The following is a 57,671-nucleotide window of genomic DNA, read 5'->3' as shown; positions in this document are numbered from 1 at the left end:
TAGCTCTCCAATGCTCCGGGCATTCCGCTGCGAAATCGCTCATAATCGCGCTGAATCCGGGCAGCATCCTTTTCTCGAAGGAGAGGGTGGGAAGGTAAAATAAGGCTCTTTAGCATCTTCGTCCCCCTGTAGGTTAGTTCTTGAAGAGTGTATTCCACGAGGTCTGCATCCTGTCCTCCCCTCGCGGAATTTTTTTATTCTCGTAAATAATTCCGGACGAATTGCGCCAGATAAGCGGCACCATAATGAAGCGCTTTCTCATCGATTGCAAGCTCGGGATGATGCAGAGGAAATTTTCCCTTTCCTTCTCCGCCTGTGCCGATCAGCAAAAACGCGCCGGGAACATGCTCCATATAATACGCCATGTCTTCGCTCGTCATTTGCGAATGTGCCAGCGGATGGATGGCCTCCTCGCCGTATAGGCCGCGCAGAGCTTCTTCGGCATACCGTACCCACTTTGCATCATTTACGGTTGGAGGATAGCCGAATTCATACCGAACATCGGCCCGGGCATTCATCCCTGCCGCGACCGCTTGAGCCAGCTCGGTCACCCTCGTTCGCATCCTTTCACGGGTCGCAGCATTCACCGCCCGTACCGTGCCGCGAATCTCCACTTGATCCGCGATAATGTTCGGGATGCTGCCCCCGTGAATCGAGCCCATGCTCAGCACGACGGCATCGGCCGGATCGCTCTCGCGGCTGATCAGCACCTGCAGGGCGGATAGCACCTGAGCAGCAGCGATGATCGCATCCACGCCCTGATGCGGCGCAGCTCCGTGCCCGGCCCGGCCATGCACCATAATGTCGACGTGATCCATGCTCGCCATGATCGTGCCTGCCTTCACGCCGAACTGCCCCGTCGGCAAATCCGGCCACAAATGCAGGCCGATGATGCCATCCACGCGCGGCGATTCAAGCACACCGGCGTCAATCATGTGCCGGGCCCCGCCCAGCATTTCCTCCGCCGGCTGGAAGATGAACTTGACCGTCCCGGCCAGCTCGCGCCGGAGTCCGGTCAGCATCCGGGCGGCGCCCAGCGCCATGGCCATGTGACCATCATGGCCGCAGGCGTGCATCGCGCCTTCATGCCGCGATGCATACGGCAGCCCTGTCTGCTCGCGGAGCGGCAGGGCGTCCATATCCGCCCGTACCGCAATGCACGGGCCGGGCTGACCCGTCTCGAGCAGCGCAACGACCCCGGTGCCCGCGACGCCGCGCTGCACCTGAAGCCCAAGCTGCTCAAGATATTCCGCGACATACTCGGACGTTATGAATTCCTGGAACCCGAGTTCAGGATATTGGTGTAAATGTCGGCGGTGGGCTACAATTTCCTGCTCAAGAGATACGGCGACTTGCAGCAGACTCATATTATTCATAATAGACTCCTTCTAGGTTCAGAGAATAGATTTGCCTTGGTCTGCCCCGGCCGGCCGGCTGTTCCTCGCCGACGATGCTGGCGATCTCGTATTTCTCCAAGGCAGCCATAATCCGCCGGGCGCTGCGAAGCGTAATGCCAAAACCTTCGGCCAGCTGAGCAGCGGTAATCGTCGAAGTGCCAAGCCTCCGGCACAGGGAAATGAGCTTATTGATCGTACCGACGCTCAGGCCTACTTTCTTCGCCAGGGAGATAAGCTCGGGATTCTCGCTTCGGGCCGAATATTCCAGCGTCATCTCCGAACCCATCGGGCCATAGACCATCCCGTCCTGCATAATCAGAAAGCAGTTGCCACCGCCGCCGGCCTTCGCCTTGAGCAGGGCCTCCCTTGCTTTCCCTTCCGCCTCGTTAGCCGTGCGTCCCATGCCGATGCCGATGCTGGCATTCCACTGCAGCCGCTCCATCACTTCCAGCAGCAGCGGCGCATCCTGAAACTTCCGCGTGACCTGTTCGATAATTCCGCGTGTCGTAATGAACGATACTTCATCCGAATTGCTCCATTTAATCAGGGATTGCGTCTCTTCCCCGAAATCGATCAGGATTTGCTGGAGAATGATTTTTTTGCGTTGAATGTCATATTCCGAAACGGCTTCTTTGGCAAACTGTTCAAAGTTATCGATATTCATGATGCCAACTGCGATTTGCGTGCTGCTGTAGCGAAGACTTTTGCCTTCAAGCAGGGCGCAATTCAAGCAATCCCTTATCGCTGATTGCGTCGGGACGACCCGGAATACGGGCACGCCGAGAGCGATCAATCGGTGATAAACCGAAGTAACGCAGGTAACCGTAACCGACACTTTTCCCGCTTGCCATAAATCATAATGAAAGGCAACGAGCTCTTCGTTACTCATGCCGGATTCATAGGGTTTGATGAATATATCCTCAACCGGCAGGCCGATTTCATGAAGCGGCTCCTCCACCTCATTTCGCTGCAAAACGTCCACGCTAATGGGCAGTCCCTCGTCAAAGGATAAAATCCGCTGCCGATAAAAATCAAACAGCACTTTATAGAGCGCCGTTCCCGAATAATAAACATGAACCATCGGGATGTCAGGCGATGCCGCCAGAGCGATCTGGTAAGGAATCGGGCCGGTAAAGAGCAAAATATCCGCCTGATCTCTCACTCTGGCTATTACCTCTAGCGTCTCCCGTTCATGGCGATAGGGCGCGGGAAGCATGGACAGCTCCGAAAACAAAGATCCAATGTGGAGCACCGCATCGACCAGGTCATGCGGCCCGATGACTGCAACCTTCATGTTCATCGTCATGTTCGTCACCTCCATGGTCAGGATCAAACGCCTTAATCCGGGCTATTCACCCGCTTTTCCATGTAATCGGTTAACTCTGACAGTGACTGATCGACTAGTTCCACAACCTGATCGCCAAAATACTCGAACGATATAAAACCCTTATACCCCAAAGCCAGCAGTGTATCGAAAATAGCCTTGTGATCTGCATCTCCTTGCAGCACGGGAACGGCTTTGCTTTTGCCCCAATTTTCATGATCCCAATGATAATCCTTAAAATGCACATGGCTGATCCAAGGATAAAAGCGTTTCAGAATGGAAATGGGATCGAGATGATCTACGTACAGGTTAAAGCCGTCATATATGAATTCAATCTCTGTATTAACGTTAATGTCTTGATCGCTTGCATCGCTGTTAAGACGTTCCTTCTCCGGCTTCGCCTCGTTCCTGTCAGACTGAAAATGCGTTAAGCTCTGTATTAAGTTCATTCCCCCACCGTCAAAGCTTCGTATACGGGAGGCTTGTAATAAACGATCCAAGCTATCTGCCGTATCAGCCAGCGTATTATTATGAATTTCTACAGCAAGAACAACACCCTGGCGGCTGCAGCTTTGAAGCGCCTCGTGTAGTCCCGCTGTCGCCATTGCCCACTGTTCGCTTGTGGCCTCACGAGATGGAACATGCCCTGCAAATGTACGAATCCGGGGACATCGGAGCGCTTTGGCCCATTTCGCCGACCGCTGTACGCATGCAAGATCAACTTGGTATGCTTCTCTGCTTTTCGTAAAATAGCTGTACTCGCTTAGGGATGGTACTAGCAACTGGTTAGAATCCAGCAGAGCCCGCAGCTCACTAAGCGTGCCGTCCCGGTTTAAATAATCCTCGATATGTCCGCTCCAAATTTCCACGCCTTGCAGTCCCAAACGCCTGGCTTCAGCAATGATCTCTTCCAGGGTTAACGACTTTAGGCCTGTCGTGCAAATACTGAACTGTATCGAGGAATCCTTCGTATTATTCAGTATCAACGGATTGCTCCACCCCTGCCTCGTCCGAGCGGTACACCGCTTCTAAAGCGGCGATCACCGATCTCGCGTATTCTCCCGAGCTGTCAGGCTCGGCATCCTGCCCGATAGCCTGCAATAAATCCTCGAATTGCAAAACGAAGGGATCGGAGCTATTTTGCAGCTCAAGCTTTACATACTGGCCATCCCGGTTAACCCAAACTCCTTTTGCGGAAACGAGCTTGATCATTCCCTTATCGAAAATCAGCTCGGTTTCATCCTTGGGTACGCCTGCGTAGCCGGACTGCACAACGACGGCAGGCACTTCGTTCGACGTTTCTAGAAAGAGACAGCCGCTTCCCTCCACGTCCCCCCTCTCTCCCTCGTAAGATAAAGCTGCTTTCACCTTCGTAACTCGGCTGTTCGTCAACCATTGGATTTTGTCGATAGAGTGGGCACCCAGATTCATCAAAATACCGCCGCCAGCCTTGGCCTTATCCAGGAACCAGTCCGGACGGCTGTCATTAAAATAATACAAATGGCGCGTATCATGGATCGCGACCAGCTTGCCGAGCTCTCCGCTCTCGATAAGAGATTTGGCCTGCATATTGGCCGGCCAGTAATGCTGCGTATGTCCAACCATCAGCTTGACTCCCGCTTCTCTTACCGCTTCCAGGATGGCGTCGCACTGCCTAACGTTAAGCGCCATCGGCTTCTCCAGCAGCAGATGACAGCCTTGGGCTGCACACCATACTGCACATTCTTCATGTAAAAAATGCGGCAGCGCAATAATGGCTATCTCAGGCTGCTCCGTCAAGATCATTTCCCGGTAATGATCATAGTAAGCAATGCCGTATTCTTCACTGACCGTCCTGCCCTTCTCCTGATCGATATCAGCTACGGCAACGGCTCGTAGCTCTGGTATTTGCCTAATGGCGTTCAGGTGATTCCGCGAAATAATACCTGCTCCGATGAGGGCGACCCGATATGGCACGCTATCCCCTCCTTTCTTTCAGCGGCGAACGCTTCGCTTCTTCCGCTAGATTTAGTATCGTTCTTAATGCCGGAAGAATTTCCCGTGGGCGTAAATTCGTCAGGTTACTTGATTCTGGATCAATGTGCTTCTGGCTCAAACTCTTCCGGTCATTTTATGCCGGATGAGTTTCCCATGGGCGCAAATTCGTCAGGTTACTTGATTTTGGATCAATGTGCTTCTGGCTCAAACTCTTCCGGTCATTTTATGCCGGAAGAATTTCCCATGGGCGCAAATTCGTCAGGTTACTTGATTTTGGATCAATGTGCTTCTGGCTCAAACTCTTCCGGTCATTTTATGCCGGATGAGTTTGTGCCTTGCACAAAGTATTTCTCCGCAAACAAAAACACAAGCAGTATCGGGATCAAGCTCATAAGCGCGGCGGCAACCATATACTGCTCATTGCCTGACCACTGGCCCGCCATGGAAAGAATGCCGATCGGCAATGTAAAATTTTCCTTAGAGGTCAGGAAGATCGCCGGCGACAATATTTCATTCCATTTCGTCATGAATGTAAAGACGGCCAAGGTAGCGAAGGTTGGCTTGCACATCGGCAGGAATATTTTCCAATAAATCTGAAACGGATTGCACCCGTCCAGTTTGGCGGACTCTTCATAATCCTTCGGAATCATCAGGAACGCCTGCCGCATCAGAAATATGCCAAACGGCTGAGCCAGCCACTCAATAATCCACAAAGGCGTCAATGTATCGAGCATATGCAGCGATTTAAAGATCACGAATTGCGGAATAATCAGTACGACAGGCGGAATCATCATCGTGCCGAGAACAATCATGAACAGTGTATTTTTTAAGGGAAAACGCAGCCTGGCAAACGCATAAGCGACCATGGAGCAGGAGATCAGCGCTCCGCCCACGGACAGTACCGTTACGATGACGCTATTCATCGTGTATTGCCCGAACGGACCCAGCTTCCATACCTCGGAGTAGTTGCTCCATTGGATGGGGTTTGGAAACCATTTAGGCGGGACGGCTGTATATTGGGCGTACGTTTTAAGCGAGTTAAACAACGTGGTCAGAAACGGCATGACCATCACAAGCGAGCTTAAAATAATGACCGTGTAGCCTACGCCTTTTCGAACTCGATTCAGCTTCATACCGGAGCCTCCTTTCGACATGCTGCGCTGTTATTCATTCATAATGCACCCACTTTTTCTGAAGCGTAACCTGCAGGGCGGTAAGAATGAACAGGATGACGAACAGCACCCAGGCAATCGCGGAAGCATAACCCATGCGCAGGAAAGAGAAGCCTTCCTGATACAAATAAATCATCAGCACCAAGCTTGATTTGTTCGGCCCGCCCGCCGACGAAGCATCCAGCGCTCCCCCTGTCATCACGTAGATTTGCTCGAAGGCCTGGAAGGTGGAAATCGTGCTCAGGATGAGAACGAGGAACGTCGTTCCCGAAATCAATGGCACCGTAATATGCATGAACTTGCGAAACGCCCCTGCGCCATCGATCTCGGCAGCCTCATACACATCCGAAGGCACGTTCTGGAGGCCGGCAAGGAAAATGACCATAATATAACCGATCCCTTTCCACACGGCGATCATCACCAGCAATGGAATGACGAGGCGTTCATCCTGAAGCCATTTTTGCGGGTCAAGTCCAATTTTGATTAGAAAAGAGTTTGCCAAGCCGAAGCGAGGATTAAAGATCGCATCCGAAACATACAAAATCACGGTCCAGGATGAAATGACCGGCACAAAATGCGCCAATCGAAAAAACTTCAGCCCCCGCAGCTTTTGATTCAATGCCGTCGCCAAAATTAGTGCCAATATCGTTTGCAGCGGCACGAACAGAATCGTAAAGTATATCGTGTTCCACATTGCCTTCCAGAAAACCGGTTCTTGAAACAGCTTCTTATAATTCGCCAAGCCCGCCCACTGTGGAGCATTCAGAATGTCATAATGAGAAAAACTGAAATACAAGGAGGCGAGCAGGGATCCAAGCACAAACACAATAAAATGAACGATATAAGGGGTGACCATCAGCAGCCCCCACTTGCTATCGCTATCGAGACGTCTCCTTCGACTTCGCGGGGTTAAAGGTTTGTCTCCCATCCTTACGGTTTCCGTTTTTTCCATCATGATCATCACGCTTTCTGTAGCTATTCTGGAGGGCTGGCACACCTCAGTGCCAGCCCGTCATCCTTAAAGCTATTCAACCCGCATCGGCCTTACGATTATTTCTTATAGAACTCATCCAGAACCTTCTGTACCTCCTGATCGGCCTGGGTCATCGCCTGATCGACCGGAATTTCACCTTCAAACGCCCGGTTGATATTATCGTTGAACTTGCCGACCCATTCGCTCCATACCGCATTGACATCCAACGTTCCTGCAAACTCAAAGCTGTCGAGGAAGGCCTGCTTATTCGCCGGAGATCCGCTCAGGAACTGCTCCGAATTAGCTACGGATTTCTTGACAGGCACCGCTTCGCCAAGTGAAGCCCATTCCTTCTGAACCTCATCCTCCGTCGCCCAGAACTTTACCCATTCCCAGGCAGCGTCGGCTACAGCTCCCTCAGCCTTCTTATTAATTACCCACGAGTTGGCGATGACCGGAGAAAAGCGTTTGCCGTCCGGACCCTTCGGCAGCAAAGTCACATCGTAGTTCAGGCCGGCGGCGTTCGCATCGATCGTCCGGGCATAAATTCCGATCCTCATGGCAGCCGCCTTGCTTGGGAACGGAGCCATATTGCTCTGGAAGCTTTTCAAATCGGATGGGGTCGGAAGCAGCTCACGCTGCATGCCGTCTACGATCCAATCTAAAGCCGCTTTGTTCTCGGGCGAATCTACGATCGATTGATCCAGAGTTTCATTCAACACCCCGCCCCCGTACGATTTCAGCACCGTCATCCATCCTTCCGTAATACTGAAGAACGTGAGGCCGTACTGGCTGATTTTATTTTTATCGAATGCCGAATCCACCGCATAATTTCCGTTGGAGTCTTTTGTCAATTTTTCGGCTGCCGCTTTCAGATCATCCCAAGTCCACTCTTCGGTCGGATAATCGACCTGAGCTTCATCGAACATATCCTTGTTGTAGTACAGCACGGCAATTTGAATCCCCTGCGGGACGCCCCAGTATTTTCCGCTGGCATCCTTATTGAATTCCAGTCCATAATACTCTTCCGAGTTCAGATCGCGCTCAATCCATTCTGTCAGATCCTTCAGGACTCCGCGCTCTGCGTATTTCGGAACGAGCACGCCATCCGAAAGCCATAAATCCGGTGCGCTTTCAGCCGCGATTTGGGTATCCAGCTTCTGAAAAAACTGATTATACGGAGAGGACTCCGTTTTAATTATGATATTTGGGTGCTTCTCTTGGAATTTGGTGATGAGCTCCTGCATTTTTTCATCCGATTGAGCCGAAGAATAAAATCCGAGCTTCAACTCGACATCTCCCCCGCTCTTCTTGTTGAAAGAGCAGCCGGAAATCATCAGCGCAGAAAGCAATGTCACCGCTAGCAGCAGCGCACCCCATTTTTTATGCTGGATTTTCAAGCTATAACCCCCTAATGATTAGTTTGTTCACTCAATTAAAGCGCTTTCTAAAAATTGTGGCTACTTTGTGAACTTACTTTAAAATTACTGCACCGCTGTAATAATGGTCAATGTCCTTAATAAGTCCTTTATTATACTTTTATGATATAAGATTTGACTTCATGCCCCGATAAACCGTCCGTCCGCACGAGAAGAACTTCCCCGCTGAGATGATGTGCTCCGAACCTGTAACTCCGCGGTCCTTGATGGGAAAATACGAATTCTTCCCTCCCCTGCTCCCTTTGAACCAAGAATGCCGTAGCTAAATGAGAGGGCACCTGCTGGCCATAGCTATCCAGTACCTCCAGCTCCTGAATGACCGGGAGCTTTGCCTCTACATCTGCGTTTGGATATAGCAAGGTTACGAATTTAGTAAAGCCTTTTCCTTTCTGAATAAAAGATGCTTTAACCGCAGGCGTCTTCTCGTTATAATTGCGCGATACCCAGCTTGAACCTTGCTCCGCGCGAACCGGGATCAACGGAATGATTGATAGCGAAGGGCCCTCCTGTCCATCGGCCGCATGAAGAATTCCATTCTCCCGAGCCGTCAGCTGAATTCCCTCGGCAAAATGAAAAGGAATAGTATATTCATGCTCCCCATTGGAGCGGCAAGTATCGACCATGATCCAATAATCGGGCTTCACGAATAAAACCTGACGCAATACATGAACCGGCTGATCCAATCGCCAGTAGCCGTCATGTCCTGCCTGAACATAGTCGAAATCCGATCCGCTGTTCCAATAACGATCCAGCGGCCTCGCTACATCCGCCCATCTCCAGGAGCTGACGTAAGTGGAGATCGTCTGCCCATCCACGGACAACGTATTATGCTGCAAGGATTCCATGAAATATTGTCTATCTTCCGTCTCCATATACGTAAATCGACCCGGATCGGTAAGAAATTCTCGACCATGCGCAAAAAGACTGACATGCAGCAGATCATCGTGCCCGTGGGCACGGATGACGTCCATATGACCGCCGTCAAAGACAAGATATTGCGCTTGTGGGCTCCAATCGCTGCGCATGAAGGCATACCCGCTGTCCTTCAGCAGGATCGAAGTAAATTCCGGCTCCTGAACTACTAATTGTTTGAAGCGATCATATCCCCGCTCGCCAAAGAACCAAATTCCTTCATAATCCAGCCTGTCATAAGCCATCCGTTTTAAATCGCCGCGTCCGAACAATACGGCGCCTCGGGACAGCACATCCCGGATATCCGTGCTATCGCTGTCCCCGAGCATCGGCTGATGCCCATCCGGCTGTACGAAGGACAGTGAAGCCGTAAACATGCGATTCAAGGTATCATGCAGCACTTCCGGCATTTCAACGCCGTTCAGCTTGCCGAGCCAAAGCGATTCAAAGAGGCAATGCAGCACCTCGTGATGATACATCGTACATTGCTCGTTCTGCAGACCGTCCTGAAATACCTGGAGCTTGCACATATTCGCAAGGCGCTGTAATGCAGTTTGCTGCCAAGCCGCCGCTTCCTCCAGCTCGGGGAACATCAAGGCTAGCTGAAACAATCCGTTGGTCTCCAGGAAGCCCCAATTGCTCTGGCGATCGTGCGGAACATAAGCCAAATTCAAATACATGCCATGCCGCCTGACCGCTTCCTTAAACAGCTCTTCTTCGGCTGCTCCCCATAAGGAACAGCCTCGAACGCAATAGTACCCCTTGAGCCAATGCGTAATCCGAATGCCGCTGTCCAGCTTACGCCACGTATCCTTAACGTTGTAGTTACGGTCAGCTGAAGCCACCACTTCTTCTTCCGTCAAAGGATTTTGCCGCATCCAGTCCTTCAGCAACCGGATATATCCTTCGGTATATTTCTCCTTGCCCGTCAGCCAGTAAGCCTGCCCAAGCTCGCCCATATATCGGGAACGGTTCAGCATAACCAGCCATTCCAAATCTTCCTTATGTCGGTAATACCAGTTGATGCCCTGAGGAAAAGCAACCTCCTCCTCACAGCGCTCCATATCCCAGCGATGGGTAAAAATGAACGTATTTTTGCACGCCAGATCAGCCCGGTGCACGACTTGCTTCACTTCTTCCGGCCAGTGCTTGCGGCAGGCGTCTACGATAAATCGCCGATCCTCTTCCCCCCAGTAAAAACGCCGGATCGGCTGTAAGCTTTCACTCATTCTGCAATTCCTCCTTATCCCCTAATCGTTCTCCGTTTGATCCAGATCCAAACAACCGCCGGCGATACCTCTCGCCGGTAGGCGTAGCTGCAAGCCCGCCCAACGCCGTCTCTTTGAGCGTGCCCGGCATCGCCTGGCCAATCCGGTACATCGCACCGATCACTTCATCCGCCGGAATGACGCTTTCGATTCCCGCAAGTGCCAAATCGGCCGCAACCATCGCATTGGCGGCTCCCATGGCATTTCGCATGACGCAGGGCACCTCGACGAGCCCAGCGACGGGATCGCACACCAGGCCCAGCGTGTTCTTCAGCGCAATCGCGATCGCATGGGCTGACTGCCTTGGCGAGCCTCCGCCCATTTCAACAATCGCACCTGCTGCCATCGCCGACGCGGAACCCACTTCGGCCTGACAGCCTCCGGCGGCACCGGAAATGAAAGAGCGGTTAGCGATCACGTAGCCAATCGCGCCGGAGGTGAATAAAAAACGCACCATCGCCTCCCGACTCGCCCCGAGCTCTTCCGCCAAGCCAAATAGACAGCCGGGAATGACTCCGCTCGCTCCCGCCGTCGGCGTGGCGACGATCGTCCCCATCGCGGCATTCACCTCGTTTGTCGCGATCGCCCGGCTTACGGCCTGCAGCAGCCGCGCTCCCGATACCGTGGCGCCTCGCTGCAAATAGCTCTCCAGCTTGCGTGCGTCTCCCCCAGTCAAACCGCTGCGGGATTTAACCTCTTCCGTCAGGCCGCGCTGCACGGCCTGCTCCATCGTGTCCAAATGCTGGTGCATCTTCTTAATAATATGCTCCCGGGACATTTCCGTAGCTAGGCCTTCCTCATCGATCATAATGTCGGAAATCGCTTTGCCCTGCTCTTCTGCCAGCTGAACCAGTTCCTCTATCGTGCTGAATTTCATCCAGATGTACCTCCCTCTTGTCTGCCGGCTCTCATAGGGGCGGCAGGATCCGAACATGAGCGACATTGGCAATGCCTGCGATTTGTGTCCCGATAGAATCAAGAATCACCTGATCCGTCTCTATGATCAGGAGAGCCTCCTGCCCTTTTGCTTTACGGGACATCTCCATTCGCGCAATATTAATCCGGTGATCCGCCAGCACTCTGGCAACGGAGGCGATCATGCCAAAGTGATCCTTGTGAAATACAAGGGTGGTCCAGGAATCGCCTGACAGATTCATAGCGAAACCACCAGCCTCCAGCATGGCAATTTTACCGCCTCCGACGGAAATTCCCTTCACCTTCAACGTTCCTGCATCGTCGATCAGGCTGATCCAGGCCGTATTGGGATGCTCTCCTTGCAAGTCTATTGTCGTAATTTTTACGTCTAGACCTATATCTTCTGCAATCTTTAGAGCATCCTTGATTCGCGGATCATGGGTATCGAAGTTCATGATCCCGCCAACTAGAGCGACATCTGTACCATGACCCTGATACGTCTGGGCAAACGAGCCGCAGAATTCGATGCGCGCCTCACGCGGAATGCGTCCGAACAGCTGTCTGGCCATTCGGCCGATTCTTGCGGCTCCCGCTGTATGGGAGCTGGACGGACCGATCATGACCGGTCCAATAATATCGAAAACCGAGCGGTATTTCATGGCGTTCCCAGCCATTTCGCCAAACCGCTGCGAACGAATTCATCATCATTTAAATGAGGATATGCGCGATATACGCGGTCGATCTCCTCCATTTGCCCCGGAGACAGCTCCTCCGCCGGATTCAAGCACCAGCGCCCTTCCAGCAAGCCTTGACGGCGCAGCACCTCATGTATACCAGGAATACAGCCATGAAAATCATGCCCGGGATCAAAGAAAGCGGCGTTCGCATCGCTGATTTCTATACCGCGCGTCAACAGCTCCTCCGGTATGCTCTCGCCGCTTTCCCGCAAATCGATGACTTGGGACATTAATTCAACAGCTTTGCGCGTCCAGACTGCCCAATGCCCCAGCAGGCCGCCGACAATGCGCTTCTCCACCTTCGTGCCGTTAACTGTAAATCGATAGGTCGTCAGCAAATCAGCGACAATGTTATCGTCATTGCCCGTATACAAAGCAATGTCCTCGCGGCGGCTGGACTCACAGACAGCTCTAGCGACATCCAAAGTCTGATAACGGTTGAACGGCGCCATTTTGATCGCTTTTACTCCTGGAATTTCAGCCAGCTCCCGCCAAAATTCATAGCTCAATCGCTTCCCGCCTACAGCCGGCTGCAAATAAAATCCGAAAACAGGAATGACCTCCGTGATGGCTTCCATTCGCTGCAATAGCGCGGACTCGCTCCAGGAATCCAGCCCTCCCATGCTTACCAGTCCCAAATCATAGCCAAGCTTCACAGCCAGCTCCGCTTCCCGCAGTGCCTGATCCGTCGGCCCGCATATTCCTGCGATTTTGATGAAGGTTCGTTCCAGCCCGGCGGCATCCACTTCTTCTGCGGCCAAGCGCAATACCGGCTCATACAGACCGATTTCGGGATCGCGAATTTCAAATTGGGTGGTATGCACGCCTACAGCAATTCCGCCAGCCCCCGAATCCATATAGTATCTTGATAATGCCCGCTGCCTGCGTTCATCCAGCCGCCTTGACGAGTCAAGAGCCAGTGGATGGGCCGGAATTACGGTACCCCGCTGCACTAACGCTTCAATGTCCGGTTGTAATTGAGGTGCTGTCATTAGAACGCACCCGCCCGTTCCTGAAAATGCGTCGGTTTGTTTAGCGTGTCTCCCCCTGCTTCTACCCAGCTGACCGTCCATTCCATCATTTGCCGCAGCGTAACGCGCGGATATCCGAACAAACGATGAGAGTGTGAAGCATTGTTCAACAATGCCGTTGGCTGCTCAATGCCGTCAAACTTAGGGGCAACCCCGAACATTTCGCCAAAGCGCTCGGACAACCAGCGAATGGACACCGTCTCCGGCCCCGTAATATTGAGCGTGACTGGCGGAGAATCGCAGAGCAGCAGCGAGCGAATCGCCATTTCATTGGCATCTCCTTGCCAAATGACATTGACCTGCCCCATGCTTAAATCAATCGGATTACCTTCTTTGACAGATTTGGCTATTTCCAATAAAATCCCATAGCGGAGATCGATCGCATAATTTAAGCGGAAATTGACGAGCGGTGTGCCATTTTTTCGTGAAAAGTATTCAAACACCCGCTCGCGGCCAAGACAGGATTGCGCATACTCGCCTATGGGAGCAGGAGGTGTCTCCTCCGAGGCACCGCCTGACGCTATTTCCGTAAGCGGATAAATATTGCCCGAGGAAAAAGCGACGATGCGCGATTGTTGGTATTTCTCGGCCACGCGTCCCGGCAAATAGGCATTCATGGCCCAAGTGAAATACTCACGACCGGTAGTGCCGAATTTATTTCCGGCCATATATATAACATTGCGCGTTTCCGGAAGGTTAGAGAGTGCTGCTTCATCCAGCAAATCAGCGGCAATCGTATGGATCCCCGCTGCCTCCAGTTCACTGCGCAAATCCCCCGAGGAGAACCTCGACACCCCGGTTACTTTCTTTCCGATTCCCGCCGCCTCAATCCCTCTTTTCACCAGCTTGGCAAGACTTGGCCCCATTTTCCCGCCAACGCCGAGGATGAGAATATCTCCATCCAGCTTTGCCAAATCCTCTATTAAACGTTCAGAAGGCTCGCTTAACTTGCTCTCCAGTTCGCTTGTCGTTCTCAACATTCTCACCTCTTCTAGTAATATGATCAGATGGAAATCAATACCTCTGTTAATTTTCATTCTAGAAGCGGCCGTATTATAAGACAACGTCTTTATATCGTCCTTAAAAGCGCTTACAACTATTGCGCAAAAGAAAGACCGGGGTATGTCCCCGGTCTTTATACGTTATGCGGTTGCATTGGATTGGCTGCGTAGTCGTTGTCTTGCGCGATATAAGGTAATTTTAAATTTGGATAGTGAAATTTCCATCAGGCTCGCCGCTTCCTGGTAAGAGAAGCCATGAATGTCATATAGCAGCACGGCCTGCTGCTGGCTTTGAGACAGCAGCGACAAATGATTGTACAGCTCCAGTCGATTCTCTTCGCGAAGCATGCATGTCTCAGGCGTTTCCTCGGCAGCAAAACGATAGAAAAATTCGTTTTCGTAAGGAGAGGAACGGCTCTCCTTGCGAAGCTTATCTATGTAAGCATTGTGAGATACGCGAAACAGCCAAGGCTTTACTTTTTTCTCCGGCAATTGTTCAAGATGCCCCCAAGCCCGGCAGAACGTCTCTTGCGTTAAATCCTCGGCAGTATGATGATTGCGGCACAAATAGAATAAATAGCGATATACATCATTTTTATAATCTCGGTAGGCTTTATCTATCGATAGAACAGTCATTGTTAGTCTCCCCTTTTCATCTCTCTTTAACTTTGAAATCCGTAATTCAGCAATTTGATAGAATCCGACCATACTCCCAGCTCTGTCGAATGAAGAACGACTGTGATCAATTCCCTATCGTTGCGAACGGCTGATCCAACCAGGCAGTAACCTGCCTTTTCGGTGTAGCCCGTCTTTATGCCATTGGCTCCTTGAAAATACCATTCATTATCGCTTTGAATCAGCCTGTTGCGATTATGGAACTCTGCCGGCTCCTCTGCATTCTGGCTATAGTAAATGGCCTCGCTGACAATATCCTTAAATATTTCATTGCTCATCGCGGCTTTCGCGATGGCCGCCATATCTCGCGTCGTCGTATAATGATCCGGATCATGAAGCCCATGCGGATTTACAAAATGGCTTTTTTTTGCGCCAAGCTCCTTGGCACGCTGATTCATCAGCCCGGCAAAATAAGCGATCGCTTCCTCCGGGTCCAGCTTCTGGCCCGTTTCCTTCTCAGCGATATATACCGCTGCGGTTCGGGCAGCATCATTTCCTGAGGGAAGCATCATCGCGGCGACCAAGTCCTTAACGGATAACCTGTCCCCTTCAGCCAAGCCTGCCGTACTCTCATCCGCCGTACGAAGTCTCGCTTCCTGCCCGATCGTCACCATTTCACCCGGCTCCCCTTTTTCCAGTACGATCAATGCGGTTAAAATTTTGGTTGTACTGGCCGGATACATTTTTTGTTTATCATTATCGCCATAAATAACTTTTCCGGTTGCCTGATCCATGACGAGTACGGCTTTACCTTCCACGCCGCTTAGCTCAGGTGTTTTCACGCCACGCCACTTTGTTTCAATCTTATTTATAAACGAAGCAGCACGCGGGCTCAGGTTATCAAGCTGCTGCAGATTATTGCTGAGAAACAGCAATATTACGAGTATTGCCAATAGTGCGAGCCACTTTTTTCGCAATAATCTCTTCGCCCCTTTCTCTGCTTGCATTTGTTAGTTCATTCGATAGTTCCATTATCGTACTCAGAGTTTTCTTTCTGCCTAAGAAATTATTAAGAATACCTTAAGATTTTACTGCAATTTTCTTAAACTTCGGGGTCAGCGTCGCTTATTTTCTGCAAAATCGGGGGTTCTAACAACCGTTTAGGTACAAAAAAACGCGTCACCCCTAGCCGGGCAGCGCGTCAACAGCTTGATTTTAAAATATGATTTTCTTCTTATTTTTCTTTTTTAACGAATACTCCACCGCTTTCAAATATTTATGCCGTTCCTCTCTGTAAAGTGAATAACGATTTCTGCCCAGCTTTTTGGCGTGATACATCGCCAAGTCCGCTTCAGCCATCATTCTTTGCCGGTCGACACGACGGCCTTCGCTAATGCTGATTCCGATGCTTCCTGTCACCGTAATTTTTCGGCCTTGAATTTCAAATGGCCTGCTGATTTTATCCAAAATAAGAGCAGCCAGGATTTCTACCTTGTTCGGATCGCAATTTTTCATAATGAATACAAACTCGTCTCCACCAATCCGGAAGGCTAACTGGTTTTTGTTCGTAATTTGGCGCAGGCCGATGCTGACATCATGAAGAAGCTGATCTCCCGCCTGATGACCGTAAGTATCGTTAATCTCTTTGAAGTGATCGAGGTCGAGAGATAATACGGCAAGATTGTCTTTGCCTTTATGGCGATCCCAGAAATGTTCAAAGCCGTTTCTATTCATTAGTTCTGTTACGGCATCGGTATAGGCTAGCTTCATTAGCGTGGCTCTCTCACGCAGCAGCGATCTAAGAAGAATGGTGAGTCCAACCAGCACGGCACTTAAAACCCCAATGATGATGAGATAAATAATCCCTGCATTTTCTGACATCTTCATATCACATCCTATTTCACTAGAAAGAACTTTTTATAACACTTTGCAAGAGGAACAGCTTGGTTATAATTTTTGCTTAGGTATCGTGAAAGCAACAGTCGTTCCTTCGCCGCGAACGCTATGAATTCGCAATCCCTGTCCGTAAAGCTGCTTCAAGCGGCGATCCGTATTGATTAATCCGATTCCCCGGCGTGGATGGGATCCGGCATGAAGCAAATTCCGCAGCTTCTCCTCCTCGATGCCGACGCCGTCATCCTCAACTACGATTTCCGTATGTTCTGGGTGATCAAGGATGCGAATCGTCACTGTGCCTCCGCATACTCTCGTTAATAACCCATGCCTGACCGAGTTCTCTACAATCGGCTGAACGGATAATGGCGGAATGCGCACCGTGCTGTAATCCTGCAAATCCCAGGCCACCTGCAGCCTATCGCCGAATCTCTCCTTCTCTATATAGAGATAAGAGCGCAGGAGCTCCAGCTCATGCTCGATAGGAACCACTCGCTGCAAATTGCATACATCGAAGCTTTTTTGCAAATAGCTGCCAAATCGCTCAAGCAGCACGACCATCCTTGATGTATCGGTCACACTGAGCGAGGCCACTGAATTCAGCGTATTAAACAAAAAGTGAGGCTGTATTTGCGCCTGCAGCCATGCGGCCTCCATTCGAAGGCGCTCCATGATCGATTGCTTCAGCGCGATCAGGGCACGAACTCTTGTCTTCAGCTCCAGCCCATCCATCGGCTTGCTCAAATAATCATTGGCCCCGGCCTTAAACCCTATTTCAATATCTTGAGGGCGGCTTCTAGCAGTCAAGAGCAGAATCGGCAGCTCGGAGATTGAATATTTACGGCGAATTTCGCGTGTCAGCTCATAGCCGGATATATTCGGCATCATCACATCGGAAATGACTAAGTCCCATTCCCCCGAATCAAGCAATATTAACGCTTCCTCTGCGCTTGTCACAGCCGAAATATAATATTGTTCCTCGGACAGTACATGCTGCAATATTCTTAAGTTCACCGGGTCATCATCCACAGCAATAATTTTGGGCTTGCTATCCAATGGCAGCATCCCTGAATCTTGATCTAAAGCAACCTTTTCATCAGCCGACGGTTCGTAGAGCTTCTTGGAGATAGCGTATGATCTCGCAGCATCTTGCTGCTCCACCTCAGTTCCTGCAGCGATCTCTTCTCCGGCAGCATCAGCGAGCGGTAAAGCAAAGCTGAATACGGAGCCGTGGCCAAGCTCTGAACGTAATTCCAGGGTGCCTCCATGCAGCTCGACCAATTGTTTGCAAATGCTTAATCCGAGGCCTAATCCGCCCTCAAAAGCAGCAGCAACGGAATCGGCCTGCTCGTAAGGGAGGAATACCCGGTGCTGTGTTTCCTCATCCATACCGATGCCGGTATCGCGAACAAAAATATAAGCCTGCTGATCTTTTACTTCAGCGGAGAAGACGATGAATCCCTCATTCGTATACTTAATCGCGTTATGCAGCAAATTGAACAGGATTTGGATCAAGCGGTTCTCGTCGGCCAGTATTCGCGGAAACCTATCCGGCACATCCAAAACCAATTCCAGTCTTTTGGAATCACTTAAAAAACGGAGCATATCGAATACACCCGAGGCCGTAGCCTGCAGGCTTACGCTTTGCAAGTTAAGTCTAGCCTGTCCCTCTCTCAGCAGAGTAACGTCCAGCAAATCGTTCAGCTGATGCGACATCCGTTGACCAACCTGAATCATGAGCTCCAAATCGCTGCGATGCTTGTCTTCCAGCCGATTCTTCCCGTCATCGAGCACCGCCTGGGCCATATTGATCATGACGTGCAGCGGGTTCCTTAATTCATGCGACGTATTTGCAAGAAAATTGTCTTTGAGCTTATCGGCCTTTTGCAGGCGTTCAGCAAGGTTTTTGGCATGAATCGTAGTTTGGGAGAATCGTATGAACCAGAAAGCCGCGAAGCCCAGAAACGCGATAATAAGATCAAAAGGATAGTAGGGCATATCCATCCAAAATCTATTCTTGATGATCCCGCCGATAAAAATATTATTGGAAATCGCGACAGCACCCAACAGAATAAAAAAGGCAGACTTTTCTCCTTCTTTTATCGAACGGAGAGCAAAGCCCGGGATGAGGACAATGACGACTAATGCGATAACTAGCAGAAGATGATTAACTATGCCCAGAGAGTGTTCCGGCAAGCCGATCGTTAACACAATACATGCCGCACTAAATGCGATAAGCGCACGAACTGTCTTTTTTAGCTCATTTCGACCAAGGAGGGATTTTATGCACAACATTAAAGATATCGGCAAGCAAATATAGATCATTGTCTTAAGCTTGACCGTCCATTCCAGATTGATAGGCAGCCATACAAGAAGTAATTTATCATCATCAGACAAAACGGAGAGAATGGCAAAGAAAATAGTAACCGCAAAATAAAACAGCTCTTTCCTCCGATGACCTAAAGCAAATAAGAGGCCGGCATATACCCCGTGTAATAATAGTACAACACATACAATAATCTGCATCATTTCAGACAATAGTCTTTCGCTCATCATCGCCGAAGCGGTTCCAAACTGGACAGACTGTACGATCCCGCCCATATTGTAAATATGAAAGTTGGAGACATGGAGAATGATCTCAATCTCGGGTTTCTCGGTTTGGAAGTTGACGAAATAGGGGACATTTCTAGCTTTGTTCCGCTCTTTCGCGTCAGAAGGCTGTCCCATTTCCCCATACCATTGGCCGTTAATATACAACCTGGAAGCGGTTTGAACATTAGGGAGGCGAATGGAATATACCGTATCCGTATCTCGAATCGAAACCTGCAGGCGATAAGTTCCATATTCGTATTCCTGATTTATGGAAGGGCTCCATTTCCCTGGGACCTGCATCAAAACGCTAAAGTTGTCGGTGTCGGCTTCCGTATCCTTTACTCGCCCCAATTCTTGTTCTTGTCCTTGCCGAGCCGCAGGAGATACGAAATGTCCCGGATAAAACTGCCACTCTCCGTCCAAAGTAATAATTTCGTGATCGCTGAATTCCCACTGCCTGAGATCCAATATCCCTTGCTCTGCCTTAGGATGCTCCGGCACCGCGCGAAATGAGTACCATATCAACCGCAAGCTGACCAGCAGAAGCAAAAATAAGCTAAGATAAAGCAAAACTCTCCTAGTTGTCATTTGCATCGATGAAATGGACATGGCAAACAATTCCTTTACCCTTGTGATTTGAAACCATACTCATTTCCCGATGGTTTGTTAACTTTCATTCATTTCCTGCTTTGCATGAACGATTAATCGATGGGTAGGGTTAACCAATGGCTCGCAAGTAATTAAAGTCAGTACTTTATCACTGTCATTGCCCTCCAGAACAGATACGTCGGTGGGCTTGACTACTGAAATTTGATATACGGAATACACGAATTGTTCTCCCTTGGAGCGCACGACAATTTCATCCCCTACTTCAACCTCGTCCAGCCGATTGAACAGTCTTCCTGCCGTCCGGGAACGGTGTGCCGCAATGGCCGCGTTGCCGATTTGGCCCAGTGGGGCGGTTTCTGTCATATGTGCGGCAGCATGCTTTAAATTCTGCTTTGACGCTCCTTCCAAGATCGGCAGCTTTAAATCAATAGAGTCGATGATGATGGTGCCTAAGCCCTCTTCATCCTCAATAGCCTCGATTTCCGCGCTTGTACCTTCTTGCTCAGACTCTGTATCCATTTCCTCCAGCCAACGAGACACTTGAGCATAGCTCGACAAAAGGCTCTCCTCATTCCCGTTCGCCGTCTCCCCTTGATTAGCTTCTACACTCTCAATCTCTTGCAAAAGCCTTTCCTGTTTATGCTCGCTATACAACACCGTCATTTTGGGATACAAAATGATGCACAGTCCTACAACGATAAATACGTACGCAAATTTACGCATGAACCTTAGCTCCTATTCTAAATATGTGATTCAAAAGTTTGTTTTGCCAAGTATACAATTACATTCTATACAATTTCTCAACTTTCCCTAGCAAAAAAAAATCCTTTCCCGGTAAATACCGGGAAAGGATTCATTCTTTAAGCTTGTTTCATTGTTTTACGTCTTAAGTAGATACCAAAAACGATCATAGCCAGACCTGTAGCATAATAAGGCAGGTTAGAGCCTTCTCCCGTCTTCGGAAGCTTAGTTACGCCTACATCCGATTTATTCGGATTGTCCTGAGCCCCTTTGGCAGCTCCTGTCACGTCCTCGCCGTCATTGGCATTCGCATGCCCATCATGATCCTGGCCATCTCCCCCGGAATGAGGAGTATTGCTGCCATCGGTAGGAGGATTCGTGCCGAGTCCGTCACCATCTTCGTTCTCCGTTGGCTCTTGTGGAGTCACCGGTTTCTCTGGGTCTGGCTCTACCGGCGGTGTCACTGGCGGTGTCACCGGCGGCGTTACTGGCGGTGTTACCGGTGGTGTCACCGGTGGTGTTACCGGTGGCGTTACCGGTGGTGTTACCGGTGGCGTTACCGGCGGTGTTACCGGCGGTGTTACCGGTGGTGTTACCGGTGGTTCAGCCTCTTTTTCGTTGGCAATCACGATTCTCTTTACATGGCCATCTTCCCTGATGCTTGCATCAAGCGTTACATTAGTAATCGCATCAAGCACAACGAAGCCTTCCGGTGCCTGGGTTTCTTCTAGAATATAGTCACCATACAGCAGATCGGTAAACAACGCTTTTCCATCGACGTCCGTCGTTTTCGTTATCGCCGGTCTCTTGCCTTTGGCATCCTGCAATACGAAAACAGCGCCTTCCAGTACTTGAGACGGATCGTCTTTATCGACCTTGGTGACTTCCAGATTGCCTCTGATTCCCGAGCCCGTGCCCGATCCACCAGAGGTTCTGACGATTATCTCTTTATTGGAATCCATTTTATCTGTTTTTATGCCGTCTCCCTCAAAGCGAACCGTATTGCCGACTGACTCGCCATTAGCGGCATCAATCAGCGTTTCGTATTTCAAAATATACGCTTCGGATATCGGAGCATTAAATGATAGTTCAAAATTGCCCGAATCGTCCGGGGCAATGTCTAGCGTGTAATCGGTACCTTCCTGCAATGGCGTCAGACCCGATACATCTTGACTAACTCCCTTTCCGTCTACCTTCGCTTTATACAAGCGGAAGGAATCTTCGACCAGCACCAGGTTCGAGGTCGGTTCATCGAAAATTTTGGCATTCTCGCCATAAGATTGTCCCCGGTTAATATAAATGGTCCAGTTAATCTTATCATCGTCCTGCTCCCCGCCTTTAGAGACGAACTCGCCGCCTTGCGGGATAATAGCACTGCCTTCCCATGTTGCCAGTTTGGTATTCCCCTCATTGAACACTGCTTCATTCTCGACCGCGCCTTTATCGATAATGACATTTTCCGGCAGGAGCGTCTTGAATTCGATCCAATATGGAGTGCTATCATCTACAGTATTGAACATTAATTGAAGCTCATTTCCGTTGGCTTCAGTCGGAGGCGTCAAAGTGTATTTCGATGGATCAACCGGATCGCCCTGATCGGTTCCATTCCAGTCCCCGGTTAGAGTCATTTTATAGACTTTCAGCGAACCATCGACATACTCCTGTCCCTGCTTCAATACGTCAACGACATTCGCATTGCTCAAGGACTTTTTGTTATAGTTTGCACGGATCGTCCAAGTGATTTCTTTCGTTCTCGGATCATATTTCCCCACTTTTGAGCCATTGGTTTGGGTCAAATCGTCGGGCCAAAGCGTAGCTTCTGCTGATACGTTTACATCCGTATCATCTGTCTCTTTGCCCGTTATCGTCGCTCGGTTAAGAAATCTCGATACGTCCCCATTATCCTTCCATTCCGGGTTGAAGTAGGTTACATATGTTACCGTATGCTTCCCGCTGATCGGCTGTTTGAAGTCAATCTTGAACCCTTGCTTCAAATCCGATGAAGATGGCGTAAATTCATAATCTACAGGCGCGGACAAGACCTTATCGTGCTGATCATCCTTCACGACTAAAGAGCCTTCCTTGAATTGCTGACCGCTGTTCACGAATTCATCGGATATAACAACATCCTTCATCGTGTAGTTGTCTTGGTTGATCACGATACTCCAGAAAACTTCCTTGGTATTATAATCTGTCTTATTGCGAGATTTCTGAATCACCAGATTATTATGTGTCGAGGAAGCCGTTTTCGAACCGTATACAGCATCAGTGACCGTATTGACCACCGTTTCATCCTTAAGGACTCTACCGTTGGCCTTGGTATCATATTTAATGATGTAGCCGGAGTTAATCGGATAATTGAACTTCAGATCGAAACCGGTTTTTCCGTCCGCCGCTTGAACAGGAGTAACCGTATAATCATTGCCCGCTCCTTCACTCAGAAGCGTACCTGTTTCCCGATCTCGGACTTCAAGTGATCCTGCTACCAAGTGTTGAGTGTCATTAAAGCGGTCTTGCAGAACTCCCTCTGGAATATCCTTACCTCTAAAGTTGTACTCGATAACCCAGGAGATCGTCCGTGTCTGCTCGTCATACTTTTCAACTTCCTTAGTTAATACCTCCGGACGTTGAATCGGTACGGTATCAGACGCGGTAGAAGTTTTACTACCCGTCAAGCTCACCTTGTTAGTGAAGCTTGTTTCGTCCCCATTTCCGACATCCGTCGTATACGTTATCCGGTATGCCGAATCGATCGCCCCGTCAAAATCAATCCTGAACCCTTCAAAGGATTGTGTATCAAGCGTATAGCCTGACGTAACTAGGTCTCCAAGCTGAGTGCTGCCGTCAACGTTAACATTCAGCTTATGTACCTTGATCGACGAAGCATCCAATGTAAGACCTGAAGGCGTCTCATCCGTTATCGCAGCCTGATCAATGCGTTCCAGCAATGTGTTCACGTCAATCGTCCAGTTGATCTGCTTGTCCTCTACAGCAGCGCCTCTCTTATCAAGCAGCGAGCCCCCATCCGGCTTGAAGTGAACAATTGCTACCTGCTGTCCTCCCCGGATCGGAAACGGAATTTGCACCTCGGTACTGCCTGTTATTGTGGTCTTGCTAAAGTTAGTGTTGAATATGATCGTTCCGCTAACATTAGAATACCCGCTTACATCCTCGCCAAAAGTAACAACCACTTGGCCGTCCTTGGAGGCTGTAAACTTACCGATCTCAAGACCTTGTACTTCCAGAATTCCATTGACGCTGTTATACAGCTCAAATGCCTCTGGAATTTTGAACTCAAACGTACTTCCCTCTACGTAATCATGGCCATTTTCCAGTTCCCATTCATATTCCAGGGTTACCGGCGATCCCATGACCACGCGATCGGAATTAGGGTTATATACGGCGTCAATTACGCTTCCTGCCGCATCCCTGAGAGTTACATTCGTCAAAATACTCTTACTGTTTGTACTCGCTGCCGCTCCCTGATTATCCGCGCTTACCGGCGAAAGGCCGGCACCAATGATGCTGTGAAGCAGAAGCATTACCGTCACTAACATAACAAATACTTTTTTTCTCATACTTTAACTGTCTCCTATTTAGAACTTGTCTTCATGCAAAGGATATACTTTAGCATCCTCCCTTCGTCGTTGATGTAGCGGCAAGCTTCATACTACAAAATCCGACTAGACAAATTCTCAACAAATAGGTTTAGCTTTAAAAAATGCTTTATCTACTGGGCGATCTTCAGTAAAATAATATCATTCTCCTGCAGTTCTTCTTCATTTAATGTATAGAAGGTATAAAATTTCTTCCGCTTTACGGCTGCAACGAGCCAGGTAAAGAAATCCTGAACCATATCGTCAACCCACTCATCGCCCTTTCTGTATAGCTTTCGAGGGTATACGATATGCTGCTTGATTACCCCTTCCCAGGTAAATAAAAAAGTATTCTCTTTGCCATGGTGCAGCAATTGAAATTTAAAATTATCCTTAAGCAAATAAGTATCCTCATCGCAAAAAAACAAAGGTCCCTTCGGCGTGGCTACAATTCCGAGCATTTTTCCTTCGTGATTGATGTAATAGCCTCTCCTGTAATTAGCGTGCTTCTCTCTAATAATCTCGACTTCTTTCATAGCAAGGAGATCCAAGCCTTTGCAAACAAAGGTAGAACGATGTCTAAAATTACGGATTAATTTCATAGTGCAGCTTTTCCTCCAAATTCTTTTTAAGTATGTCAAAGATTCTTATTTCAATCATATATAAATGTCCTATACAATTTCTAAACAAAATCGATAGAGCCTATAGCATAATAAAAAAGCCGCCCCCCGGCGACTTTAATCAGCTTATAAATGAACCGTATTCTCTTTCCACTGCTTAAACCATTCGATAATATGATAGCTTGGCGCTTCATTCAACTCTTCCAGGCAAACCTCCGTAAGCATTTCATATTGGCGGTGCACCAGATGGTGATTGTTCAAGGAATCATAGATTTTCATCAGAGCCAAATAAGCCTCTTCTTCCAATGGATGCTGCTTGCAAATAGCGTTGTAGCTATTTATGGCCTGATCGAACAGACCTTCATTTTCGTACCATTTTGCAATAGCATATGAGGCCTCGAGCCACAGTTCCTTAAGCCGCTGGCGTTCACTCTCGACCCACCAATAATCGAATTCCTGCAAATAATGCCCGGTATACTGTTTTAACACTTCCGAGCATGGATCGATACGTCCCGAAGTCAGGGGAAGCAAAGACATCAGCCTCGACTCCCATTCTTCTACATCCAAAATGACATTTTGAATATTTAAAATATAACCTTCCGTCGCATTGGCAATTTGAAACCGGTCTCCGAAGGGCTCCAACGTTTTGCGGATATGGTAGACTGCGGTGTATAACTGGGAATATACTTTATCCATCTCATATTCTGGCCAGAGCAGCTCGATCAGTGCTGATTTTCGCACCAATTGCCCGCGATGCTGAAGGAGATAAAAAAATAACTCTTGAGCCTTCGAAGTGCGCCATTGCATGATTGAATATTGCCCGGGCGAGGTTTCAATCGTGACCTGCTTCAGGACATTCAAACGGATATGCTCCTCCTTCAGGGAAGTATCTTGTTTGGAGGAAGATTCCATTCGTTTTCGGACGCGCTCAATTGTTTTGATTAATCGTTCGGCAATAATCGGTTTGACGATATAATCCAAAGCGTTCAGCTCGAATGCTTTGACTGCATGCTCATTGTAAGCTGTAACGAATACAATATGGATGTCCGGTTTCCTCTCCAGAATTTGTTCCGCAAGCTCGATTCCGTTAATCTCCGGCAAGCTGATATCAAGGAAAATCACATCGACATCCTGCTTTAAAATTTCCTCTTTGCCTACAATAGGATTGGTGTACTTGCCTAGCATTTCAATATGATCCAGCTTCATCAACTGCCGTTCCAAATAATCCAGGGCTAGTCTTTCATCATCTACCAAGATTACCTTCATCGTTATATGCTCCTTCAACATCATGCTTAAGGCTTCAATTTTCTTGATAACTTGACTGTAAACGCAGTCCGATCCTCATCGCTGTCCGCAAAAATTTCGCCATGATGAAGATCAACGATGTGCTTGGCAATAGCTAGGCCAATTCCAGAGCCCCCCGTATTCGTAGCGCGCGACTTCTCCACTCGATAAAATCGGTCGAACAGGTGAGGAAGATCCGCTTCTGGAATCGGCTCGCCATAATTAATAACTTCAGTAATCACTTGATCCTCTTCCACACGACCACGGATGTCGATATATCTGCCCTCGCTGCCATAACGGATTGCATTCGCAATCAAATTCTCATATACCCTTCTCAGCTTGTCCCCATCGGCAATAACAAAGAGCTGCTGCTCTCCGAAGCAGAGACGGCATTCCATATTGTTCTCCTGAAGCTGCCAGCCGAAATGCGCCGTGATTTGATGCAGCATTTCCACTAGGTTGATTCGGCTTTTGTAAAGCTTCATTTCCTTATTTTGCAGCCGAGTAAATTCAAACAAATCCTGGAGAAGCTGCTTCAGGCGCAATGATTCTTCGTAAGCCATCCCCACATAATAACGCAGCTCTACCTCATCCTTGTACCGATCCTGCTCTATTAAGCCCAGATAGCCGGTAATAGATGTAAGCGGGGTACGCAAATCATGGGAAACGTTCGTAATAAGCTCGTTCTTCGTCTGCTCAGCTCGTCTCTCTTCCTCGATCGACGTTCTTAAACGGTCTACCATGCGGTTAATATCCGTTGCAAGCTGTCCTAACTGCCCTACATTCTCAATTGGTATTTTGCGCGTAGACCCCTCCTCAATCCGATGTACTTCTTCAATGAGCAGGGCTAAATATTTCTTTTCATGGCGGCGGATGCTGCGCCGGTAGAAATAGAGTGAAAATAATAGAAGTATAGGTACGCCCGCAATATAATAAGCATCAGGATAACCGATGTTCCGGTTCACCCAGCTCAGCACATATCCAAGGGTTACCCAAGGGAATAAGGCGTAAAATAGCTTCGCAAGCAGCACTAAAATAAGAAGCGCAGCAATCGACGTAATAACCGTCCATAACAGCCAGGTGAGAAATCTGAGGCTAGCTTTCAATTTTGTAGCCAACCCCCCATACAGTGCGAATCAGCTTTTCGCCGTCCATTTCTTTCTCAAGCTTGTCTCGCAATCGGCTGATATGAACTGTAACCGAATTATTGCTCTCGAAATACTTGTCCTTCCAAATCAGCTCGAATATCTCCTCCGAACCGAACACCCGTCCCGGGTGGCTGGCCAGCAGGAACAAAATATTGAATTCAATCGGCGTCAGCTTGACCGGACGGCCGTCTACCGTTGCCGTATGCGTCTCCTTATCGATTTGCAGCGAAGCCAAATTAATCATATGATCCTGCGAAGGCTGGGAAGGCTGCATACTATACGAGGAACGGCGCAGCAGCGATTTGACGCGCGCGATCAGCTCCAGCGGATTAAACGGCTTCACCATATAGTCGTCAGCCCCGGTCATCAGACCGGTTATTTTATCCATATCCCCATCTTTGGCGCTAAGCATTAATATCGGCGTTGTGCGCGTCTCCCTGATTTTCATGCAGACCGTGATTCCGTCCATGCCAGGCATCATGATATCCAAGATGACCAGATCGATTTGATCCTGCTCCACGATTTCAAGCGCCCGCAGGCCATGGTCTGCCTTGAATACGGTATAGCCTTCATTTAATAAATATATTTCGATTAGCCTTGCGATCTTATCATCGTCGTCTACAATTAAAATTTGTTTGCTCATCCAATAATCCATCCTTTAGGTGGTTATTCAAAAAACTAAGTTAGTTCTATCATAACATGGTCTATTCACGTAGTTATAAATAAAAGGTTACGAAGAACGTCTTTTTCGAAGCACTTTCTGAGAAGCCAGACCTCGTTCAGCAGCCGTTGGTCTTGAAGAACCAGGAAGCTCTCGCCGGCTTTCAGTATTATCATTTCTGACATCTAAAGGACGGATGGATCTATTGGAAGGTTAATGATAGAAGGTTACTGAGCTACAAATTTTCCACTTCAACACTGATGACATGATCGATTTTTCGTATAAAATGATATATTTCCGTCGTATATTCACGTTCGGAGGCTGAAATCACCATATCAATCCGTTGACACCCTTCCTCCAAGTCTTTAATCTTCAAACGGCGAATACGATGACGGTTCCACTTGGCCTCAGGCCCCTTCTCATCCTTCCGCTCAATAATGCGGATCAAGTCAGTAACGTTGCCTCGATCCTCCATCACGATTTTGACGGATACATCGCGTTGGTTCAATTTATAAGGTCCAAGCCATTTAATCATATAGGGTATAAAATTAACCGCTAAAATGAGCAGAACTACCGCAAGCGCCGCCTCCACATAAAAGCCCGCGCCAATGGCAATCCCGATGCCTGAGGCCGCCCATATCATCGCTGCCGATGTAAGCCCGGATATCCCTTCATTGCTTCTGCGCAAAATCACCCCGGCGCCGAGAAAACCGATCCCGCTGACGATTTGCGCTGCCAAACGCATCGGATCCATATTCGGATGATCGGGGCCGGCAAATTTGGCAAATGATTGTATGGACACGATGGTCACCAGGCAGCTAGCAATACAAATGACCATACTCGTCTTTATGCCAAGCGGCTTCTGCTTCAATTGACGGTCAATGCCAATGAACAAGCCGAACAGCAGTGCGATAAACAGCTTCAACATCATTTCCAATTCCAGTAACATTCATGATCTCCTCCTGCATATAGAGAGAGTATAAGTGTATTTGCTATATTTATGCAACAAAATAAGACTGCCCTACAGGTTATTTATTAACCTATTCAGGGCAGCCTTATTATTTACTTCTATGCAATAGAAATCAGCGAACTACTTAGTACTGATCAGAGGCGCTTTAGCGCGGTATTGCTGAGCGGCAAGCACCATATTTTTCAAGGATTGCACCGTCTCGTCGATCCCTCGTGTCTTGAGGCCGCAGTCCGGATTGATCCAGAACAGTTCAGGATCCAGCACCTGGAGCGCGCGATCGACCATCAAGGTCATCTCCTCAACCGACGGAACCCGTGGGCTGTGAATATCGTAAACGCCTAAGCCGATACCGAGATCGTACGTATGCTCCTCGAAGCTGTGTACGAGCTCGCCATGGCTGCGTGAGGTTTCGATCGAAATGACATCCGCATCAAGGGCCCGAATGGAATCGATAATATCATGGAACTCGCAGTAGCACATGTGAGTATGAATTTGCGTCGTGTCGCGAACGGTCGAGGTCGTTATGCGAAACGCTTTGACGGACCAGTCCAGATACTCAGCCCAATCCTCACGCTTTAATGGAAGCCCTTCACGTAGCGCCGGTTCGTCTACCTGAATCATTTCAATGCCTGCCTGCTCTAAAGCCTCAACCTCTTTACGCAGGGCCAGTGCGATTTGATAAGCCACCTGCTCGCGCGGCAAATCACTGCGCACGAAGGACCAGTTCAGAATCGTGATCGGGCCGGTCAGCATTCCCTTTACGGGCTTGTCCGTAAGTGACTGCGCATATTCCGTCTCTTTCACCGTCATCGGCTGATGGAAATCAACATCCCCATAGATGACGGGAGGCTTCACGCAGCGCGTGCCGTAGGATTGAACCCAGCCGCCCTTTGTAAAGGCAAAGCCCGGCAATTTTTCGCCAAAGAATTCTACCATATCGGTTCGCTCAAATTCACCATGAACCAGCACATCGATGCCGATTTCCTCCTGCAAAGAAATCCACTGCTGAATATGCTCTTTAATAAAGGAGTCATATTGCTCTTGGCTCCATTCCCCTTTGCGCCATTTCTGACGAGCCGAACGCACCTCAGCTGTCTGCGGAAAGCTGCCGATCGTCGTCGTCGGCAGGAACGGCAGATGCCATTTCTCCTTCTGCTTCTTGCGGCGTATCGCGAACTCACTGCCTCTCGCTGCCGGCTCTGCGGCAATTTTCTTAACCGCAGCTGACACGTTTGCCCGGTTCCGAGCCGGATCCTTAGCCAAATTGTCCAGGGCGATGCGGTTGCTTTCAAATGCACCCTTGACGCTATCACTGCCCTTGTTAACCGCAGTGCTTAACGCGACGATCTCTTCCAGCTTCTCCGCTGCAAAGGACAAGGCATGACGAAGTACAGGATTCAATGCTTGCTCCTGCTCAGCCGACACAGGGACATGGAGCAGACTGCAGGACGGCTGGACGATAACATCCACTCCAGGGGCTAAAGTCATAATCTCTTTTAAGAACTCTACCTGGCGATACAAATCCGTTCTCCAAATATTACGACCGTCGACGATTCCGGCTCCCAGCGTCTTACCCTGTGGGAATCCGAATTTGCGAAGGGCTGCCAGATTGCCGTCACCGCCATGAATGAAATCCAGACCGATGCCTGCTACAGGCAATGAAACGACATCCTCGTAACGATCCACTGCTTCAAAATACGTTTGCAGCAGTATCGACATTCCCGGAGCTTCGCGATGAATCGCATCATAGATAGCTTGAACGCGCGCCAGGTCTTCGTTGGTAACTGAAGCGACTAAGGATGGCTCGTCCATTTGAACCCAAGCTGCGCCTTCTGCAGCAAGCTCTTGAAGAACCTGAACATATAAAGGCAGAAGCTGATTTACCCAGTGATCCCATTCCGTAGCCTCATTGAAGCCCTTCGATAATTTAAGGAAAGAATATAAACCGATCAGTACCGGTCTTCCTTCGATATCCAGCTTTTCCTTTGCCTCCTTGTAAGCGGCAAGCGGCCGGTTAATCGTAAGCTGCGGCTTTCTGCTCCCCAGCTCAGGAACGATATAATGATAGTTCGTGTTGAACCACTTCGTCATTTCGCTGGCTGTTGCTTCCTTATTGCCTCGAGCTATGGCATAGTACGTATCAAGCGGAACCTCACCGCCATGATACGTAAACCGCTCGGGCACAAGGCCAAACATCACGGCCGTATCCAAAACATGATCATAGTACGTAAAGTCTCCCACGGGAATAACCTCAAGCCCTTGATCCCGCTGCTGCTGCAAATTATGGAGCCGAATCTGCGCCAGCTGCGCATGCAGCTCCCCCTCCTCTAGCTTGCCGGCCCAGTATGCCTCGATCGCTTTCTTCCATTCCCGCTGGCCGCCGATTCTCGGATAGCCTAAATTTCCGCTCTTAACCGTTTGACTCATTGTGTTAAACCTCCCAATTGTATGTTCATTAAGCAACAAAAAAGTCCCCTATAGCTGGAATGGCTAAAGAGGACCTTCGTCATGATGTGCGATGGCTCGAATCTTTAACACCTCCCTATCTCCCGTAGGTACAGCAGTGCTGGCAGAACAGGCAGGTCTCCTGGCTTCAGAATCATAACTGGACAGCTGCCTTCCCAATGAATTTTCATCAGTGGCACTATCGCTTCCAGCTCCTCTGTTACAGTGGCGGGACCGCGCCGGCATTGCACCGGACTTCCCTATTAAGCTTCAATCGAATTCGACTAAAGCACCTGTTCCCATAATATTCGGTTATGAATATAAAATTTATGTTACTTCATGTTAACAAATAATACAATACAAATCGGATTAGTATTAGAATTATAGGCAATGACATGCTGCCAAATCAGTAATTGTCGGCGACAGCCTTATTCAGCATTCCGATGCAGCGATCTAAATCGACCTTCACCTGCTTCTTATACAGCTCTGCCTTCTCGTGTCCCTCATCGGTGAAATGATAAAGCACAATTTCCTGGAAATCAACGTTCGGGTCAGTTCCTTTCAACTGCTTCGTGCGGTAGAGCACTCCCTCTTGCACCAGCTCATGAAGTGCCCTATAAATTTCACTCTGCGGAGGAATGTAGCCGAATGGCTTAAATTCCTCCTTCAGCTCTTCAAGCATCTGATAGCCATAGCCTCTGCGCTGCTCTACCATCGAAATTAAATACAGCTTAATATACGCGCGCTGCGCAATCATAAAAGCCATTCCCTCACCTCACGCCCTTTCCTAAAAAGTATAGATCAGTTATGAATTTTTCACAACAACTGATCTACATGCCTTTTTTACGAAATGATTTGTTGCTAGGGACGTAAATAGAATGGTAGACTGGCAGGCAGATGCAAGGGAAATATTTTTTGTCTTTCTGTTGTGAATTTTTCATATGTTGAAATATTATAATCAGGGCCTAATGATTGATCCAGCCTTGCTCCATAGCGTATCTAGTTAATTGCACGCGATTTTCCAAATGCAATTTTTGTAAAATGTTTTTCAGATGATTTTTCACCGTCTGGTCGGAAATTTGCAATTCCTTGGCGATTTCCCGATTGGTCATCCCTTTTGCAACCCAATCCAGAATTTCACGTTCTCGGCTGGTAAGAGGATGATCACCACTGTTATTCCTCTTGGACAGCGGGAACTCTTGCAAAATCCGGTAAGCCAATTCGCTGGACAACGGGGCTTCATCACTGGCGACCGACCGCAAATATTGCAGCCAAGTACCGGGCTCTAAATTTTTGAGCAAGTACCCTTGCGCTCCCTGCTTCAGCGCTTCGAATAAATGAGCCGCATCATCGGAAACCGTAATAAGCACAATTTTTACGTAAGGATATTTCAGCTTGATTTCTCTCGTCGTCTCCAGGCCGTCCTTTCCCGGCATATGAATATCCATCAGTATAAGATCAGGCATCCATAATTCCGTCTGCAGCAGGGCTTCGTCCCCATTTTCGGCATAACCGATAATTTCGAAGCTATCGTCATCCGATAGAATTTCACCGATGGCCTCGCGAGCGTGCGGGTGGTCGTCAACGACTAAAACTCTAACCTTCATGGCCCAATCTCCTTTATGGAATCATTATTTAAGTACAGAGAATCCATTCCACCGAATTGCTCCATAATTTCATTTACACCCATGATTCATTTCGGCCGCACCCTTCTCGTCGCTGTAGCCTGGTGCGGATCATCCGGCCAGTAATGCTTGGGATAACGACCCTTCAAATCTTTCTTCACCTCAAAATACCCATGATCCCAAAAGCTTCGCAAATCTGCGGTAACCTGTACGGGACGCCCCGCTGGAGACAGCAAATGCATAATAACCGCGACCGCTCCATAGGCGATACGGGGAGTATCCATCATGCCGAACACCTCCTGCAGGCGAACTGCAGCATACGGCTCGCCCTGACCATAGTGAATCTGGATTTTCGACCCGCTGGGTACAATCAAATGCGTCGGCGCTTCGGCATTCAATTCCTGACGCAGCTCCCATCCCAAAGCATTTTCAAGAATCGCTAAAAGGGACAGGGACTGCAAATCCGAGCGCTTGCGAAAATGAACTATATAAGGCGCCAGCCATTCCTCGACGCGCTCCGCCAAAGCGGAATCCGACATATCCGGCCAGCGGTCGCTTTGCTGGCGCAAAAAGCCGACTCGAGCCTGAAGCTGGCGGGCTTTATCGCTCCATGGAAGAATGCGGACGCCCTGCGACGACACCGCATGCAGCAATGCCTTTATAAAATCCTCTGGCGCAGGGGGCACCGGTTGCTCTCTAATCACAATAGCCCCAAGCGTCTCCCGAAGGCGAACGCGAACCGTTCCCGCTTCCTCGTCCCATTCCGCCTGCTTCTCTTCCTTTATATGTTCGCCGTAATGCTGTACTACATCCGTTAGCTCCAAAGGCGCGGCCAATAAAATCCGGCCTTCCGTCCCCTCGTCATCGACTTCTGCAACGGCGAGGTAAGGCGCTTCTCCCAGAAGCTGCTTCCTGGCGAATACCGCACCACGGCCGCTGCGCAGCAAATATCGTCCATCAGCCCGGCGGCCCGCGATGCGATCCGGATAAGCAAAAGATATCAGAATTCCGCAAGCCTCATACCACTTCTCTTCGCCCAAAGCCGCAGAGCCTGCCGACTCCTTGATTCCCAGTCTCCGCTCATACTGAGCGCTCATCGTAAGTATCCGCTGAATATCTCGTTCATCTACTTGGTTAGTCGGCCTACTTAGCTCAGAGGAGCTTCCCTTATCCATCAGCAGTGACAAACGACTGCGAATATCACAATCCTCACCAGCCCCTGCCGAGCCCCTAAATAAATCCCGCTCCTCCAGCAACGCAGCCAAACGGCAGGCCGAACGGCCCAGCCCTAAATCCGCGGCCTTGAGCAGCATATGTGCCAGGCGAGGATGCAGCCCGAGCTCGGCCATCCTCCGGCCATGCGCGGTAATGCGAGCTGCGCTGCATAGCGCCCCAAGCTGCTGCAGCAGCCGGACGGCTTGCCGATAGGGCGCCGCTGGCGGCGAATCAAGCCAAGCAAGCTCCTCGGGCGAGCTCGCTCCCCAGGCCGCCAGCTCAAGCGCGAGCGGCGTCAAATCCGCCTCCAGCATCTCCGGCGCCGTGCGCTCTTGCAGCAGCCGATCCTCCGCTTCGCTCCACAGGCGGTAGCACACGCCGGGCGCCGTACGCCCGGCTCGTCCCCGCCGTTGATCCGCGGAGTCGCGGGCCGCGCGCACCGTAACGAGCCGGCTCATGCCGGTGCGCGGAGAGAACAGCGCCGTGCGCCGCAGGCCGCTGTCGATCACCACCGTCACGCCTTCGATCGTCAGGCTCGACTCGGCGATCGACGTGGCAAGCACCACCTTGCGCTTGCCCGGCGGCGCCGCCGATATGGCCCGCTGCTGCTGCTGCGCAGGCAGAGCGCCGTATAGCGGCGCAAGGAGCACATCGCTGGTCACCACCGGAGCCAGCGCCCGCTCCACCCGGCGGATCTCCTTTGCGCCGGGCAAAAATACAAGCAAGCTCCCATCATGTCGCTCGAGCGCGCTGCGTACCGCGCGCGTCACCGCTTGCTCCAGGGGAGCTTGGCTTGCAGGCCCTTCCGCGTACCTGGTCTCTACCGGGTACGCCCGCCCTTGGCTGCGGATGACTGCCGCGCCGCCTAACAGCTCGACGAGCGGCTCCGCCTGTAACGTTGCCGACATAATCAACAACCGCAGCTCGTCGCGAAGCAGCTCACGGCTTTGCAGCGCTAACGCCAGTCCAATATCGCCATGCAGATTCCGTTCGTGGAATTCGTCAAAAATAATGAGCCCAATCCCCATCAGGGCCGGATCATGCTGAAGCATCCGCGTCAGTATCCCTTCCGTCACGACCGTAATTCTCGTACGGCTGGATACTTTGCTTTCCGTTCTAATCCGGTAGCCTACCGTTTCCCCAACAGGCTCGCCGAGCTGCTGGGCCATAAATACCGCCGCTGAACGCGCAGCAAGCCGCCTCGGCTCCAGCATAACGATGCCCTGCCCCTTCAACCAGGGCTCCTGAAGCAGCTCAAGCGGCGTGCGCGTCGTCTTGCCCGCCCCCGGCTCCGCCAGCAGAATCGCTGTGCTTGACGACTGCAAACACGCTTTCAGCTCTGGAATAACCTCATCAATTGGAAGCCTTGTCATCCTCTTCTCCTTTTTCTTGCGATTATAGAATGGTTCAGCTCCGCTGAAAACTTGTAAATTCTATAATCTTATACAAAGTGCTGTTAGCATTTTACCATACGGTCATCATTTGTCCTACAGCAGCACAAAACCCCGTCTCGCAGCGTGGCGCAATACGGGACAGGGCTTCCTTCCTCCATGGTTGATGCTATAAATAAAGACTACTTCCCAGCCTCTTAGCACGACGCATCTGCTACAGCAGGGATTCCGCTCCATCAATGACAATGCGGGCTCCCGTAATATGCACGGAGTCATCCGAAGCGAGAAACGCAACCAAATCAGCTACGTTCTCCGGCTGCCCCGGGCCATCTGCCAGCGGCTGCGCGCCTTCCGGGTATTCGACGGGAATGATGATTTCCTCCAATTCCTCACTCACCTCGGAGGTGGAATCGATGTTCGTCGCGATGGCGCCTGGACAAATGACATTGACGCGAATTTTAAACTTCGCAAGCTCCAGGGCAAGCATTTTGGCAAACGCGACCTGTCCGGCCTTTGTCGTGCTGTAAGCCGACATCCCGAATCCGGAAAAACGGTCATTCCCGTTGATCGAGCTCGTTATAATAATACTGCCGCCGCCCTGCTTTTTTAAATAAGGCACGGCATGCTTTACCGTGAGGAAAGTCCCGTTCAGGTTAATTCCCAGCGTACGCTGCCAATCCTCGAACGGCATTTCCTCCACCGGGGCCAACGTACCATTAATGCCTGCGTTGGCGAACACGATATCGATGCGCCCGAAATGCTCCGCCGCTTCCTTGACCGCTTGCTCCATACGTTCGGGATCAGACACATCGACGTCAAATGAGCGTGACACGCCCCGATAAATGTTATTAATTTGATGCTCGGTGCTGCGCGTACGATCGTCTATTAGATCAAACAGCGCAACTTTGGCACCTTCTCTCGCCAATTTAATGGCGGCTGCTTTTCCAATCCCGGAGCCCGCTCCCGTAACAATTGCGGTTTTTCCTTGAAACCGAAGTTGATTACCCTGCTTCTCCGTCATGAAGGTCACACTCCTACTGGAATTTTGGGTTTGATTGACAAGGCATGCCGAGTTCACCCTCCGCTCTGCCGTCTGTTTCAAGATTACCCAAAATGGGGTGTGATTTAATCACCGGACAAGCAAATTATATAGAAACGACTTAAATTTTACCAAATAAGAAATTGAATTATTCCTAAAGCAACAACTCCAAGGATCATCAGCCCGGCCACAGCCATAAAGCCGATAAGAAACCAGCGGACATAGCTGCCGCCTTTAGGCGTTTCTTGAGCAAGCCTGACCTGCTCCTCCAGACGGGCGACCCGTTCCTTCAGCTCCGTGAGTTCAAAATCAATTCGGCTCAATCCAGTTCTCTCCTCACTAAATGATCCTACTGACTGCCCCCCACATAGTCGCAGGGCTCCCGAAACCAATGCAGCAGCATGTCTTGAAATTGATCCTTCTGTGTCGGGGTAGCAATGAGCCAATCCTCGTCCACCTTCGTGCTGGAGCGGAATAACCAATTGATCGAATGATTGTTCATAAACTGGGCATGCTGAGACTCCCACTGATCCCCATTCCAGGCGAAAAAGCGAATATCTCCCTGGGCCACTTGAGTCTTTAAGCATTTGGCCAAAGAAATCACACCCTCCTGATCATCCGTTAACTTCAGCAGTTCTACCATGACTTCCTCTATATCCAGATAATCCAATTGCCGGACGATTTCCTCAAACTGTCGTCTAGATAGCATCAGTGCAGGCAGTTCCCCCGGACAATGCGCATTCCACATCATTTTCCCTGCCAAGCTCCCGCAGATATGATGCACCTCGCTGATTTCATCCAACTGATGCAGCGCTGGATTGTCCTTTGATCGCTCTACCTTAACAACACACTCATCCGCTATATGTAGAAATTGTTCATACGTCTCGGTTCCCGTGCGATATTTCACCCAGCAGGCCTTTTCTGCTAAGGATGCTGCTACAAGCGGCGACATGACAGGCATCGGCACGGTCAGCACGTCCTCGTTTCCCCGAGGTGTTAAATAGCCTTTTTGGATTAATGATTCTCGAACATCTTCCCGATCTTCATCCGGCTCTTTCAATAGAAAACCGCGAAATGGATCTTCCTTGCCGATCAGACGATTCGCTCTGAGCAGATCGGTTAAATAGATGAGTTCCTTGGACTCCAGTGTAACCACTCCACTCTGGGAAGCATCCGCAATTAACATCTGCCCACCTCCTCAACTTATCAGGTATGACTCGTTAATCCTATATTTTCTATCTAACTCGATTAAAATCCATATTACTAACCTAGAAGTGTTTGCAGGGTTATTCATTGCTAAATTTCAACCAATATCATTAACCCTTTTTTCCAAAATTTGAAACACTCCTTACAGTTTTGTCATAATCTCAACATTATCATACCACTATTTGCATCACTTTTGCTCGGAATTATTTGGTAATCTATTACAATATACCCATAAAAATAGGTAGATGATCTTAACTTCTTTGCTGTTTTGAAACTTTATCACTCTCTTTTTCGTAATTAAAATAGAAAAAACCAAGAAAACATCATTCATTTTCCTGTACTTATCATCAAAGATTAATTGAATTATAATGTTTTCTTAATCTATTTTTAAGTTTTCTGCTTTACAATATGTACTATGAAACCACTGTAAGAGGTGATTCGCATGAGAATACTCATTAACTTCCAGAACAATCTGGTACCTGTTTATTTCAATGTCGATAGCAAGCAGCCGATCCAACGGACGCTTAAGCTGCTGACTAGCGCGCTGGAGAACAAGTTCAATAACGGTAAACAAGCTTTGAAGAAATGCCTTAACTCATTAATCAGTATCGAAATCGAAGGCTCGGAAGCTATATTGCACAGTAAGAGTGAATATGACTCCTTGGCGCTTTCTCTCTATTAATATTCTTGCCATTGGCTTCTAATGCTTGCTTACTTAATTAAGCTCTCCATGATTCTTAGAATTAGAAGAACAGAGGCCCGAAGCACCGGCTGTTACCATGCCGGCTTCTGGGCCTCTTCTTCATGCCAAGCCTTCTCGATGCGAATCAAGAACAATCGGAGCAGATTTTGCTTCATCGGCTGGTAAGTACAGCTTTGCAGCTTTTTTAATATAAACCGGTCGATCGCCATATCCTCCTCCCCTTCATTCGGGCCTCACAGCCAGACGAGGAATAATTTCCCTTCCCTCTTAATGGTTAATTAACCCAATTGGAACAGATTAAACTCAATTCAGATTATCCCGCTGAAGAACTTTTGTTTGAAGGGCTGGTGATCCTTGACCTTGGCTTCAATTTTAGCGTGACCGCCGTTGCTGCGAGCAGCAATCCGTTAAGCACGAACACGACGGGAATCGCGACCCACCCCGCCAATGTTCCGCCCGCAATCGGGCCCATCATATTCCCGAGCTGCCCCGCCGATTGATTCAGGCTAAATGCCCTGCCGCGGAATTCAGGTTCCGTTGTTTGAACGATAAGCGCATTAAGCGCTGGAAAGACGGCTGCGAAAAATAATCCGTAAATGAATCGAAGCAGGCCGAAGCCAAAAATATCATGAAAGAACACTTGCAGCATATTGCCCAGTCCTCCGCCCACCAAACCGATCATCAGCGTATTGCGGTAGCCGATGCGCTCGCCGATTTTTGCCCATATTGGAGCAGCAAGCACGGTAGAAATCCCGACTGCCGAAAAAATGATTCCTGAGCTGAACGATGCATCCGCTGCGGTGGCGCCAAGCTCCAGCACATACAGTGACAGCAGCGGCTCAAGCACCATTACAGAGGCCGTGACGATCAGCACAATCGTAAGATGCCGCATTAACGGTCGGTTTTCCGAAGCAGCTCGCAAATCATCTACCACCCGGGAACGGGCTCTATTTCGATCAAAGTTATATTCCCGAACGAACAGCCAAGCGATCAAAGTCGGAATAAGCACAATGGCACCAGCCGCCAGAAAAGACTCCCGATAGCCAACAAATTTGCTTAGGGATCCGCCCACCAAGGGGCCGATAATCCCGCCTGCCGCCCCTGCGGTGGACATGATGCCGAGGGAGAACCCGACTTTTTTCTCCGGCGTGTTCGTCGCAATCAGTGCAATGGCTGAAGGAACATAACCGGACAACAATCCGGTAAGAATACGAACAATGACCAGCTCGAAGGGATTTCTGACGAAGGCATTCAGCACATAGACTAGGCAAAGGGCAAAGCCGGATCGAAGCAGCATCGGCTTTCGCCCGTATTTATCCGAAAGCGATCCCCAGAAAGGGGCGATTAACGCACTAGCCAGAAATGTGATGCCAAACGTAAAGCCAGACCAGATCGTCAAATGATCTGTAATTCCTAAATCATGAGCAATAAACAAGGACATGAACGGAATGACCATTGAATAAGCCATGCTGCAAAAAAATACGCCGATCCACAGTACATACAAATTTCTTCTCCAGGGGATGTCCATAAGCCACCTCTATTCTGTCTTGATTTCCCCGGTATTACAAACACGATAATTCTATTGTACCACTTTACCCATATTTCGATTGTCTGTCATCTGCTAGGTGATGATATAATTTCTTTTATAACATTCTTAGAAGGAGCTAAAACGATGGCTTTAATTCAATGCCGATTTTTCTCTGAAGTGCTAGGTCTCTCAACTTCTATGACAGTCATTTTACCGCAGCGGGCCAAGTCACAAATCGGTATGCGGGGGAGCGAGATTTCCGGCCCTATTCCTACTTTGTATTTACTGCATGGGCTGTCTGATGATGATTCCATTTGGCTGCGCCGCACATCATTAGAGCGATACGTATCTGAGCTTGGCCTCGCCGTCGTTATGCCCCAGGTCGGTGTTAGCTTTTATACGGACATGGACGCAGGCAAACGCTACTGGACGTTTATAAGCGAAGAGCTTCCTTACATATGCCGTTCTTTCTTTCCTTTATCTGAGCACCGCGAGGATACCTTTGTGGCTGGTCTGTCCATGGGGGGCTACGGGGCGTTCAAGCTTGCTTTAAGAAAGCCCGGCGTATTTAGTGCAGCTGCAAGTCTATCGGGCGCCTTGGACGTATCGGTCAATCGCATCGACGAGGCGAGGCGTTCGATCGACAACCAGTCATTATATCGGCAAATCTTTGGATCTCAAGGCCCGCAAGGCACTCAGGACGATCTTTTTAAACTGCTTGAAACCGTTGATCCAGGAACAGCGCCGCTCTTATACCAATGCTGTGGTACTGAGGATTTTCTGTACGAGGACAACGTTCGCTTCCGGGATGCTTGTATCGGGGCCGGATTTGATCTTACTTATGAGGAAGGGCCCGGGACTCATGACTGGACGTATTGGGATGCGCGTATTCAAGATGTTCTCGCCTGGCTTCCGCTAAAAACCAAATGATTTCTTACTTATAAGCTAGGTCATCGGGCGATGGCTGCATAATTAACTTTTGGTTATCGTCCTTCATCCGAATATAGAAATTAGAGCTCATTTCCTGTAGGATGGTATTTGTTTCGACTTATTTAACTTGAACTTCACGAACTAGGAGGACTACCCATGCAGGACGTTATTATTATCGGTGCCGGCCCTTGCGGACTCTCCGCGGCTATTGAATGCCAAAGACGGGGACTTCATGTTCTCGTCCTGGAGAAGCACTGTCTTGTTCATTCGATTTATTCGTATCCGACACATATGCAATTTTTCAGTACGCCCGAATTGCTGGAAATCGGCGATATTCCCTTTACCACGCCGAATGAAAAGCCTTTCCGTCACGAGGCGCTGGCGTATTATCGCGGAGTCAGCCGCCGCTACAATTTGCACATCGCCTCCTATGAGGAAGCGACGGAAATCCATCGTCAGGAGGATGGCAGCTTCATCGTGCATTCGGTGACGCAAAGCGGCGAGACATGGAAATATCAGGCCCGCAACGTCATCATCTCCACAGGTTATTTCGATCACCCGAACATGCTCGGGATTCCCGGAGAAGAAATGAATAAGGTTACCCATTATTTCCGGGAAGCACACCCGTATGCTGGTACGAAGGTGACGATCATAGGGGGCAGCAATTCCGCTGTCGATGCCGCTCTGGAATTGATTCGCGTCGATGCGGAGGTCACGATCGTATACCGCCGGGACAGCATATCAGAGCAGATCAAACCCTGGGTCAGACCTATTTTTGAAAGCATGGTCAATCGAGGCAAAATCGATCTTCGGCTTTCCTCCCGGGTCATTGACATCGCTCAGGATCATGTCATTATCGAATCCGGGCTGGGCCGAGAAAAATTATTAAATGATTTCGTGCTTGCCCTGACCGGCTTCCACCCCGATCGAAAGCTGCTGTTTCAAGCCGGGGTTGAAATGTCAGGCGAAGCGGAGAAGCCGATCTTTAATCCGGAAACGATGGAGAGCAACGTCCCCGGCCTTTATGTCGCTGGCGTCATTGCGTCCGGGAGCAATGCCAATGAAGTATTCATTGAAACCGGACGCAAGCATGGCGTGCTAATAGCTGAGCACATTACCGCCTCCAGAACGGGAGAAGCTTAGGATGAGCCAAGTCGATATCACCGCTCTCATCTTGCTCTTCCTGGCAGCGTTAGGTATTTTCAGCAGCAATTTACCGATTACGATAGCAATGATATTTCTGCTGCTCATCCGCGTCCTGCAGCTGCAAATGGCGTTTCCGTGGCTGGAGAAATACGGTTTGACCTTGGGTATCATCATTTTGACCATTGGCGTAATGACCCCGGTCGCAAGCGGGAAAATTCCCCTTTCCGTACTGTGGTCTTCCTTCTTCCATTGGAAATCCCTAATGGCTATTGCCGTAGGCATGCTCGTCGCCTGGCTTGGCGGACGGGGAGCCACGCTAATGGGGAACCAGCCGACCATCGTTGCCGGCCTGCTTATCGGCACAGTACTCGGTGTAGCTTTCTTCCGGGGCGTCCCGGTCGGCCCACTGATTGCAGCAGGCATTTTGTCGCTCTTTATCGGCAAGGTCTGAGCCTCCTTTGAATTTCCACCGGCAACTAGAAGCGCCCATGAAGCCTTAAACCAGCTTCATGGGCGCTTTTTTCAATAGTATAAATAAGTCCGCTTGCGTTATGGATTCAAGTTCTGAATATTGTATAGCTGGGCGTATACCCCCGCCTTGTCCATTAGCTCATCATGCGTTCCCCGTTCGGCGATGCCGCCGTTCTTCATCACAATGATTTGATCGGCATGGGTAATCGTAGACAACCGATGAGCGACGATTAAGGTCGTCCGGCTTCGGGAAAGCTGCTGGAGCGACTGCTGGATGAGATGCTCCGATTCCAGATCGAGCGCCGAAGTGGCTTCATCAAGGATCAAAATTGGCGGATCTTTCAGGAACACGCGGGCGATGGCGATTCGCTGCTTTTGTCCGCCAGACAGCTTGACCCCCCGCTCCCCTACTTCCGTATCGTAGCCATTCGGCAGCTCCATAATGAAATCATGCGCATTCGCTGACTTGGCCGCTTCATACACCGCCTCCTCGCTGCTGCCAGGATTACCGAGCAGAATATTATCACGAACGGTGCCGCTAAACAGGAAATTATCCTGAAGCACCATTCCGATGGAGCCGCGCAGGCTCTCCATCGTCCAGTCCTTCACATCCCGGCCGCCCACAGCGAGGCTTCCCTTCTGAATATCGTAAAATCTCGGAATCAGTCCAACGAGAGAGGACTTTCCCCCGCCGCTCATCCCGACGAAGGCTACCGTCTGGCCCGGATTAATCTGAATCGTAATATTTCTAAGCACCCATGGATCTTGAGCGTGGTATTTAAACCAGACATTGCGGAGGGCGATGCCATGGCTTCCCCCTGACAAAGTCAGAGCCCCGGGTTTATCGACCATATCATAAGGCTCCTCCAGCAATTCCAGCACCCGTTCCCAGGAAGCCGAGGCTTGAGTCAGAACGGTAGAGGAGTTGATTAATCGCTTCAAAGGAGAATAGAGACGATCCAGATAACCAAAAAAGGCGATAAACGTTCCCAACGTCAGATTCTGCTGAATGACCTGATAGCCCCCATAGCCGATCACAAGCAGCGGTGCGATATCCGTCAACGTATTAATGATCGCGAAGGTCCAAGCATTCCAGCGGCTGTGGGCTAGCGCTTTATTTAAATAATTCCCGTTAATGCCTTCCAGCTTAGCTTGATCATGTCTTTCCAATGCAAAGCTGCGAATGACCGAGATTCCTTGGATCCGCTCGTGAAGATACGCCTGTATGCCAGCGAGGGCCGCAGAGCGGTCTTTCGTCAGTATTTTTAGACGTTTGTACAGCACTTTGACCGCAATCGCGTACAGCGGAAATATGGCAATCGCGACAAGAGTGAGTACCGGATCTAAATAGAACATGAATCCCAGCACGAATACGAGCGTAAAAGCATCGAGCCACACATTCATCATACCGACTTCTACGATATTTTTCGTCTGCTCCGCATCGTTGATAAACCGGGAGATGATCTCTCCCACTTTCGTATTCTGATAATAACGAAGCGAAAGACGCTGCAAATGGCTGTACAGCTTATTCCGCAAGTCGAATAGGATTTTTGCCGTAATCAATTGCGCGAAATACTGACGGGCGTATTCTACTGGCCCGCGGACAATGACGAATAGAAATAAGGTCACGCCAAGCACGATCATCAATTGAGATACCTGTTCCTGAAGCCCAAGGGTTTTGCTCAGCAAAATATCATCGACGACATATTTCTGTACCAGCGGCAGCAATGACGGTATGCCGAATTTTAGTATGCCGATAAACAGCGTAAGAATGATCCATTTTGTATATGGTTTGACAAAAACAAAATAAGCTTTCCAATGCTTCAATGGTGCGCACATCCCTCTATGTTTGTTCTGCCGATTTGCCACTTCATCTCAGGTAATTACGGTTTAACATCTCCGCAGCAGACTTTCGGCATATTCGTCCAGACGTGCAGCTAACATGTCCTTGCTTAGATAGGTAACTCCAAGATCCGTCCAACCTCGATATACCGTCAATTCCTCATCCACGTAACTCGCCAGGGTTAGCATATCCCAATAAGGATCGTATTCGATCCCCTGCTCGCCCTGCATGCCATTGAAATAGGCATCAAGGAATTGGTCGGCGGCCTGCAGCCCGTGAAGCTGAACCAAATTGACCCTGCAATGCCCCACGTCTATTCCTGCCGGCCCTGAGCAGGCATTAACCCAGTCGACGATTCCCGACACCTGCCCTCGCTCCCAAAGCACGTTTGTAGGGTGATAATCTCGATGAATGAATCTGGGAACGTACGGCGGAACGGGTTCTTTGATGATCCGGGCGATTTCCCGCCAAGCCTCCGGCCTGGCCGTCCAGTCGGGAAGGCGAAATTGAGCCGGCTCGATATATGAATAATAAGTCCATGGAAACGGGTCCATTTTCTGCCTATGCAAATGAGTCAGTACCTGCGCCATCCCTGTTAGCCAGCTCGTCAGATCGTCCGGCATAAGAACGACTTCACCCGGCAAGCGCCTCATAAGGATGGACGGCTTACCGCAATACCTGCCGTCTGGATCGGACGCGATCCAGCCTGGTGAATCCATTCCATGCCGGTACGCCGCATGGAGCGCTGCCGACTCATGGGCTATAAGATCAGGCTCTTCGTCAAGCCAGCTCTGATTCGTATACTGCCGCAGCACCCACGTGGCGTGCTCCTCGTTTCTTTGCAGCTGTACCTCATATACGGCAGACGAGATGCCACCCGGCAAGGGGCGGATTTGACGAATAAGCCAATCCCCCCCGCATTGTTGCTTTATCCATTCCGTAACGCTGGGAGGCAATCCAGCTGCTCCTTGCAAATCCTTATATTCAGGCATGAACTTCCTCCAATCGCCATTCATTTTTTACCGATCAAGCTGTAATTGCATTCATGTTGTGATATACTCCCTATAATATGTCCCTGCTGCAAGCGCAATGGCTTTCGGCAGCGGCAAGAGCAGTAACCGTTTTGTAGGAGGATAACCATGTCACGTCGATTTGTCATTGAAGCCGTGATGGTGGCCATTTATGGTGAGTTACTTGCGCCTGGCGCGCCTGTAGAATATATTGTACCTTATACCACCGTCATGGAGCTGTATGAATTTCAGAACAGTCCCGAACCTCTCATGCATGATCCGGCCGACGATTTGCATGTTAAGAATAAAATTAATGAGCTGATAGCCTATCTGGAAGAACCGCTTAACCGCAAGAAGCTTGAACGCGCGCTAAACGTCCCTTGGTCCAAAAGTCCATCCATCCTGTTCGGCGAAAATGTATCTTGGACTGTAGTCAAAGCACTTGATAACGAGCAGTACGGGGAGTTCCTCGATCCGATTGAGACGGAAATCGTGCTGACCGCACAGCGTGAGAGCGCACCTGTCCTGACGGATCAGTTGGAACTGATTCGCCGTATTATCGAAGCGGAGGTTCCCGTTCAGGTATTTGATATCCAGGACTTTGAATTCGCTATGGAAGATAACATTTTCTCGAATAACAACTCCTAACACAAAGTGAAGGCCCGTTTTAATGGGCCTTTTTCTTCTGGATGAGCATTCGCTCGTTGATATTTACTTGCTTTCAATTGCTGCCGCTCTGATCCAAAACTAAATCTAACGGCATACGTGCTTCAGTTACTGAAATATCGTAACGCGAACTTGACCTCGGATTACGCATAATAGCATTGCTTGTCGTCTTGACTGCTTGCTTAATGCGGCCCCTCGACCGTCTCATACTTATATTCGATATCATGATGCATCTGGTTGTAAACGACGTTCAAGTTGTAGCCCTTCAAATACCATAGATCCTTGTCTTCCATATAGAATTTAATGCCTTCCACCTCGGAGACGGTTCCTGGTGAAACAGGGCTTTCAATTTCGATCCCCAGCGAAAATCCAGGATGAATCGTCCCCCCGGCACTATATCGCGCAAAAAAGCGGATTGCCTGACCCTCTTGTACGCCAAGTTCATTTTTGAACCAGCCAGCAGCTTCTTTTGTTACGTTGATCATATCGATCCCCCCTATCTTCTTCTTATTTTAGACCAATCCCGAAGGAAATGCCAAAATAAAAATTGACAGCCGCCAGAAAGCGGTGTTAAACTCAACAGCATACGAGATCTCATTTGCATTAATTACCAAACTTATGAAAGGGTGAGCACGGTGTTAATTGTTAATCATTTTCCAGCAACTCATATGGGACACATGTTACAACTGAATACCGGAGCAACCCCTGCAGGCCTGAATGGAGTATATTCGCGAACTGTCCCCGCCGTCTTCTAGCGGGTATAAGCAATAATCATTTGGCTACGGTTGCTTCACTTTGTGAAAGCAACGTACGCGTTATATGTTATTGGTCTTTTAGGCATATCGTTTACGACGATATGCCTTTTTTGCGGTTTCGAATGAACGCACCTGTAGTGGTTGCTGTAGCAATACACTTAGACAATTACCTCGTTAAAAAGAATAGGAGGAAACCTTCATGTTTTCCGTTCTTCAAAAATTGGGCTGGTTCTTCCGCCGAGAAAAAAGGCGATATACGCTCGGTTTGATCCTGCTGATCATCGTTGGGATTATCGAGCTCGCTCCGCCCAGGCTGCTTGGCGCGGCGATCGACGATATCGTAAACGGATCCATCAGTTGGAAGTCGCTAAGTCAATATATTTTGATGATTATCGGCGTACTCATCGTCATTTACTATATGACCTACATATGGATGCATAAATTGTTCGGCGGCTCCAATCTGATCGAAAGGCTGCTGCGAACGCGGTTCATGAATCACTTGCTGATCATGAAGCCCCCGTTCTTTGAACGGAGCCGGACCGGCGATCTGATGGCGCGAGCAACGAACGATTTGAGATCCGTAGCCCAGACTGCCGGGTTCGGCATGCTAACCTTAACGGATTCGACAGCTTACTTGACCGTTATCTTTGTAGCCATGGGTACGCTGATCAGTTGGAAGCTGACGCTGGCAGCGATTATTCCACTGCCTTTCATAGCCCTGGCCATGATGATTTACGGCCGGGTCATCCATCAGCGTTACACTTTAGCTCAGGATGCATTCGGCGATATGAACGACCAGGTGCTGGAATCGGTCGCCGGCGTACGCGTCATTCGCGCTTATGTTCAGGAGCGCCTGGACGAGAAACGATTCCAGGACGTTACCGATGATGTGTATCGCAAAAATCTGGCCGTCGCCCGCGTCGATGCCTACTTCGAGCCGACGATTCGGCTCTTCGTTGGGCTCAGCTATGCTATCGGGTTAACGTATGGCATTTATCTCGTGTTTCATAACGAGCTGACCTTAGGAGATCTCGTATCCTTTAATATGTATCTCGGTATGATGATTTGGCCGATGTTCGCTATCGGCGAGCTGATCAACATTATGCAGCGCGGCGGCGCATCCCTGGATCGGGTCAACGAGACGCTGAGCGTTAAGCCCGATGTCGAGGATATTGCCGACCCTGTCCATGTTGATTATCCCGATGCCATTCATTTCAAAAATGTTACTTTCCAATACCCGACTTCAACGATGATTAACCTGGATAACATTAATTTATTGATTCGCCGCGGCGAGACGCTTGGCATCGTTGGCCGTACCGGAAGCGGAAAATCCACACTTCTGAAGCAGCTGCTGCATGAATATCCTTTGGGAACAGGCGATCTGAAGATCTCCGGCGTACCTATTCAGCATATCGCTCTTCAGCAGCTCCATAGCTGGATCGGCTATGTGCCGCAGGAGCAGATTCTTTTCTCCAAAAGTGTCAGGCAGAACATCCAATTCGGACTTAAGGATGCTTCCGACGAAGTCATTATGGAGGCGATTAGAACCGCTGCCTTCGATAAGGATCTGGTAACCTTGTCCGACGGGCTGGATACGTTGGTCGGCGAAAAGGGCGTCGCCCTCTCCGGCGGCCAGAAACAGCGGGTATCCTTAGCGAGAGCCTTTATCGCCAATCCGGACATTCTGATTCTGGATGATGCGCTTTCGGCGGTAGATGCCCGCACCGAGGCGCGAATCGTTGACAATATACGGAGCAAGCGCTCTGGCAAAACCACGCTTATCTCCACCCACCGGCTATCTGCCGTGGAGCATGCTGATTGGATCGTCGTGCTGGAGAAAGGGCGAATTATCGAGCAAGGCACCCATCAGGAGCTTCTGCAAGCTAATGGGTGGTATCGCGAACAATACGAGCGACAGCAGGTAGAATCCAGCCTCGCTGACGGGGAGGTGTCCTAATGCACACGCATACAGGAAAAGCACTGTTTAAATACGCCATGACAGCAAAAAATACATTTATACTTGCCTTAGTCATGCTGGCCATCGGCGTAGCTGCCGAGCTGGCCGGGCCATTCATCGCCCGCTCCATGATCGATGATCATATGCTGGCGATCGAGCGCCCGTTCTATGAAACGAGCGTTCCCAGCGAGGAAGCCGTGTCCTATGGCGGACGATATTTCAAGCGCGGGGATCGCTTTGCAGCTGGCGAACCCCAGGGACAGGAGGTTCGCATCCTCCAGGCCGGCACATCCTTCGTATTCATTGATGAGCCCGTTGCCCATGCTAGCGGCAAGCGAAGCTACAGCAATGGCATTTTGACGATTGAATACAACGGGAGCACGGCCCGGTATCCGGCAGTCAAGCTGACGCCGACGGAACTATTCGCTTTTTACAAGCCGGAAATTCCCGGAATCCTAACCTTGGTCGGCTGGTATTTCGCCTTTTTGGCCATCGCGATCGTGATGGAGTTCGGGAAAACATACTGGCTCCAATCTTCAGCGAACAAAGTGATCCAGAAGCTGCGTGTCGATGTCTACAGCCATATTCAGCGTCTGCCGGTGAACTACTTCGATAACCTGCCAGCGGGCAAAGTCGTTTCCCGGGTCACAAACGATACGGAAGCGGTTAAAGACCTGTTTATCGCCGTACTCTCCAATTTCTTCTCCGGCGTCATTAACATGCTGGGAGTTTACGTAGCCCTGTTTTTGCTCGATGTCAGACTTGGACTGATTTGTCTTTTCGTAGTGCCGATTATTTGGCTCTGGGTGGTGCTCTACCGAAAATTTGCTACGAAATACAATACGATTATTCGCTCCCGGCTAAGTGAAATTAACGCCATGATCAATGAATCCATTCAAGGCATGTCGATTATCCGAATATTCCGCCGCGAGGAGCAGACGAAGGAAGAATTCGAAAATCTGAACAACGATTACATGAAGCATCAGAACAAAATGCTGAATCTGAATGCTCTGACCTCTCACAATCTCGTCAACGTTATTCGCAGCTTGTCCTTCGCGATCGTTCTCTGGTATTTCGGCTCGGCGCAGTTGACGGGAGCCGGCATCATTTCACTCGGCGTACTGTATGCCTTCGTCGACGTACTCGGACGATTGTTCCAGCCGATCACCGGAATGGTGAACCAGCTCGCCGCCTTGGATTCCTCGATGGTATCCGCTGGCCGCGTGTTCAAGCTGATGGATGAGCCGGGCGAGGATGTTACGGACGGCGGCATGCCGCGGTACAAAGGGAACGTAGAATTCAAAAACGTGTCCTTCGCCTACAAAAGGGATTACGTGCTGAAGAACATTTCCTTCGAAGCGAAGCAAGGCCAAACCGTTGCTCTGGTCGGTCATACCGGTTCAGGCAAAAGCTCGATCATCAATCTGCTATTCCGCTTCTACGATCCACAGAAGGGAACGATTACGATCGACGGCCAGAATGTAACCGAGCTGCCGAAGCAGTGGATTCGCCAGCATATGGGCATCGTCCTGCAGGATCCATACCTGTTCACGGGCACAATTGCTTCGAATGTAAGCCTCGGAGACGAGCGAATCAGCCGGGCCAGCGTAGAAAAGGCTTTGGCCGACGTAGGCGCCACGCGCATCCTGGAGCATCTGCCCAAAGGCCTGGATGAGCCCGTCGTCGAAAAGGGAAGCACGCTTTCTGCCGGCGAGCGGCAGTTGATCTCCTTTGCAAGGGCGCTGGCATTTGATCCGGCCATTCTGATTCTGGATGAAGCGACTGCCAATATCGACACCGAAACAGAGGCGTTAATCCAATCTGCGCTTGAAGTGCTTAAGCGGGGCCGTACAACCTTCATTATCGCCCATCGCCTCTCCACGATCCGCAGCGCCGATCAAATTCTCGTGCTGCACCGGGGCGAAATCGTGGAACGCGGAACGCATGAGGAACTGCTTGCCCAAGGCGGCAGATACTATCAAATGTATCGCCTTCAGCTTGGCGCAGCGGAAGCAGACCCGCAGCCGCAAGCCGCAGGCACGATGGCCTCGCGTACAGCGGTGAACCCAACCTGACCTGACTATAGTTATCAGCAAAAACGCCATTCACGATGTTGTGAGTGGCGTTTTAATGTTTTATTTGTTCAACGGTTTAATTTTCACGTCATATTGGCTGGCTACATATGTCTCCGTCTTAGAGTCCGTAATGACCTGTGGATAGAACTTTCCAGGATCAGGGGAAAGCAGCTCGTAGTGAACAACTGCGGTCTTGTCCTTGAACTCTACTTTAGCCACGGAAATGCCATAGCCGGGATGAGGCTGATTCGCCCGGGTCAAGATCACCTTATTCACCTGATCATTCACCTTCTCGACTTGAAAGGAAACCTGATTCAACTGATCGTTATCCTCCAAATCCGGGATTACGTTGTCTTTGTTTTTCTGCACAAATTCAACCGCGTTGTAGACAAGACGAGCAGCTTCCATCCGAGTGATAGATGATTTAGGATGAAACTTTCCGTCTTCATCGAGGGAGGCAATCTTGGTGAGAAGCAAAGTTTGTATGCTGTTCATGTAATCGGGATTAACGGCATTTGAATCAGCGACATCCACATACATCATAATGACGGGATAGTCACCGGTTGCAGCTACTCCCTGCATTAAAATGCTAGCAAATTCTTCTCGCGTCAGCTTCTCGTTCGGCTTGAAATCGGCTGGAAGTTGAATGCCATGATCCTTGGCAATTTGCAGCGACTCAGAGTACCAGAACGCGGCGCCGCCCTTTACGTCTAGATTTTTGCTTTTACCTTTCAAGTCTAAGGCCTGTACAATCATTCGTACACCCTGCGCTCCTGTAAGATGGCTCTTCGGCGCAAATTTGTCCTTGGAGACACCCTGGATGATCCCCTTCTCATGGAGAGATTTTGTAATTACAGCGTCTTGTCCCTCTACATCATGAAATGCGGCAGCCGAGGAGGCTAGCAGCAAGGAGCTGGATAGCAGAAGCACAGCCGTCATTTTCAGCTTTTTATTCATTACTCATCACCTCTGCCCTCTCAGACGCAATGAATGCCTAGAAGGTTTCAACATTATGAACTTTTGTCATCATTCATCTGAAACTTATTAAGCTGCAGCGATCATTTTACGGCATATTTCAGCGCATCTACGGCATGCCTGCTCACATTGCTTGCAATGATGATGCTCATGCTTTCCGCATTCTTCCGCGCAGGCATCACAGGCTTTTGCGCACAGCTCGCAAATTTCTCGGGCAAAGGGCGTATTCCGCGATAACGATTCTGCGGCAAAAGAACAAATCTCCGCGCACTCCCGATCAAGTCGGATGCACTCCCTCAGCATCGCCAAGTCGTATTCCTTCAAACTGGATATATAGCAGTAATTGCATGCATTCATACACTCTAGACAAGCCTCAATGCACTCTCTGTATTTTTCCTGAATCATTGTTCGATCCCTCCTGAAGATGTAGTTTTCTCCAACAAGCTCTTTATTAAACTAACCAGGAAGACGATGAATTGAAACGATAAAGGATCATCTGTCAGATATTCGACACTGATTAACGAAGCTGCACTTCAAGCTGACGAAGCCGATCGGCGAGTTTATTCTTGTCAAAATGCTCGCCAATAAACACCACGACATCTGGAACCTCACCCTGAGGCGTAATTTTTAAATAGTCGGCTTCCCGATAAGCATATTGGAACAGAAAACGACTGGACGTGTCCGAAAAGCTAATAACCCCTTTTCCCCGATAAACCTCACGCGGGAGCTCGGCAATGAATTCTTCGAATTGTTCACTGTTTACGGGCCCTTGAAAATAATGGCTATATACGGTCACATGCTCATGTGACTTACGCCAATGTCCTTGTTTATGATCATGCCCATATTCATGCTGAGTTTCATGCATATAGTCTGGATGACAATGACCGTGGCTATGGCCACCCTCCTGATCATCACCAGCCGACTGTGAATCCACTCGACCGCAGTCGCAGTGTGCATTTGTCTCATGATGATGATCATGAGCCGCCTGCCGATGATCATATAATGCAGTAAGACGTTCTATATCCACTTCGCATTTAATGGCAGGCAGGGGCTGGGCATATGGATTTAAACGCCGCAGCAGAGCTTCAACCTCGGATAGTTGATTTTCCTTCAGCCTGTCGGTCTTATTTACGATCAGAATAGAGCCGCAGCGAATTTGTTCCATCATGAGCCGATAGGTTTTTCCCTTCTGCGCTTCATGAAGTTCCAGTAAATGAACCGAATCTACAACCGTAATCATCGGCTTGATATCGATCTTGGCCGTCAATGAAACCTCGGTTACTGCATCGAATATTTCCAACGGATTAGCTGCGCCGGTAGCCTCGATAACGATGACATCCGGTCGCTCATCGCGTATCAGCTCAAACATTTGCATGCTAAGGTCGCCCCGTACCGTACAGCAAATACATCCACCCAGCAATTCAGCCATGGGAACCTCATTCCCGACAAGGAGACCGTCCAAGTTAATATCACCAATTTCATTCATTATGATCGCAGGTTTTAAACCCTGTTCTTTCCAGTATGACAGCAGCCGCTGCAGCAGCGTCGTCTTTCCGCTTCCGAGAAACCCGGACAATATGTAAACCGGCGTTGCTTTATTCAAATTCTGTTCCGACATCTTAATACCCCCATCTGCCAATTCCTTATCCATGAGAGCGAGTTTACACCAAGAGATTCTAGGATGCAACCTGTCTTTTGAAGAAATGCTTCCGCCAATTATGTTAGAATAGAAAAAAACATATTCAGAAAGGAAACGATACGATGAGATCCGTAGACGAGCACCGTAAGGAAGCCCCCGAACACGTTTCCTGCATGATCGTGACCGTGTCTGATACTCGAACCCCTGATAATGATGCAAGCGGGAAGCTGATCCAGCAGCTTTTAGAAGCAAACGGCTATAAAGTGAATAAATATATCATGGTCAAAGACGATTATGACAGTATTCGCCAGCTCCTCCGGGAGGCGGCATCCGATCGCAGCATTGAAGCCGTTCTGCTAAGCGGCGGCACTGGAATATCGCCGCGGGACACGACTTACGAGGCGGTACGCAGCTTGTTAAATAAAGAAATGCCTGGATTCGGGGAAATTTTTCGTTACTTAAGCTTCACAGAGGATATTGGCTCGGCAGCCATATTGAGCCGGGCGATCGCAGGAACTATCAGCAATATGGCCGTGTTTTCCATGCCTGGTTCGCAGGGTGCTGTCAAGCTCGCCATGGAACGAATCATCATCCCGGAGCTCAAACATGTCATGCGCGAGATTAACAAGAAGTAAGTATACAATAATAGAGATTTACTCGTTCGCAAAAAAGTCGAGACGGAAGCGGCACCCCGTACTCGACTTTTTGACTTTCTTTCAACATGATTGCAAATCGTTCAATCAAGGGTTTGAAATCCGATTTAACAAGCCTTCAAACACCATTCTCATGTTCTCGGTATACGTATTATTCTTCATTCCGCTGGAGCCATAAACAAATACGGTTCTCCCGCGAGCGGCAACGACTGCAGGTTGATTGGCCGATTTCATGCGAATATTCCCTGTGCCGTAAATTTCGGCCATTTCCCGGATGCGTTTTTCTTCTGAAGGATATACATACACGATTACGAAATGGCGAGGATCGCTGTTAATTAAGTAACTATAGCTGATGGTGCCGTCCAATGTTTCCGCATAGGTTTCTTTGGTCAATCGAATTCCCCGTTTGGCACTCTCGCTTGTCAAGCTGTGGAGCAGCGGTTTATTTAATGTTTTTCCCTGAGTGGATTGTCTTTGGTTTCCCTTTTGGAATGTTCTCATCTGCACGCGATCGAGCTCTTCCTTGGCAATGCGGTTGGTGCCCCCCCTGCATCCGACAGCGATGATAATCAAACCTGTAAGGACTAGAATGAACACATAGCGGCTAATCCTCCGCCCCTTCATGGCAACCCCCTCTTTCTACCCGTTTCATTCGTTTAGATTACGATTAGGTTGTCTCATGCAAGAGAGTTTCATACGGAAAAGCCGCTTATACCTGAACGTTAGCAAAACATCCTGCTACCTGCGCTATAAAAAAAATTACAACCAAAAAGGCAGCGCCCGAAAGCAGCTGCCCTTTACTTATTTCCGTTCCCTCATGCCTTAAAGCAATTTTACGATATGTCGCCGGACTAAATATCCTATTGAAGAGATACGACCTGACGGCCCCGCGCCTTACCGCTAAGCACGATGGAGAGAGCCTCCTCCAACTGCTCCAGCTTATAAACCTTGACGCCTTCCTGCAATACCTGATCCGGTTTCCATTCCGCACCAAGCCGATTCCACAGGTTAAGCCGTTCCGGCATAGGGCAATACACAGAATCGATGCCAAGCAAATTGACCCCCCGCAGAATAAAAGGGAAAACCGAGGTCTCCATCGCTCCCCCGCCTGTCAACCCGGATAAAGCAACGGAACCGCCATACTTCACCGCTTTCAAAATCTCCGCGGTGCCTGCTCCCCCTACCGGATCGACTACAGCCGCCCATTGAGTCTTGCCGAGAGCTCCCTTTACAGCGGCTGAAGCCGCCTCTCGCGAAATCACGCTGGCAGCGCCCCAACGCGTTAGGAGTTCCTCCGTCTCAGGCTTGCCAGACGATGCCACGACCTCAAAGCCCAGCTTGCTAAGAATGTTTACGGCGATGCTGCCAACGCCGCCTGTCGCTCCCCTTACGAGAACTGGCCCATTGCCTGGCTGAAGACCGTTATGCAGCAGTCTTTCCACCGATAAGGCTGCTGTAAACCCTGCCGTGCCAATCGCCATGCTCTCCTGAAGCGTTAAGCCTTCCGGCAGCTTTACAAGCCACTCGGCCGGAACGCGAGCAAACTCGGCAAATCCTCCGTCATGGGATACTCCCAGGCCATACCCGGTACACAGCACCTCATCTCCAGGCTGGAAGTCCGGACTCCGTGAAGCTGTCACCTGTCCCGCCAAATCGATGCCGATAATGAGCGGATAGCTGCTGACCACTTTCCCCTTCGGGGTGCTGGCAAGGCCATCCTTATAATTTACGCTGGAGTAAAACACCTTAATCGTAACGTCATTATCCGGCAAATCAGGCAGCTTCAGTGTATCAATGCCGGAGGAAAAACCTTCCTCATCCTGATGCACCCGAAATGCGCGAAACGCAGACTCCATCTCCAAATGGGTTACCTCCTTTCATTAACGGATTCCAAAGCTTCATTACACTTCATCCATTATTTTATTGATTCAACTTACATTTTCATCTTACAAGTACGGATGCTCGTGCTTAGCTAATAAAATTTGCCATCTTCTATTGACTTCCCGCTCGAACTCCGCGAGAGCTTCACTGTTCTCCGGCTTCGTCAGGTGACGGGTTTTGCCCATGGTCTTGAGCCAGTCAACGAGCGGAACCCGCTTGCCCTTCTCCTCCGGATTATACGTAATCGCCGTTTCGCCGCGTTCCACCTCATAGAGAGGGAAGAAGCAGGAATTTACGGCCGCATCTACGATATTCGTCCCCTCATCGTCAGGGCTGATCCAGTTCAGAGGGCACGCTATTAATATTTTACCATATACAAGCCCTTCATTCTGGGCATACCATTGCGCTTTTGCCGCTTTTTTAACCAGATCCTGCGGATAGGCTTCGCTTCCAGTGAACACATAAGGTATATTTGTGGCAGCCATAATTTGCGCCGTATCTTTATGATGGAATACCTTCCCCTTCTGTACCGAACCGATATTCGAGGTTGAAGTTCGATGACCTAATGGCGTCGAATAGGACAGCTGGGCACCCGTGTTCATATATCCTTCATTGTCATATTCGATGATGATCATCCGATGATTGCGCAGAGCAGCGCCGATGGCCGGTCCCATGCCGATATCCATCCCGCCGTCGCCGGTAACCATTACGAAGGTAAAGTCATCTTGCAGCCCGAGATGATCCAGCTCTCCCCGGCGCTTGCGCTCCCAGAACATCTCGACAACGCCGGACAAGGTCGCTGCACCGTTCTGGAACAGGTTATGGATATAAGTAGCCTTATGCGAGGAATACGGATATCCAGTCGTAACGACCATCGCACAGCCCGTATGGAACAGAGCGACGATATCCCCCTCGATTCCCTTAAAGAACAGCTCAAGCCCGGAGAAAATACCGCAGCCTGGACAAGCGCCATGACCTGGCGCAATACGCTTAGGCTTCTTCGTCAGCGAGCGAAGGGGCGGTATGCGCACGCCAAGCTTGCCGGTTTCCTCATTTACAGTAACCTTAATGAGTCCGGTTTTCAAATCCTCAAAACGAAGCGGATTCAGCACCCGCTTAGGCGCCTTCTCGGCGTCCCCAGGCGTATGGCCATAATAATCGAATGGAACGTCAACCTGCTGCTTCTTCGCCGCCTCAATCGCGAGCGAGAACAAATGATGGCCGTCCTCGGCGTAAAATTCTTTGCCGCCTAAGCCATAGACGCGGCTGACGACCTGTGTTGTCGTATTGCCGTACGTAAATAACGCTGCTTTAATTTCATTCGTCATATTTCCGCCATGCGCCCCGTATGAATCCGCGCGATCGCCTACCGTAATTGCCTTCACGTTTTGGAGTGCCTCGGCAATTTGCCGCTGTGGGAAGGGACGAATCATGTTCGGAGCAATCGATCCCGCTTTAATGCCTTGGCTTCTCAAGCTGTCGACAACGTCTTTGATAATTTCCGAGGCAGAATTCATGAGGAAGACGGCAACCTCGGCATCCTCCATCCGGTACAGATCAAGCATTTCGTATTTTCTGCCCGTCAGCAGCTCATATTCGCCAGCAATCCGCTCAAACACTGCCTCCGCACGGTACATCGCCTC

Annotated in this window: 50 protein-coding genes and 1 riboswitch (2 of these 51 cut by a window edge); of the genes, 8 read left to right on the top strand and 42 right to left on the bottom strand. The window is 49.6% G+C overall.

All coding sequences use genetic code 11. From position 1 onward, the window contains the following. The 31 genes from ACE3MQ_RS20790 to ACE3MQ_RS20640 form a co-directional block, all read right to left on the bottom strand. On the bottom strand, positions 1-116 hold the 5' portion of the coding sequence (locus tag ACE3MQ_RS20790; protein ID WP_379396227.1) for a beta/alpha barrel domain-containing protein. The gene continues 1,180 nt to the left of window position 1, outside the view; the window shows 116 of its 1,296 coding nt (coding positions 1-116); it begins with the start codon at positions 114-116; its stop codon lies off the left edge, out of view. Between the two features lie 78 nt (positions 117-194). Then, positions 195-1,376, bottom strand: coding sequence for a M20 metallopeptidase family protein (locus tag ACE3MQ_RS20785; RefSeq protein WP_379396225.1), 1,182 nt, complete (start codon positions 1,374-1,376; stop codon positions 195-197). After that, a complete protein-coding gene (locus ACE3MQ_RS20780) occupies positions 1,369-2,703 on the bottom strand; it encodes a helix-turn-helix domain-containing protein (RefSeq protein WP_379396223.1) in 1,335 nt (444 codons plus the stop codon). Before ACE3MQ_RS20780 ends, ACE3MQ_RS20785 begins: the two co-directional genes overlap by 8 nt. A gap of 32 nt (positions 2,704-2,735) precedes the next feature. Next, complete coding sequence (locus tag ACE3MQ_RS20775; protein ID WP_379396221.1) at positions 2,736-3,707, bottom strand: sugar phosphate isomerase/epimerase family protein; 972 nt, start codon at positions 3,705-3,707, stop codon at positions 2,736-2,738. Continuing rightward, complete coding sequence (locus ACE3MQ_RS20770) at positions 3,694-4,677, bottom strand: Gfo/Idh/MocA family protein (protein ID WP_379396219.1); 984 nt, start codon at positions 4,675-4,677, stop codon at positions 3,694-3,696. Before ACE3MQ_RS20770 ends, ACE3MQ_RS20775 begins: the two co-directional genes overlap by 14 nt. Before the next feature lie 329 nt (positions 4,678-5,006). Further along, positions 5,007-5,831, bottom strand: coding sequence for a carbohydrate ABC transporter permease (locus tag ACE3MQ_RS20765; RefSeq protein WP_379396217.1), 825 nt, complete (start codon positions 5,829-5,831; stop codon positions 5,007-5,009). Between the two features lie 34 nt (positions 5,832-5,865). Next, a complete protein-coding gene (locus tag ACE3MQ_RS20760; protein ID WP_379396294.1) occupies positions 5,866-6,798 on the bottom strand; it encodes a carbohydrate ABC transporter permease in 933 nt (310 codons plus the stop codon). A 122-nt stretch (positions 6,799-6,920) separates the two neighbouring features. Further along, positions 6,921-8,237, bottom strand: a complete 1,317-nt coding sequence (locus ACE3MQ_RS20755; RefSeq protein WP_379396292.1) for an ABC transporter substrate-binding protein — start codon at positions 8,235-8,237, stop codon at positions 6,921-6,923. Between the two features lie 137 nt (positions 8,238-8,374). Further along, positions 8,375-10,423, bottom strand: a complete 2,049-nt coding sequence (locus ACE3MQ_RS20750) for an alginate lyase family protein (RefSeq protein WP_379396215.1) — start codon at positions 10,421-10,423, stop codon at positions 8,375-8,377. Further along, the gene (gene sdaAA, locus ACE3MQ_RS20745; RefSeq protein WP_379396213.1) at positions 10,416-11,339 is read right to left on the bottom strand and encodes an L-serine ammonia-lyase, iron-sulfur-dependent, subunit alpha; all 924 of its coding nucleotides are present in this window, start codon (positions 11,337-11,339) and stop codon (positions 10,416-10,418) included. Before sdaAA ends, ACE3MQ_RS20750 begins: the two co-directional genes overlap by 8 nt. 31 nt (positions 11,340-11,370) lie before the next feature. Continuing rightward, positions 11,371-12,036 (bottom strand): L-serine ammonia-lyase, iron-sulfur-dependent subunit beta, encoded by a 666-nt coding sequence (gene sdaAB / locus ACE3MQ_RS20740; RefSeq protein WP_379396290.1) that lies wholly within the window; start codon positions 12,034-12,036, stop codon positions 11,371-11,373. Further along, on the bottom strand, positions 12,033-13,106 hold the full coding sequence (locus tag ACE3MQ_RS20735) for a dihydrodipicolinate synthase family protein (RefSeq protein WP_379396211.1): 1,074 nt from the start codon (positions 13,104-13,106) through the stop codon (positions 12,033-12,035). The genes sdaAB and ACE3MQ_RS20735 overlap by 4 nt, the downstream gene beginning before the upstream one ends. Beyond that, a complete protein-coding gene (locus tag ACE3MQ_RS20730; protein ID WP_379396288.1) occupies positions 13,106-14,122 on the bottom strand; it encodes an NAD-dependent epimerase/dehydratase family protein in 1,017 nt (338 codons plus the stop codon). The genes ACE3MQ_RS20735 and ACE3MQ_RS20730 overlap by 1 nt, the downstream gene beginning before the upstream one ends. Positions 14,123-14,287: 165 nt before the next feature. Next, positions 14,288-14,782 carry a sigma-70 family RNA polymerase sigma factor gene (locus ACE3MQ_RS20725; protein ID WP_379396209.1) on the bottom strand — a complete coding sequence of 165 codons (495 nt, stop codon included), beginning with the start codon at positions 14,780-14,782 and terminating at the stop codon, positions 14,288-14,290. Between the two features lie 26 nt (positions 14,783-14,808). Then, entirely contained in the window at positions 14,809-15,714 is a 906-nt protein-coding gene (locus ACE3MQ_RS20720) for a D-alanyl-D-alanine carboxypeptidase family protein (protein WP_379396206.1), read from the bottom strand. A 262-nt stretch (positions 15,715-15,976) separates the two neighbouring features. After that, on the bottom strand, positions 15,977-16,642 hold the full coding sequence (locus ACE3MQ_RS20715; protein WP_379396204.1) for a diguanylate cyclase domain-containing protein: 666 nt from the start codon (positions 16,640-16,642) through the stop codon (positions 15,977-15,979). Positions 16,643-16,708: 66 nt separating this feature from the next. Next, positions 16,709-19,855 carry a hybrid sensor histidine kinase/response regulator gene (locus ACE3MQ_RS20710; RefSeq protein WP_379396202.1) on the bottom strand — a complete coding sequence of 1,049 codons (3,147 nt, stop codon included), beginning with the start codon at positions 19,853-19,855 and terminating at the stop codon, positions 16,709-16,711. A 57-nt stretch (positions 19,856-19,912) separates the two neighbouring features. Further along, positions 19,913-20,578: a class D sortase gene (locus ACE3MQ_RS20705; protein ID WP_379396200.1), complete on the bottom strand. Its 666-nt coding sequence runs from the start codon at positions 20,576-20,578 to the stop codon at positions 19,913-19,915. A 137-nt stretch (positions 20,579-20,715) separates the two neighbouring features. Further along, positions 20,716-24,174 (bottom strand): collagen binding domain-containing protein, encoded by a 3,459-nt coding sequence (locus tag ACE3MQ_RS20700; protein ID WP_379396198.1) that lies wholly within the window; start codon positions 24,172-24,174, stop codon positions 20,716-20,718. A 152-nt stretch (positions 24,175-24,326) separates the two neighbouring features. Beyond that, the gene (locus ACE3MQ_RS20695; protein WP_379396196.1) at positions 24,327-24,794 is read right to left on the bottom strand and encodes a hypothetical protein; all 468 of its coding nucleotides are present in this window, start codon (positions 24,792-24,794) and stop codon (positions 24,327-24,329) included. 144 nt (positions 24,795-24,938) lie between these two features. Beyond that, the gene (locus tag ACE3MQ_RS20690; protein ID WP_379396194.1) at positions 24,939-26,078 is read right to left on the bottom strand and encodes a response regulator; all 1,140 of its coding nucleotides are present in this window, start codon (positions 26,076-26,078) and stop codon (positions 24,939-24,941) included. Between the two features lie 26 nt (positions 26,079-26,104). Next, positions 26,105-27,202, bottom strand: coding sequence for a sensor histidine kinase (locus ACE3MQ_RS20685; protein ID WP_379396192.1), 1,098 nt, complete (start codon positions 27,200-27,202; stop codon positions 26,105-26,107). Continuing rightward, positions 27,192-27,887, bottom strand: coding sequence for a response regulator transcription factor (locus tag ACE3MQ_RS20680; protein ID WP_379396190.1), 696 nt, complete (start codon positions 27,885-27,887; stop codon positions 27,192-27,194). Before ACE3MQ_RS20680 ends, ACE3MQ_RS20685 begins: the two co-directional genes overlap by 11 nt. 253 nt (positions 27,888-28,140) lie before the next feature. Beyond that, the gene (locus ACE3MQ_RS20675; protein WP_379396188.1) at positions 28,141-28,854 is read right to left on the bottom strand and encodes an MgtC/SapB family protein; all 714 of its coding nucleotides are present in this window, start codon (positions 28,852-28,854) and stop codon (positions 28,141-28,143) included. Positions 28,855-28,995: 141 nt separating this feature from the next. After that, positions 28,996-31,302 (bottom strand): 5-methyltetrahydropteroyltriglutamate--homocysteine S-methyltransferase, encoded by a 2,307-nt coding sequence (gene metE, locus ACE3MQ_RS20670; protein ID WP_379396186.1) that lies wholly within the window; start codon positions 31,300-31,302, stop codon positions 28,996-28,998. Positions 31,303-31,435: 133 nt separating this feature from the next. Then, positions 31,436-31,632: riboswitch (cobalamin riboswitch) on the bottom strand. Between the two features lie 94 nt (positions 31,633-31,726). After that, positions 31,727-32,086: a helix-turn-helix transcriptional regulator gene (locus ACE3MQ_RS20665; protein ID WP_379396184.1), complete on the bottom strand. Its 360-nt coding sequence runs from the start codon at positions 32,084-32,086 to the stop codon at positions 31,727-31,729. 199 nt (positions 32,087-32,285) lie between these two features. Continuing rightward, positions 32,286-32,927 (bottom strand): response regulator, encoded by a 642-nt coding sequence (locus ACE3MQ_RS20660; protein WP_379396182.1) that lies wholly within the window; start codon positions 32,925-32,927, stop codon positions 32,286-32,288. A gap of 86 nt (positions 32,928-33,013) precedes the next feature. Then, a complete protein-coding gene (gene hrpB / locus ACE3MQ_RS20655) occupies positions 33,014-35,533 on the bottom strand; it encodes an ATP-dependent helicase HrpB (protein WP_379396180.1) in 2,520 nt (839 codons plus the stop codon). Between the two features lie 232 nt (positions 35,534-35,765). Further along, positions 35,766-36,572 (bottom strand): SDR family oxidoreductase, encoded by an 807-nt coding sequence (locus ACE3MQ_RS20650; RefSeq protein WP_379396178.1) that lies wholly within the window; start codon positions 36,570-36,572, stop codon positions 35,766-35,768. Positions 36,573-36,718: 146 nt separating this feature from the next. Further along, on the bottom strand, positions 36,719-36,913 hold the full coding sequence (locus ACE3MQ_RS20645; RefSeq protein WP_379396176.1) for an SH3 domain-containing protein: 195 nt from the start codon (positions 36,911-36,913) through the stop codon (positions 36,719-36,721). Between the two features lie 26 nt (positions 36,914-36,939). Continuing rightward, positions 36,940-37,776 (bottom strand): hypothetical protein, encoded by an 837-nt coding sequence (locus ACE3MQ_RS20640; RefSeq protein ID WP_379396174.1) that lies wholly within the window; start codon positions 37,774-37,776, stop codon positions 36,940-36,942. 462 nt (positions 37,777-38,238) lie between these two features. On the opposite strand from ACE3MQ_RS20640, the gene ACE3MQ_RS20635 reads away from it, so the two are divergent. Next, a complete protein-coding gene (locus ACE3MQ_RS20635) occupies positions 38,239-38,478 on the top strand; it encodes a hypothetical protein (protein ID WP_379396172.1) in 240 nt (79 codons plus the stop codon). A gap of 92 nt (positions 38,479-38,570) precedes the next feature. Here the strand turns inward: ACE3MQ_RS20635 and ACE3MQ_RS20630 are convergent, their stop codons facing one another. Both ACE3MQ_RS20630 and ACE3MQ_RS20625 read right to left on the bottom strand, forming a co-directional pair. Continuing rightward, positions 38,571-38,708 (bottom strand): hypothetical protein, encoded by a 138-nt coding sequence (locus ACE3MQ_RS20630; protein WP_379396170.1) that lies wholly within the window; start codon positions 38,706-38,708, stop codon positions 38,571-38,573. Positions 38,709-38,812: 104 nt separating this feature from the next. Next, the gene (locus ACE3MQ_RS20625; protein WP_379396168.1) at positions 38,813-40,027 is read right to left on the bottom strand and encodes an MFS transporter; all 1,215 of its coding nucleotides are present in this window, start codon (positions 40,025-40,027) and stop codon (positions 38,813-38,815) included. A 144-nt stretch (positions 40,028-40,171) separates the two neighbouring features. Between ACE3MQ_RS20625 and ACE3MQ_RS20620 the strand changes: the two genes are divergently transcribed. From ACE3MQ_RS20620 to ACE3MQ_RS20610, 3 genes are all read left to right on the top strand, one after another. Beyond that, on the top strand, positions 40,172-40,957 hold the full coding sequence (locus ACE3MQ_RS20620) for an alpha/beta hydrolase (RefSeq protein WP_379396166.1): 786 nt from the start codon (positions 40,172-40,174) through the stop codon (positions 40,955-40,957). 156 nt (positions 40,958-41,113) lie between these two features. Then, on the top strand, positions 41,114-42,100 hold the full coding sequence (locus tag ACE3MQ_RS20615; protein WP_379396164.1) for a YpdA family putative bacillithiol disulfide reductase: 987 nt from the start codon (positions 41,114-41,116) through the stop codon (positions 42,098-42,100). Position 42,101: 1 nt separating this feature from the next. After that, positions 42,102-42,554 (top strand): DUF441 domain-containing protein, encoded by a 453-nt coding sequence (locus ACE3MQ_RS20610; protein ID WP_379396162.1) that lies wholly within the window; start codon positions 42,102-42,104, stop codon positions 42,552-42,554. A 98-nt stretch (positions 42,555-42,652) separates the two neighbouring features. On the opposite strand, the gene ACE3MQ_RS20605 is transcribed toward ACE3MQ_RS20610, so the two are convergent. Both ACE3MQ_RS20605 and ACE3MQ_RS20600 read right to left on the bottom strand, forming a co-directional pair. Further along, entirely contained in the window at positions 42,653-44,401 is a 1,749-nt protein-coding gene (locus ACE3MQ_RS20605; RefSeq protein ID WP_379396159.1) for an ABC transporter ATP-binding protein, read from the bottom strand. A gap of 63 nt (positions 44,402-44,464) precedes the next feature. Next, the gene (locus ACE3MQ_RS20600; protein WP_379396156.1) at positions 44,465-45,409 is read right to left on the bottom strand and encodes a phosphotransferase family protein; all 945 of its coding nucleotides are present in this window, start codon (positions 45,407-45,409) and stop codon (positions 44,465-44,467) included. Between the two features lie 147 nt (positions 45,410-45,556). Between ACE3MQ_RS20600 and ACE3MQ_RS20595 the strand changes: the two genes are divergently transcribed. Next, positions 45,557-46,075 (top strand): ADP-heptose synthase, encoded by a 519-nt coding sequence (locus ACE3MQ_RS20595; protein WP_379396154.1) that lies wholly within the window; start codon positions 45,557-45,559, stop codon positions 46,073-46,075. Between the two features lie 200 nt (positions 46,076-46,275). Here ACE3MQ_RS20595 and ACE3MQ_RS20590 read toward each other — a convergent pair whose 3' ends face one another. Further along, the gene (locus ACE3MQ_RS20590) at positions 46,276-46,578 is read right to left on the bottom strand and encodes a HesB/YadR/YfhF family protein (protein ID WP_379396152.1); all 303 of its coding nucleotides are present in this window, start codon (positions 46,576-46,578) and stop codon (positions 46,276-46,278) included. A gap of 469 nt (positions 46,579-47,047) precedes the next feature. On the opposite strand from ACE3MQ_RS20590, the gene ACE3MQ_RS20585 reads away from it, so the two are divergent. Further along, positions 47,048-48,805, top strand: a complete 1,758-nt coding sequence (locus ACE3MQ_RS20585) for an ABC transporter ATP-binding protein (protein ID WP_379396150.1) — start codon at positions 47,048-47,050, stop codon at positions 48,803-48,805. Continuing rightward, on the top strand, positions 48,805-50,880 hold the full coding sequence (locus tag ACE3MQ_RS20580; RefSeq protein WP_379396148.1) for an ABC transporter ATP-binding protein: 2,076 nt from the start codon (positions 48,805-48,807) through the stop codon (positions 50,878-50,880). Before ACE3MQ_RS20585 ends, ACE3MQ_RS20580 begins: the two co-directional genes overlap by 1 nt. Positions 50,881-50,940: 60 nt before the next feature. On the opposite strand, the gene ACE3MQ_RS20575 is transcribed toward ACE3MQ_RS20580, so the two are convergent. The 3 genes from ACE3MQ_RS20575 to ACE3MQ_RS20565 all read right to left on the bottom strand — a co-directional run bounded on the left by ACE3MQ_RS20575 (position 50,941) and on the right by ACE3MQ_RS20565 (position 53,473). Continuing rightward, the gene (locus ACE3MQ_RS20575; RefSeq protein ID WP_379396146.1) at positions 50,941-51,837 is read right to left on the bottom strand and encodes a protease complex subunit PrcB family protein; all 897 of its coding nucleotides are present in this window, start codon (positions 51,835-51,837) and stop codon (positions 50,941-50,943) included. Between the two features lie 87 nt (positions 51,838-51,924). Then, on the bottom strand, positions 51,925-52,260 hold the full coding sequence (locus ACE3MQ_RS20570; RefSeq protein WP_379396144.1) for a four-helix bundle copper-binding protein: 336 nt from the start codon (positions 52,258-52,260) through the stop codon (positions 51,925-51,927). Positions 52,261-52,372: 112 nt separating this feature from the next. Further along, on the bottom strand, positions 52,373-53,473 hold the full coding sequence (locus ACE3MQ_RS20565; protein WP_379396142.1) for a CobW family GTP-binding protein: 1,101 nt from the start codon (positions 53,471-53,473) through the stop codon (positions 52,373-52,375). Positions 53,474-53,616: 143 nt separating this feature from the next. On the opposite strand from ACE3MQ_RS20565, the gene ACE3MQ_RS20560 reads away from it, so the two are divergent. Further along, complete coding sequence (locus tag ACE3MQ_RS20560) at positions 53,617-54,129, top strand: MogA/MoaB family molybdenum cofactor biosynthesis protein (protein WP_379396140.1); 513 nt, start codon at positions 53,617-53,619, stop codon at positions 54,127-54,129. Between the two features lie 105 nt (positions 54,130-54,234). On the opposite strand, the gene ACE3MQ_RS20555 is transcribed toward ACE3MQ_RS20560, so the two are convergent. The 3 genes from ACE3MQ_RS20555 to ACE3MQ_RS20545 all read right to left on the bottom strand — a co-directional run. Beyond that, a complete protein-coding gene (locus ACE3MQ_RS20555) occupies positions 54,235-54,771 on the bottom strand; it encodes a hypothetical protein (RefSeq protein ID WP_379396138.1) in 537 nt (178 codons plus the stop codon). Positions 54,772-55,007: 236 nt separating this feature from the next. Beyond that, complete coding sequence (locus tag ACE3MQ_RS20550; RefSeq protein WP_379396285.1) at positions 55,008-56,003, bottom strand: acrylyl-CoA reductase family protein; 996 nt, start codon at positions 56,001-56,003, stop codon at positions 55,008-55,010. A 90-nt stretch (positions 56,004-56,093) separates the two neighbouring features. Next, positions 56,094-57,671: the 3' portion of a thiamine pyrophosphate-dependent enzyme gene (locus ACE3MQ_RS20545; protein ID WP_379396136.1), read on the bottom strand. Its footprint extends 729 nt past the window's final position; only the last 1,578 of its 2,307 coding nucleotides appear in the window; its start codon lies beyond the right edge, outside the window; its stop codon occupies positions 56,094-56,096.

It is taken from the genome of Paenibacillus lentus (assembly GCF_042714055.1).
Taxonomy (GTDB): domain Bacteria; phylum Bacillota; class Bacilli; order Paenibacillales; family Paenibacillaceae; genus Fontibacillus; species Fontibacillus lentus_A.
The sequence above is the reverse complement of the archived record's forward strand: the minus strand, read 5'-3'. Positions and strand labels throughout refer to the sequence as shown.

What these genes read in the sequence shown, in the direction of transcription:
- ACE3MQ_RS20750 (WP_379396215.1), bottom strand. Translation starts at nt 10,423, where the DNA reads ATGAGTGAAAGCTTACAGCCGATCCGGCGTTTTTACTGGGGGGAAGAG.
- hrpB (WP_379396180.1), bottom strand. Translation starts at nt 35,533, where the DNA reads ATGACAAGGCTTCCAATTGATGAGGTTATTCCAGAGCTGAAAGCGTGT.
- ACE3MQ_RS20760 (WP_379396294.1), bottom strand. Translation starts at nt 6,798, where the DNA reads ATGGGAGACAAACCTTTAACCCCGCGAAGTCGAAGGAGACGTCTCGAT.
- ACE3MQ_RS20560 (WP_379396140.1), top strand. Translation starts at nt 53,617, where the DNA reads ATGAGATCCGTAGACGAGCACCGTAAGGAAGCCCCCGAACACGTTTCC.
- ACE3MQ_RS20555 (WP_379396138.1), bottom strand. Translation starts at nt 54,771, where the DNA reads ATGAAGGGGCGGAGGATTAGCCGCTATGTGTTCATTCTAGTCCTTACA.
- ACE3MQ_RS20620 (WP_379396166.1), top strand. Translation starts at nt 40,172, where the DNA reads ATGGCTTTAATTCAATGCCGATTTTTCTCTGAAGTGCTAGGTCTCTCA.
- ACE3MQ_RS20570 (WP_379396144.1), bottom strand. Translation starts at nt 52,260, where the DNA reads ATGATTCAGGAAAAATACAGAGAGTGCATTGAGGCTTGTCTAGAGTGT.
- ACE3MQ_RS20695 (WP_379396196.1), bottom strand. Translation starts at nt 24,794, where the DNA reads ATGAAATTAATCCGTAATTTTAGACATCGTTCTACCTTTGTTTGCAAA.
- ACE3MQ_RS20615 (WP_379396164.1), top strand. Translation starts at nt 41,114, where the DNA reads ATGCAGGACGTTATTATTATCGGTGCCGGCCCTTGCGGACTCTCCGCG.
- ACE3MQ_RS20550 (WP_379396285.1), bottom strand. Translation starts at nt 56,003, where the DNA reads ATGGAGTCTGCGTTTCGCGCATTTCGGGTGCATCAGGATGAGGAAGGT.
- ACE3MQ_RS20705 (WP_379396200.1), bottom strand. Translation starts at nt 20,578, where the DNA reads ATGCGTAAATTTGCGTACGTATTTATCGTTGTAGGACTGTGCATCATT.
- ACE3MQ_RS20595 (WP_379396154.1), top strand. Translation starts at nt 45,557, where the DNA reads ATGTCACGTCGATTTGTCATTGAAGCCGTGATGGTGGCCATTTATGGT.
- ACE3MQ_RS20765 (WP_379396217.1), bottom strand. Translation starts at nt 5,831, where the DNA reads ATGAAGCTGAATCGAGTTCGAAAAGGCGTAGGCTACACGGTCATTATT.
- ACE3MQ_RS20665 (WP_379396184.1), bottom strand. Translation starts at nt 32,086, where the DNA reads ATGGCTTTTATGATTGCGCAGCGCGCGTATATTAAGCTGTATTTAATT.
- ACE3MQ_RS20590 (WP_379396152.1), bottom strand. Translation starts at nt 46,578, where the DNA reads ATGATCAACGTAACAAAAGAAGCTGCTGGCTGGTTCAAAAATGAACTT.
- ACE3MQ_RS20690 (WP_379396194.1), bottom strand. Translation starts at nt 26,078, where the DNA reads ATGAAGGTAATCTTGGTAGATGATGAAAGACTAGCCCTGGATTATTTG.
- ACE3MQ_RS20725 (WP_379396209.1), bottom strand. Translation starts at nt 14,782, where the DNA reads ATGACTGTTCTATCGATAGATAAAGCCTACCGAGATTATAAAAATGAT.
- metE (WP_379396186.1), bottom strand. Translation starts at nt 31,302, where the DNA reads ATGAGTCAAACGGTTAAGAGCGGAAATTTAGGCTATCCGAGAATCGGC.
- ACE3MQ_RS20650 (WP_379396178.1), bottom strand. Translation starts at nt 36,572, where the DNA reads ATGACGGAGAAGCAGGGTAATCAACTTCGGTTTCAAGGAAAAACCGCA.
- sdaAA (WP_379396213.1), bottom strand. Translation starts at nt 11,339, where the DNA reads ATGAAATTCAGCACGATAGAGGAACTGGTTCAGCTGGCAGAAGAGCAG.
- ACE3MQ_RS20680 (WP_379396190.1), bottom strand. Translation starts at nt 27,887, where the DNA reads ATGAGCAAACAAATTTTAATTGTAGACGACGATGATAAGATCGCAAGG.
- ACE3MQ_RS20640 (WP_379396174.1), bottom strand. Translation starts at nt 37,776, where the DNA reads ATGTTAATTGCGGATGCTTCCCAGAGTGGAGTGGTTACACTGGAGTCC.
- ACE3MQ_RS20580 (WP_379396148.1), top strand. Translation starts at nt 48,805, where the DNA reads ATGCACACGCATACAGGAAAAGCACTGTTTAAATACGCCATGACAGCA.
- ACE3MQ_RS20700 (WP_379396198.1), bottom strand. Translation starts at nt 24,174, where the DNA reads ATGAGAAAAAAAGTATTTGTTATGTTAGTGACGGTAATGCTTCTGCTT.
- ACE3MQ_RS20780 (WP_379396223.1), bottom strand. Translation starts at nt 2,703, where the DNA reads ATGACGATGAACATGAAGGTTGCAGTCATCGGGCCGCATGACCTGGTC.
- ACE3MQ_RS20625 (WP_379396168.1), bottom strand. Translation starts at nt 40,027, where the DNA reads ATGGACATCCCCTGGAGAAGAAATTTGTATGTACTGTGGATCGGCGTA.
- sdaAB (WP_379396290.1), bottom strand. Translation starts at nt 12,036, where the DNA reads ATGAAATACCGCTCGGTTTTCGATATTATTGGACCGGTCATGATCGGT.
- ACE3MQ_RS20785 (WP_379396225.1), bottom strand. Translation starts at nt 1,376, where the DNA reads ATGAATAATATGAGTCTGCTGCAAGTCGCCGTATCTCTTGAGCAGGAA.
- ACE3MQ_RS20735 (WP_379396211.1), bottom strand. Translation starts at nt 13,106, where the DNA reads ATGACAGCACCTCAATTACAACCGGACATTGAAGCGTTAGTGCAGCGG.
- ACE3MQ_RS20585 (WP_379396150.1), top strand. Translation starts at nt 47,048, where the DNA reads ATGTTTTCCGTTCTTCAAAAATTGGGCTGGTTCTTCCGCCGAGAAAAA.
- ACE3MQ_RS20600 (WP_379396156.1), bottom strand. Translation starts at nt 45,409, where the DNA reads ATGCCTGAATATAAGGATTTGCAAGGAGCAGCTGGATTGCCTCCCAGC.
- ACE3MQ_RS20575 (WP_379396146.1), bottom strand. Translation starts at nt 51,837, where the DNA reads ATGAATAAAAAGCTGAAAATGACGGCTGTGCTTCTGCTATCCAGCTCC.
- ACE3MQ_RS20565 (WP_379396142.1), bottom strand. Translation starts at nt 53,473, where the DNA reads ATGTCGGAACAGAATTTGAATAAAGCAACGCCGGTTTACATATTGTCC.
- ACE3MQ_RS20675 (WP_379396188.1), bottom strand. Translation starts at nt 28,854, where the DNA reads ATGTTACTGGAATTGGAAATGATGTTGAAGCTGTTTATCGCACTGCTG.
- ACE3MQ_RS20635 (WP_379396172.1), top strand. Translation starts at nt 38,239, where the DNA reads ATGAGAATACTCATTAACTTCCAGAACAATCTGGTACCTGTTTATTTC.
- ACE3MQ_RS20630 (WP_379396170.1), bottom strand. Translation starts at nt 38,708, where the DNA reads ATGGCGATCGACCGGTTTATATTAAAAAAGCTGCAAAGCTGTACTTAC.
- ACE3MQ_RS20610 (WP_379396162.1), top strand. Translation starts at nt 42,102, where the DNA reads ATGAGCCAAGTCGATATCACCGCTCTCATCTTGCTCTTCCTGGCAGCG.
- ACE3MQ_RS20715 (WP_379396204.1), bottom strand. Translation starts at nt 16,642, where the DNA reads ATGTCAGAAAATGCAGGGATTATTTATCTCATCATCATTGGGGTTTTA.
- ACE3MQ_RS20660 (WP_379396182.1), bottom strand. Translation starts at nt 32,927, where the DNA reads ATGAAGGTTAGAGTTTTAGTCGTTGACGACCACCCGCACGCTCGCGAG.
- ACE3MQ_RS20710 (WP_379396202.1), bottom strand. Translation starts at nt 19,855, where the DNA reads ATGTCCATTTCATCGATGCAAATGACAACTAGGAGAGTTTTGCTTTAT.